This is a genomic window from Hydrogenophaga sp. NH-16, assembly GCF_004006415.1.
Classification (GTDB): Bacteria; Pseudomonadota; Gammaproteobacteria; order Burkholderiales; family Burkholderiaceae_C; genus Hydrogenophaga; species Hydrogenophaga pseudoflava.
This window is the reverse complement of sequence record NZ_CP029344.1, coordinates 3028587-3085517: the sequence shown is the minus strand read 5'-3', so window position 1 is coordinate 3085517 and position 56931 is coordinate 3028587. Positions and strand designations below refer to the sequence as shown.

The 56931-nt window shown below is 66.9% G+C and carries 49 protein-coding genes and 5 tRNA genes (2 of these 54 running past the window's edge); 37 read left to right on the top strand and 17 right to left on the bottom strand.

Annotation, left to right across the window (positions count from 1 at the left end):
* Nucleotides 1-879, top strand: the 3' portion of a protein-coding gene (locus tag DD542_RS14835) for a DMT family transporter (protein ID WP_079365611.1). Its footprint begins 30 nt before the window's first position; only the last 879 of its 909 coding nucleotides appear in the window; the start codon falls outside the window, past its left edge; it ends in the stop codon at nt 877-879.
* Nucleotides 880-888: 9 nt separating this feature from the next.
* On the opposite strand, the gene DD542_RS14830 is transcribed toward DD542_RS14835, so the two are convergent.
* Genes DD542_RS14830 through DD542_RS14815 form a run of 4 tightly spaced genes read right to left on the bottom strand, consistent with a single transcriptional unit; the run spans nt 889 to nt 5565 of the window.
* A complete protein-coding gene (locus DD542_RS14830) occupies nt 889-1344 on the bottom strand; it encodes an RNA-binding S4 domain-containing protein (RefSeq protein ID WP_079365612.1) in 456 nt (151 codons plus the stop codon).
* Entirely contained in the window at nt 1334-2773 is a 1440-nt protein-coding gene (locus DD542_RS14825) for a sensor histidine kinase (RefSeq protein WP_241559563.1), read from the bottom strand. The genes DD542_RS14830 and DD542_RS14825 overlap by 11 nt, the downstream gene beginning before the upstream one ends.
* A gap of 10 nt (nt 2774-2783) precedes the next feature.
* Nucleotides 2784-3473 (bottom strand): response regulator transcription factor, encoded by a 690-nt coding sequence (locus DD542_RS14820; protein ID WP_079365613.1) that lies wholly within the window; start codon nt 3471-3473, stop codon nt 2784-2786.
* Between the two features lie 19 nt (nt 3474-3492).
* The gene (locus tag DD542_RS14815) at nt 3493-5565 is read right to left on the bottom strand and encodes a DUF1631 family protein (RefSeq protein WP_127806169.1); all 2073 of its coding nucleotides are present in this window, start codon (nt 5563-5565) and stop codon (nt 3493-3495) included.
* A 178-nt stretch (nt 5566-5743) separates the two neighbouring features.
* Here DD542_RS14815 and DD542_RS14810 point away from each other — a divergent pair, with 178 nt between their 5' ends.
* The 10 genes from DD542_RS14810 to DD542_RS14765 all read left to right on the top strand — a co-directional run bounded on the left by DD542_RS14810 (nt 5744) and on the right by DD542_RS14765 (nt 16799).
* Nucleotides 5744-6709 carry a tripartite tricarboxylate transporter substrate-binding protein gene (locus DD542_RS14810; RefSeq protein ID WP_066151607.1) on the top strand — a complete coding sequence of 322 codons (966 nt, stop codon included), beginning with the start codon at nt 5744-5746 and terminating at the stop codon, nt 6707-6709.
* A gap of 78 nt (nt 6710-6787) precedes the next feature.
* Entirely contained in the window at nt 6788-7324 is a 537-nt protein-coding gene (locus DD542_RS14805; protein ID WP_066151606.1) for a tripartite tricarboxylate transporter TctB family protein, read from the top strand.
* An 18-nt stretch (nt 7325-7342) separates the two neighbouring features.
* Nucleotides 7343-8833 carry a tripartite tricarboxylate transporter permease gene (locus DD542_RS14800; RefSeq protein ID WP_127807405.1) on the top strand — a complete coding sequence of 497 codons (1491 nt, stop codon included), beginning with the start codon at nt 7343-7345 and terminating at the stop codon, nt 8831-8833.
* A gap of 131 nt (nt 8834-8964) precedes the next feature.
* On the top strand, nt 8965-9648 hold the full coding sequence (locus DD542_RS14795) for a response regulator transcription factor (RefSeq protein ID WP_127806168.1): 684 nt from the start codon (nt 8965-8967) through the stop codon (nt 9646-9648).
* 40 nt (nt 9649-9688) lie between these two features.
* A complete protein-coding gene (locus DD542_RS14790; protein ID WP_164868409.1) occupies nt 9689-10720 on the top strand; it encodes a HAMP domain-containing sensor histidine kinase in 1032 nt (343 codons plus the stop codon).
* Nucleotides 10713-11768 (top strand): ABC transporter ATP-binding protein, encoded by a 1056-nt coding sequence (locus DD542_RS14785; protein ID WP_164868408.1) that lies wholly within the window; start codon nt 10713-10715, stop codon nt 11766-11768. The genes DD542_RS14790 and DD542_RS14785 overlap by 8 nt, the downstream gene beginning before the upstream one ends.
* A 63-nt stretch (nt 11769-11831) precedes the next feature.
* On the top strand, nt 11832-12854 hold the full coding sequence (locus tag DD542_RS14780; protein WP_127806165.1) for an ABC transporter substrate-binding protein: 1023 nt from the start codon (nt 11832-11834) through the stop codon (nt 12852-12854).
* Between the two features lie 24 nt (nt 12855-12878).
* Nucleotides 12879-15071 (top strand): iron ABC transporter permease, encoded by a 2193-nt coding sequence (locus DD542_RS14775; RefSeq protein ID WP_127806164.1) that lies wholly within the window; start codon nt 12879-12881, stop codon nt 15069-15071.
* A gap of 16 nt (nt 15072-15087) precedes the next feature.
* Nucleotides 15088-16134, top strand: coding sequence for an ABC transporter ATP-binding protein (locus DD542_RS14770; RefSeq protein ID WP_127806163.1), 1047 nt, complete (start codon nt 15088-15090; stop codon nt 16132-16134).
* A 32-nt stretch (nt 16135-16166) separates the two neighbouring features.
* Nucleotides 16167-16799: an HAD-IA family hydrolase gene (locus DD542_RS14765; protein WP_164868407.1), complete on the top strand. Its 633-nt coding sequence runs from the start codon at nt 16167-16169 to the stop codon at nt 16797-16799.
* A gap of 34 nt (nt 16800-16833) precedes the next feature.
* On the opposite strand, the gene DD542_RS14760 is transcribed toward DD542_RS14765, so the two are convergent.
* Nucleotides 16834-17793: a LysR family transcriptional regulator gene (locus DD542_RS14760; RefSeq protein ID WP_127806161.1), complete on the bottom strand. Its 960-nt coding sequence runs from the start codon at nt 17791-17793 to the stop codon at nt 16834-16836.
* Between the two features lie 146 nt (nt 17794-17939).
* Between DD542_RS14760 and DD542_RS14755 the strand changes: the two genes are divergently transcribed.
* From DD542_RS14755 to DD542_RS14720, 8 genes are all read left to right on the top strand, one after another.
* Nucleotides 17940-19139: an MFS transporter gene (locus tag DD542_RS14755; RefSeq protein WP_347232053.1), complete on the top strand. Its 1200-nt coding sequence runs from the start codon at nt 17940-17942 to the stop codon at nt 19137-19139.
* The gene (locus DD542_RS14750) at nt 19136-20611 is read left to right on the top strand and encodes a sigma 54-interacting transcriptional regulator (protein ID WP_127806159.1); all 1476 of its coding nucleotides are present in this window, start codon (nt 19136-19138) and stop codon (nt 20609-20611) included. Before DD542_RS14755 ends, DD542_RS14750 begins: the two co-directional genes overlap by 4 nt.
* A gap of 163 nt (nt 20612-20774) precedes the next feature.
* Nucleotides 20775-21962 (top strand): substrate-binding domain-containing protein, encoded by a 1188-nt coding sequence (locus tag DD542_RS14745; RefSeq protein ID WP_127806158.1) that lies wholly within the window; start codon nt 20775-20777, stop codon nt 21960-21962.
* Nucleotides 21963-22014: 52 nt separating this feature from the next.
* A complete protein-coding gene (locus DD542_RS14740; protein ID WP_127806157.1) occupies nt 22015-22776 on the top strand; it encodes an ABC transporter ATP-binding protein in 762 nt (253 codons plus the stop codon).
* 41 nt (nt 22777-22817) lie between these two features.
* Complete coding sequence (locus DD542_RS14735; protein WP_127807404.1) at nt 22818-23588, top strand: ABC transporter ATP-binding protein; 771 nt, start codon at nt 22818-22820, stop codon at nt 23586-23588.
* Entirely contained in the window at nt 23585-24571 is a 987-nt protein-coding gene (locus DD542_RS14730) for a branched-chain amino acid ABC transporter permease (protein WP_127806156.1), read from the top strand. Before DD542_RS14735 ends, DD542_RS14730 begins: the two co-directional genes overlap by 4 nt.
* A gap of 10 nt (nt 24572-24581) precedes the next feature.
* A complete protein-coding gene (locus DD542_RS14725; RefSeq protein ID WP_127806155.1) occupies nt 24582-25682 on the top strand; it encodes a branched-chain amino acid ABC transporter permease in 1101 nt (366 codons plus the stop codon).
* Nucleotides 25679-26548 carry an alpha/beta hydrolase gene (locus DD542_RS14720; protein ID WP_127806154.1) on the top strand — a complete coding sequence of 290 codons (870 nt, stop codon included), beginning with the start codon at nt 25679-25681 and terminating at the stop codon, nt 26546-26548. The genes DD542_RS14725 and DD542_RS14720 overlap by 4 nt, the downstream gene beginning before the upstream one ends.
* A 17-nt stretch (nt 26549-26565) precedes the next feature.
* Here DD542_RS14720 and DD542_RS14715 read toward each other — a convergent pair whose 3' ends face one another.
* The 4 genes from DD542_RS14715 to hemH all read right to left on the bottom strand — a co-directional run bounded on the left by DD542_RS14715 (nt 26566) and on the right by hemH (nt 30529).
* Complete coding sequence (locus DD542_RS14715; protein WP_127806153.1) at nt 26566-26973, bottom strand: hypothetical protein; 408 nt, start codon at nt 26971-26973, stop codon at nt 26566-26568.
* Nucleotides 26974-27035: 62 nt separating this feature from the next.
* Nucleotides 27036-28370, bottom strand: a complete 1335-nt coding sequence (locus DD542_RS14710) for a HEPN domain-containing protein (RefSeq protein ID WP_127806152.1) — start codon at nt 28368-28370, stop codon at nt 27036-27038.
* Nucleotides 28371-28467: 97 nt separating this feature from the next.
* Nucleotides 28468-28770, bottom strand: coding sequence for a hypothetical protein (locus tag DD542_RS14705; protein WP_127806151.1), 303 nt, complete (start codon nt 28768-28770; stop codon nt 28468-28470).
* Nucleotides 28771-29437: 667 nt separating this feature from the next.
* On the bottom strand, nt 29438-30529 hold the full coding sequence (hemH, locus tag DD542_RS14700; protein WP_127806150.1) for a ferrochelatase: 1092 nt from the start codon (nt 30527-30529) through the stop codon (nt 29438-29440).
* 19 nt (nt 30530-30548) lie between these two features.
* On the opposite strand from hemH, the gene DD542_RS14695 reads away from it, so the two are divergent.
* Both DD542_RS14695 and DD542_RS14690 read left to right on the top strand, forming a co-directional pair.
* Complete coding sequence (locus DD542_RS14695; RefSeq protein ID WP_206610827.1) at nt 30549-31289, top strand: HAD-IA family hydrolase; 741 nt, start codon at nt 30549-30551, stop codon at nt 31287-31289.
* Nucleotides 31290-31292: 3 nt separating this feature from the next.
* Nucleotides 31293-31943 carry a glutathione S-transferase family protein gene (locus tag DD542_RS14690; protein WP_127806148.1) on the top strand — a complete coding sequence of 217 codons (651 nt, stop codon included), beginning with the start codon at nt 31293-31295 and terminating at the stop codon, nt 31941-31943.
* Between the two features lie 49 nt (nt 31944-31992).
* Here DD542_RS14690 and DD542_RS14685 read toward each other — a convergent pair whose 3' ends face one another.
* From DD542_RS14685 to hpnD, 3 genes are all read right to left on the bottom strand, one after another.
* Entirely contained in the window at nt 31993-34422 is a 2430-nt protein-coding gene (locus DD542_RS14685) for an ATP-binding protein (protein ID WP_127806147.1), read from the bottom strand.
* A gap of 76 nt (nt 34423-34498) precedes the next feature.
* Nucleotides 34499-35821: a hydroxysqualene dehydroxylase HpnE gene (hpnE, locus tag DD542_RS14680; RefSeq protein WP_127806146.1), complete on the bottom strand. Its 1323-nt coding sequence runs from the start codon at nt 35819-35821 to the stop codon at nt 34499-34501.
* The gene (gene hpnD, locus DD542_RS14675; RefSeq protein WP_127806145.1) at nt 35818-36684 is read right to left on the bottom strand and encodes a presqualene diphosphate synthase HpnD; all 867 of its coding nucleotides are present in this window, start codon (nt 36682-36684) and stop codon (nt 35818-35820) included. The genes hpnE and hpnD overlap by 4 nt, the downstream gene beginning before the upstream one ends.
* Before the next feature lie 115 nt (nt 36685-36799).
* Between hpnD and DD542_RS14670 the strand changes: the two genes are divergently transcribed.
* Complete coding sequence (locus DD542_RS14670; RefSeq protein ID WP_079365636.1) at nt 36800-37114, top strand: high-potential iron-sulfur protein; 315 nt, start codon at nt 36800-36802, stop codon at nt 37112-37114.
* Between the two features lie 10 nt (nt 37115-37124).
* On the opposite strand, the gene DD542_RS14665 is transcribed toward DD542_RS14670, so the two are convergent.
* Nucleotides 37125-37826 (bottom strand): Crp/Fnr family transcriptional regulator, encoded by a 702-nt coding sequence (locus DD542_RS14665; RefSeq protein WP_164868406.1) that lies wholly within the window; start codon nt 37824-37826, stop codon nt 37125-37127.
* Between the two features lie 303 nt (nt 37827-38129).
* On the opposite strand from DD542_RS14665, the gene DD542_RS14660 reads away from it, so the two are divergent.
* Nucleotides 38130-38921 (top strand): HAMP domain-containing sensor histidine kinase, encoded by a 792-nt coding sequence (locus tag DD542_RS14660; RefSeq protein WP_127806143.1) that lies wholly within the window; start codon nt 38130-38132, stop codon nt 38919-38921.
* Here DD542_RS14660 and hpnC read toward each other — a convergent pair.
* Entirely contained in the window at nt 38896-39780 is an 885-nt protein-coding gene (gene hpnC / locus DD542_RS14655) for a squalene synthase HpnC (RefSeq protein ID WP_241559562.1), read from the bottom strand. The genes DD542_RS14660 and hpnC overlap by 26 nt on opposite strands.
* 201 nt (nt 39781-39981) lie before the next feature.
* Here hpnC and DD542_RS14650 point away from each other — a divergent pair, with 201 nt between their 5' ends.
* The 13 genes from DD542_RS14650 to DD542_RS14590 all read left to right on the top strand — a co-directional run bounded on the left by DD542_RS14650 (nt 39982) and on the right by DD542_RS14590 (nt 53140).
* Entirely contained in the window at nt 39982-41094 is a 1113-nt protein-coding gene (locus tag DD542_RS14650) for an efflux RND transporter periplasmic adaptor subunit (protein WP_066151558.1), read from the top strand.
* Between the two features lie 8 nt (nt 41095-41102).
* On the top strand, nt 41103-44258 hold the full coding sequence (locus DD542_RS14645) for an efflux RND transporter permease subunit (protein ID WP_127806141.1): 3156 nt from the start codon (nt 41103-41105) through the stop codon (nt 44256-44258).
* Nucleotides 44259-44344: 86 nt separating this feature from the next.
* Nucleotides 44345-44431: transfer RNA gene (locus DD542_RS14640), tRNA-Leu, on the top strand.
* Nucleotides 44432-44499: 68 nt separating this feature from the next.
* On the top strand, nt 44500-45810 hold the full coding sequence (tig, locus tag DD542_RS14635) for a trigger factor (protein WP_066151554.1): 1311 nt from the start codon (nt 44500-44502) through the stop codon (nt 45808-45810).
* A gap of 196 nt (nt 45811-46006) precedes the next feature.
* Nucleotides 46007-46624, top strand: coding sequence for an ATP-dependent Clp endopeptidase proteolytic subunit ClpP (gene clpP, locus DD542_RS14630; RefSeq protein ID WP_066151552.1), 618 nt, complete (start codon nt 46007-46009; stop codon nt 46622-46624).
* A gap of 149 nt (nt 46625-46773) precedes the next feature.
* The gene (gene clpX / locus DD542_RS14625) at nt 46774-48039 is read left to right on the top strand and encodes an ATP-dependent Clp protease ATP-binding subunit ClpX (RefSeq protein ID WP_066151550.1); all 1266 of its coding nucleotides are present in this window, start codon (nt 46774-46776) and stop codon (nt 48037-48039) included.
* 75 nt (nt 48040-48114) lie between these two features.
* The gene (lon, locus tag DD542_RS14620; protein ID WP_127806140.1) at nt 48115-50547 is read left to right on the top strand and encodes an endopeptidase La; all 2433 of its coding nucleotides are present in this window, start codon (nt 48115-48117) and stop codon (nt 50545-50547) included.
* Between the two features lie 86 nt (nt 50548-50633).
* A tRNA-Gly gene (locus tag DD542_RS14615) sits at nt 50634-50709 on the top strand.
* A gap of 71 nt (nt 50710-50780) precedes the next feature.
* A tRNA-Cys gene (locus DD542_RS14610) sits at nt 50781-50854 on the top strand.
* 16 nt (nt 50855-50870) lie between these two features.
* A tRNA-Gly gene (locus DD542_RS14605) sits at nt 50871-50946 on the top strand.
* A 133-nt stretch (nt 50947-51079) separates the two neighbouring features.
* Nucleotides 51080-51168 (top strand) — tRNA-Leu (locus DD542_RS14600).
* Nucleotides 51169-51220: 52 nt separating this feature from the next.
* Nucleotides 51221-51844, top strand: a complete 624-nt coding sequence (locus tag DD542_RS14595) for a DUF6806 family protein (RefSeq protein WP_066151545.1) — start codon at nt 51221-51223, stop codon at nt 51842-51844.
* 3 nt (nt 51845-51847) lie between these two features.
* Nucleotides 51848-53140: an MFS transporter gene (locus tag DD542_RS14590; protein ID WP_127806139.1), complete on the top strand. Its 1293-nt coding sequence runs from the start codon at nt 51848-51850 to the stop codon at nt 53138-53140.
* Nucleotides 53141-53153: 13 nt separating this feature from the next.
* Here the strand turns inward: DD542_RS14590 and murI are convergent, their stop codons facing one another.
* From murI to DD542_RS14575, 3 genes are read right to left on the bottom strand one after another with little or no spacing between them, the layout of a single operon-like run.
* Complete coding sequence (gene murI, locus DD542_RS14585; protein ID WP_347232078.1) at nt 53154-53924, bottom strand: glutamate racemase; 771 nt, start codon at nt 53922-53924, stop codon at nt 53154-53156.
* A 41-nt stretch (nt 53925-53965) separates the two neighbouring features.
* Nucleotides 53966-55504, bottom strand: coding sequence for a fumarate hydratase (locus DD542_RS14580; protein ID WP_079365643.1), 1539 nt, complete (start codon nt 55502-55504; stop codon nt 53966-53968).
* Between the two features lie 37 nt (nt 55505-55541).
* A complete protein-coding gene (locus DD542_RS14575) occupies nt 55542-56144 on the bottom strand; it encodes a TIGR00645 family protein (protein ID WP_066151536.1) in 603 nt (200 codons plus the stop codon).
* Nucleotides 56145-56328: 184 nt separating this feature from the next.
* Here DD542_RS14575 and acs point away from each other — a divergent pair, with 184 nt between their 5' ends.
* Nucleotides 56329-56931, top strand: the beginning of a protein-coding gene (gene acs, locus DD542_RS14570) for an acetate--CoA ligase (RefSeq protein ID WP_079365644.1). The gene runs 1392 nt beyond the window's last position; only the first 603 of its 1995 coding nucleotides appear in the window; the start codon lies at nt 56329-56331; its stop codon lies off the right edge, out of view.

The window sequence follows — 56931 nt, the reverse complement described above, 5'->3', positions numbered from 1 at the left end:
GGTTCCGCTTTTGCCACCCTGCTGCTCATCGCGTTCATGATGGGCGCCAACCACGTCGCGGCGCGGCTGGCCTTTGATCACGGGGTTTCCGTGTCCACCGCGGTGCTGTTCCGCAGTGGTGCCACGGCCCTGGTGGTCTGGCTGATCGTGCGCATGGCGGGGGTGCCGTTGAACCTGCCCGCAGGGCAGAAGCGGGCGCTGCTGAAGATCGGCGCGCTGATCAGCGTGCAGAGCCTGTGTCTGTATTCGGCGGTGGCGCGCCTGCCGGTGGCGCTGGCGCTGCTGGCCTTCAACACCTACCCGCTGTGGACGGCGCTGTGGGCGCGCACGCTCAAGGCCGAGCGGGTGGAGCCGGCGCTGCTGCGCGCCATGCCGGTGCTGCTGCTGGGGCTGGCGCTGGCCCTGGATGTGGCGGGTGCCGCGTCGGGCCTGGGGGCTTCGGCGCACTGGGGGCGCATCGGGGCCGGTGTGGCGTTCGCGCTGGCGGCCGCGGCCTCGTTCGGCCTGGCGCTGGTGTTCACGCAGCACGAGACGGTGGGGCTGGACGGCCGCGTGCGCACGGCGGCCACCATGGCCATCGTGGCGCTGGCGGCCCTGGTCGGCGTCGCGGGGCAGGGTGGCTGGTCGCTGCCACAGGCCCCGGCGGGCTGGTGGGGACTGCTGGGCCTGACCGTGCTCTACGGCACCGCCTTCACCATCATGTTCACCGTGCTGCCCAGGCTGGGCGTGGTGGGCGGCTCGCCGATCATGAATGTGGAGCCGATCTTTGCGCTGCTGCTGGCCTGGGCGGTGCTCGGGCAGCAGGTGGCGCCGGTGCAGGTGCTGGGTGGTGTGCTGGTGGTGGCCACCGTGATGTGGCTGGGACTGCGGCGCCGCTAGCGCGGAAATTCAGTCCTCGTCGTCACTTTCTAGAGACGCGCTCCAGCGGTCGTTCCATTCGGCTGGTGGCTTCTGCCAGGCGTCGAGTTCGCGGCGGTCGCGTTTGCTCGGTCGCCCTTGGGTGATGCTGTCGGCCGGTTCGGGCGCCAGGCGCCGCCGCTCGGCCGCGGCCAGGCGCTGCGCCACCGACTCGGCGGTCTCTTCGTACAGCAGGGCCGCCGCCGTGGCCGGGCCGCGCACACCGCTGAGCGCCCTGACCACCAGGGTGCGCTGCACGCTGCCGCTGCGCAGCTCGACCACGTCGCCGATGCGCACCTCGCGCGCCGGCTTCACGGGCGCACCGTTGACCCGCACGCGACCCTTGTCGATCTCTTCGGCGCTGAGCGAGCGGGTCTTGTAGAAGCGCGCGGCCCAGAGCCATTTGTCCAGCCGGACCCGGCCGCCTTCGGGTGTGCTATTGGCCATGAGCGGCCTCCGTTTCGTGGTGCGCCAGGGGCAGCCGCACGGTGGCGTCCAGCCCATCGATGCGCCCGCGCACCATGCGGTTGTCCAGTTCGATGCTGCCGCCGAGCGACTGCACGATGCCGTGGCAGATGGCCAGTCCCAGGCCCGATCCGGCGCCCGAGGGCCGCGCGCCGTGGTCGGTGGCGAAGGGCTGGAACAGCCGCTCGCGCAAGTGGTCGGAAATGCCCGGCCCGCTGTCGCTGATGGACAGCGCGGCGGTGCGCTCGTCGCAGACCATGCCCACCGCCAGGCGCGATTCGGGCGGGCAGTGCTTGATGGCGTTGTGCAGCAGGTTGCGCCCGAGCTCGCGCAGCGCCCATTCGTGCGAACGCACCGGGGCACTGACCACGTCCAGCGAAAAGTCGAGGCCGCGGTCGGCGATCAGCGGGGCCAGGTCCAGCGCCACGGCGCGCACCACCTCGCCCCAGTCGACCACGGGGGCGTCCCGGTCCTGGCGCAGCTGCTCGACTTTGGCCAGGGCCAGCATCTGGTTGGCCAGTTCGGTGGCGCGGTCGACGGTGTGCCCGATCTCGTCCAGCGCCTGCAGCGGCGGCACGTCGCCGCGCCGGGCCGACTGCACCTGGGTCTTTAGCACGGCCAGCGGGGTTCGCAGCTGGTGCGAGGTGTCGCGCACGAAGCGCTTCTGGTGGTCCAGCAGCTGCGACAGCCGCTGCATGTGCTGGTTGGTCGCCTCCAGCAGCGGCAGCAGCTCGCGCGGGGCACTGTTGGTGGGCAACGGCGAGAGGTCGTTGTCGCTGCGGTGGGCCAGTGCGTGGCTGATGGAGCGCACCGGGCGCGTGGCGCGCTGCACCACGATCACCACCACCAGCACGATCACCACCACCAGCGCCGCCTGGCGCCACAGGGTGTCGATCAGGATCTGCCGCGCCAGCGTCTGGCGCAGCTCCAGCGTCTCGGCCACCTGGATGGTGGCCATGCCCTGGCCGGCCTCGCCCGCCACCGGCTGCAGCAGCACCGCCATGCGGACCGGCGCGCCCTGGTACTCGTCGTCGTAGAAGTGCACCAGGGCGGCGTAGATCTTCTGGTCGGGCAGGCGGGCTCTGGGCGGCGGCAGGTTTTCAAAGCCCGAGACCATTTCGCCGTGAAACCCGCTGACGCGGTAGAAGAGCCGGCTGCGGTTGTCGGCCTCGAAGGCCTCCAGCGCCGAATAGAGCAGCGACGAGCGCACGCTGGCCTGGTCGCCGTTGCGGACCACCTCCAGCTGTTCGCCCAGCGACTTGGCGGTGGCCAGCAAGGTACGGTCGTAGGCGGTGTCGGCGCCCGCCAGCGCCTGCCGGTAGAGCACCACGGTGTTGATGACCACAAAGCCGAACAGCGGCAGCAGGATGCCCAGCAGCAGCGTGCGGCGCAGCGACAGCGGTGCGCTCAAGGCCATGTCCTCAGGCAGCGGCCTTCAGCAGATAGCCCAGCCCGCGCAGCGTCACCAGCTGCGCGCCGGTGTGGCCGATCTTCTTGCGCAGCCGGTAGGCCACCACCTCGATGGCCTCGGGCTGCACATGGGCCTCGCCGGGGAACACCAGCTCGAACAGGCGTTCCTTGGTGATCGCCTGCCCGGGCTGGGAGAGCACGGCGCGCAGCAGGGCCAGCTCGCGCGGGGCGAGCTCCAGCGGCTCACCGTCGTGGTAGACCGCGCCGCTGTCGCGGTCGATCTGCATGCCGCACCAGCCGGCGCTGCGCGCGGGCAGGTTGCCCGGGCTGTCGGTGGCGTCGGCTGAGCGGCGCACCAGGGCGCGCACGCGGGCCTCCAGCTCGTCGAGGTCGAAGGGTTTGGGCAGGTAGTCGTCGGCGCCGGTGTTCAGGCCGATGATGCGATCGCCCACGGTGCCGCGCGCGGTGAGGATGATCACCGGCGTCTTCAGGCCCTCGGCGCGCGCATCGCCCAGCACCTGCAGGCCGTCGCGCCCGGGCAGGCTCAGGTCCAGCAGCACCACGTCGGGCAGGCTGGAGCGCCACAGCGACAGGGCCTTGTCGCCGTCGCCGCAGGTGATCACCTGCATGCCGCGCCGCTCCAGCGTGCGCTGCAGGGTGGCCTGCATGGTGGGGTTGTCTTCGACCAGAAGCAGTTTCATGCGGTCAGAAGGCCCGGGCTCAGCGGCGACCGGAATTGAGGAAGGCCTGGCGCGTCACCTCGTCGAGGGCATCGTCGACCAGACCGTGGTCGGCCACCACCGTCAGGCGTCCCAGTTCGCGCAGTCGTTCCAGCCCGCGCAGGGTCAGCGAGATGCTGCGCCCGTTGGCGGCGTTGAAGAGGAACATGGTGCCGTGCGGGCTGGCCCAGGTGAGCTGGCAACGCAGGTCTTCTCCTCCGTCTCGAAGGTCCACCCAGGTGCCCACCGTCAGCGGGCGGGGCTTTGCGGTGGTCTCCGTCTGTCGTTGGCGCAGCCACTCGGGGTCCATCGGCTCGGTGTCCTGGAAGCCGGGCTGGCTCTCGATCTGCAGATCGTCCATGAATCCCGAGTCGCGTGCTTCCGCCGGATGCACCCAGGTATCGGACATGTCCAGTCCGCGCATGTCCGCCTCGTCGTCGCGCCTGGCAGCGTAGGCTGGTTCCTGCAGCTCCATGAGCGCCTGGAAGAAGGAGTCGGCCTGGGCACGCGGGTAGTCGATGGACTCCAGCCCTTCGCGCAGCGTGCGCAGCAGGCCAGGAATGACCTTGATCAGCCGGGGCCGGTTGAGGCTGGCCAGTTCGTGCTGGCTTGACCACAGCAGGTCGGGCAGGGCGTCCATGTAGCGCAGCGCCGGTGCATCGCCCGGGCTCAGGCTGTCCGCGGCCTTCGCCTGGATGCGCGCCTGCGCCACCACCTGGGCCCAGGGGCCGGTGAGGAAGCGGCGCACCACACCGGGTGCCCGGGCAAAGTCGTTTCTGGCCTGGATTTCCGTGGCCACCCGTTCGGCCAGCAGGTTGCGCTGCTCCACCTTCATCAAGGTCTGCATGGCCAGGCCCCGTGCGGGTGCCTGTGTCACCGGGTCGGTGCGCACCAGACGTGCGAGCAGTTCGCTGATGCGCTGCGACAGCTGGCTGGCCGGCACCTGCAGGTCCTGGACCACCTTGCGCAGCTGCTGCATGTAGGCCTGGAACCCCGAGTCCCGCTCGCTCTTGAACGCCAGCGCGCGCTCGGTGAGCACATCCAGCAGGCGCCGCGCCGGGTTGCTGCGATCGGTAAAAAAGCGCGGGTCGTTGCGCGCCAGCTCCAGCAGCATGGGCTTGAGCCGCAGCATCATGTCCCGCACCGGCGCCAGCAGGCGGGGGTCGTCGACGATGCGGCGCAGCATCAGTGCGACCACCTCCACCGCCAGGGACCGCACCATGCTGTCGGCCTCCTGCGCCTGTGCCGGATCGGAGGCATCGGCCGCGCCGCGCGCGACATTGCCCACCAGCAGCTGGTGCAGGTGATCAAGGGTGAGCAACTCGTTCCCGTCGCTCAGCGCCTCCACGGGCAGGCTGTCCCCGCGGGGGCGGGAGGCGCCTCGGTCGGCGGGCTTGCCCACCGGGGTCTGCACGACCTTGTAGCCCGCGGGCTGCACGCCCCAGCGGTCCAGAAGGTCGACCAGCTGGCGGTAGAAACGCCGCAGTTCCTGGCCGAGGGGCAGGGTGCCGATGTGCAGCCACTGCACCCGCACCTCCTCGTCGATGTGCAGCTTGGACAGCGCGCGGATCAGCGCACCGATGATGGCCTCGGGGTGCAGCGGGTTGGCCTTGCTGCTCACCACAGTGAGTCCCCGGGCGGTGCTCAGGCGCGCGTCGAGCATCACCAGCTCTTCTTCCACCGCCATCTTCACCACCTGCTGGATGCGCGCCAGCTCGACGGTGTGCTGCACCTGCTGGTGGTCCATCAGCTCCAGGTCGTCCAGGCTGAGTGTGTCCAGGCGGGGGGGCGGGGTCCTGCCGCTGACGGGGGTCAGGTCACCCTCGCCGTCGGCGACGCTGCCTATCGACTGTGACAGCGCCGACAGAAAGTGCTCGGTCACCCGCTGCTGGTAGGCGGCCAGGGTGGCGCGCGCCTGGCCGGCGCTGCGCTGTTCGGAGGCGCCGACGGCGGAGGCCTCCTTCTCCAGCAGTGCGTTGCCGAGCGCCGCCAGCCAGCGGGGCACCCACTCGGCCGACAAGGCCAATGCCTCTTTCAGGCAAGCGTCAAACACGGGATGGGCATGTGCATTCATGAGCGAAGGGCGCCTGGCCAAAGGCCCTGCGTGGTGAAGAGGGCTGGTGCAATTATGGTCCTCCCCGTGATGGGAGATCCCGCACCCTCATAGGGTTTTTCCTGACAGCAACGACAGCCGATTGACAGCGGCCGACAGGAACATAACGACCGTCGATCAACCTCCCACGGAGACAAACATGCGTCGCGATACCTTCCTCAAGTCCCTGGCCGCTCTGGCCGCCGCCGGTGCCCTGCCCAATGCCGCCTGGGCCCAGGGTGCCAACGTCAAGATGATGATCCCCGCCAACCCGGGTGGTGGCTGGGATGGCACCGGCCGTGCCCTGGGCGAGGCCCTGCGCGATGCAGGCGTGGCGTCTTCCGTGACCTACGAGAACAAGGGCGGTGCTGCCGGCGCCATCGGTCTGGCCCAGTTCTACAACTCCGCCAAGGGCGACCCGAACGCCATGATGGTGATGGGCGCCGTGATGCTGGGCGGCATCATCACCGGCAAGCCGCCGGTCTCGATCACCCAGGTCACGCCGATCGCCCGCCTGACCACCGAATACAACGTGTTCGTGCTGCCCGCCAGCTCGCCCCTCAACACCATGAAGGACGTGGTCGAGGCGCTCAAGAAGGACCCCGGCAGTGTCAAGTGGGGCGGCGGTTCGCGCGGCTCCACCGAGCACATCGCGGCGTCGCAGATCGCCCAGGCCGTGGGCGTGCCCGCCGCCAAGATCAACTACGTGCCCTTCCGTGGGGGCGGTGAGGCCGTCGCCGCCATCCTGGGTGGCAACGTGACCGTCGGTGGCTCCGGCTACAGCGAGTTCCAGCAGTACATCGAGAGCGGCAAGATGAAGGCGATCGCCATCACCTCCGGCCAGCGCGTCAAGGGCCTGGAAAAGATCCCCACGCTCAAGGAGCAGGGCATCGATGTCGAGATCGGCAACTGGCGCGGTGTCTACGGCGCCGCCGGCATCACCCCCGAGCAGCGCGCCGCGCTGACCGAGATGATCGTCAAGGCCACCAAGAGCAAGGCCTGGCAGGAAGCCCTGGTCAAGAACAACTGGACCCCGGCCCTGCTGACCGGCAAGGAATTCGACGCCTTCGTCGACAAGGACTTCTCCACCCTGCGCGCCACCATGGTCCGCGCCGGCATGGTGTAAGCACACGGCCCGGTCTGTCCGATCCAGCGGCCACGGCGTTCGCGCCGCGGCCGCATTTTTTTACGAGTGGAGCACGTCATGAATGCCGACACCACCCCCGCGCAGGAGGCGCGTCCCGATCACCGCCCGGGCCAGCTGGCCATGGGCATCGCCGCCGTGGTGGTGGCTGCCGTTCTGGCCTACGGTGCAGCCAACATCCCGTCCGACGCCGGCTATGCGGGCGTGGGCCCCGACTTCCTGCCCTGGCTGGTGGCGGCCGCGCTGGGCCTGTGCGGCGTGATGCTGATTCTGGAGGTGCGCTCCGGCGGCTACCGCAACATGGAGGAGCCTTCGGGCGCCCCGCGCGGCGACTGGCACGCGCTGGCCTGGGTGTCGGCCGGCATCCTGGGCAACGCGGCGCTGATCACCACCATCGGTTTTGTGCTCAGCTGTGCGCTGTGCTACGCCCTCGCGGTGCGGGGCCTGCGCATCAGCGAAGGCAAGTCCGGCGGCAACGCCATGCAGGTGCTGCGCGACGCGGTCACCGGCATCGTGATTGCCGCACCGACCTACTGGCTGTTCACCAAATTCCTCGCCGTCAACCTGCCGGGCCTGACCGGCACCGGCTGGATCTGATCAGGGAGCACAAGCATGATGGACACCTGGAACCAGCTGCTGGGCGGCTTCGCCACCGCAGCCACCCCCCTCAACCTGCTGTGGGCGCTGGCCGGCTGTGCGCTGGGCACCGCCATCGGCGTGCTGCCCGGCCTTGGCCCGGCGGTGACCGTGGCCATGCTGCTGCCGATCACCGGTCAGGTCGAGCCGACAGCCTCGATGATCTTCTTCGCCGGCATCTACTACGGTGCCATGTACGGCGGCTCGACCACTTCGATCCTGCTCAACACCCCGGGCGAGACCGGCACCATGGTGACCGCGCTCGAAGGCTTCAAGATGGCCAAGAACGGCCGCGCGGGCGCCGCGCTCGCCACTTCGGCCATCGGCTCCTTCGTCGCGGGCACCATTGCCACCGTGCTGGTGACGCTGTTCGCGCCCATCCTGGCCGAGTTCGCCGTCAAGCTGGGCCCCCCCGAGTACTTCTGCCTGATGCTGCTGGCCTTCACCACGGTCTCGTCCGTGCTCGGCCAGAGCACGCTGCGCGGCCTGACCTCGCTGTTCGTCGGCCTGGCCATGGGCCTGGTCGGCATGGACCAGATCACCGGCCAGGTGCGCTACACCGCGGGCGTCATCGAGCTGATGGACGGCCTGGAGGTGGTGCTGGTGGCGGTGGGCCTGTTCGCGGTGACGGAAGCGCTCTACAACGCCCTGTACGAGGGCAAGAGCGAGGCCAACATGAACAAGATGAACAAGGCCCACATGACCAGGACCGAGTGGCGCCGTTCCTGGCCCGCCTGGCTGCGCGGCACGGCGATCGGCTTCCCCTTCGGCACCATCCCCGCGGGCGGTTCCGAGATTCCGACCTTCCTGAGCTACGCGACCGAGCGCAAGCTGGCCGACCCGGAGCACAAGAAGGAGTTCGGCACGGTCGGTGCGATCGAAGGCGTGGCCGGCCCCGAGGCCGCCAACAACTCGGCTGTCACGGCCACCCTGGTGCCGCTGCTCACGCTGGGCATCCCGACCTCGGTGACCGCCGCCATCCTGCTGTCTGCGCTGCAGAACTACGGCATCAACGCCGGCCCGCAGCTGTTCCAGACCTCGTCCGACCTGGTCTGGGCGCTGATCGCCTCGCTCTACATCGGCAACGTGATGCTGCTGGTGCTGAACCTGCCGATGGTGGGCCTGTGGGTCAAGCTGCTGAAGATCCCCAAGGCGCCGCTGTACGCCGGCATCCTGATCTTCGCGACGGTGGGCGTGTACGGTATGCGCCAGAGTTCGTTCGACCTGTTCCTGATGTTCGGCCTGGCGCTGGTGGGGGTGGCGATGCGCCGCTTCGACTTCCCGACCGCGCCGGTGATCGTGGGCCTGATCCTCGGGCCGCTGGCCGAGGCGCAGTTCCGCAACGCCATGTCCATCGGCGAGGGCAGCTTCACCGTGTTCTTCGAGCGCCCGATGTCGGCCACGCTGCTGGTGATCGTGCTGCTGGTGCTGGTGACGCCGCGCCTGCTGGCCTGGCACAGACGCAGCTGAAGAAAGGAGCGCCCCGCGCTCCGCCGCCTTGAGCGGCGCCTGAAAGCCGGACGAAGATTTCGTCCGGCTTTCGTGTTTCTCTAAGGTTTCCTCTATTCGGCCGGGTGGGGGCGCCGGGCATCATCGTTGGCATGAAAGTGCTGATGGTGGAAGACGATCTGGCCCTGGGCGACGCGCTGGGGCGCGTGCTGCAGGGCCGGGGCTTCGAGGTCACGCGCTGCGCCGACGGTGCGGAGGCGCTGGCCATGTTCCGGCGCCGCCGGCCCGACGTGGTGCTGCTGGACCTGAGCCTGCCGGGTATGGATGGCATGGAGGTGCTGCGCCTGATGCGCGACGGAGGCTCGCAGGTGCCGGTGCTGGTGGTGACCGCCCGCAGCGCGGTGCAGGACCGCGTGCTCGGCCTCAACGAGGGCGCCGACGACTACCTCACCAAACCCTTCGACATCGAGGAACTCGCGGCCCGCCTCAAGGCGCTGGTGCGCCGCAGCCATGGCGCGCCGGAACTGCGCTGTGCACTGCTGCGCGTCGACGAGCCCACCGGCGCCGTGTTCCGCGGCGCGACGCCGCTGGACGTGTCGACCCGCGAGCTGGCCCTGCTCAAGGCGCTGCTGGCCCGGCCGGGGCAGGCGGTCGGCAAGGAAGACCTGCACCACGCCGTGTTCGGCGACGAGGCGGTGGGCGCCGACGCGATCGAGGTGCTGGTGCACCGCCTGCGCAAGCGCATCCAGGGTTCGGGCGCTCAGCTGGTGACGCTGCGCGGTGTGGGCTACCTGCTGATCGACGAGGCGATGACGGAAGGGCCGGTCGCGGTCTGAACGGCACATGGCGTCGTCTGTTCCATCCACCCCACCGACCATGACAGGCCCCGCGTCGACACCGTCCGCACCCGCCGCGCGGCCCTGGTCGATCACGGTGCGGCTGCTGCTGGGCCTGGCGCTGTGCCTGCTGTTGGTGGAGCTGCTCCTGCAGGCCTTCATTCCCGAGCTGGCGGCCGCGCCGCTGTGGGGTGGCGTGTTGCGCCTGGTGGCGGTGCTGCCGCTGTTCGCCTGGTGCGCCGGGCGCGCGCTGGCGCCGCTGCGCCTCCTGGAGGACGAGCTCAATGCGGGCGAGGCCGGCAGCGCCCCGCGCCCGGTGCCGGCCGAACTGCAGCCGCTGTCCGACGCGGTGCACGGTGTGCTGGCGCACCAGCGCGCCGCCACCGAGCAGCAGCGCCGTTTTCTGGCCGACGCCTCGCACCAGCTGCGCACGCCGTTCGCGGTGCTGCGCACGCAGCTGCAGGGCGCGATGTCGGGCCAGCTGGAGGTGAAGGACACCCTGCCCAAGATGCTCGCGACGGTCGACCGCTCCAGCGAGCTGGTGCGGCAGCTGCTCTCGCTGGCCAAGGTCGAGCAGCTGGTGGCGCAGGCGCACTGGCAGGAGGTGAACCTCGAAGCCGTGGCGCAGTCGGTGTGCCTGGAGTTCGGGCCGCTGCTGGCGCGCAAGCGGCTGGACTTTTCCTTCGAGTCGGTGCCGGTGCGGCTGACCACCGACCCCTGGATGCTGGGCGAGCTGCTGCGCAACCTGCTGTCCAACGCCATCCACCACGCGCCGCGCGGCTCGGCGCTGGGCATGGTGGTGCGGGTGCTGCCGGACCAGGCCGAGCTGCTGATCTGGGACAACGGCGGCGGCATCGATGCCGCGGTGATGGACCGGCTGTTCGAGCCCTTCCAGTCGGCCGCGGGCGGCACGGGCATCGGCCTGGGGCTGTCGATCTGCCGCCAGATCGCCGAGTCGATGCAGGCGCAGGTGCAGCTGTTCAACCGCGTGCAGGACGACCGCGTGGTCGGTGTCGATGCCGTGGTGCGCTGGAACCTGGCACCGGCCGGGGCAGGGGGCTCACATGCCTGACGCGGTGCGCCTGGACGCGGTGGAAAAAACCTTTGCCGACGGCACGCGCGCGCTGCGCGGCGTGCAGCTGCGGTTCGCGCGGCGCCAGCTCACCACGCTGCTCGGGCCCTCGGGCTGCGGCAAGTCGACGCTGCTGCGCCTGGTGGCCGGGCTGGAACAGCCCAGCGCGGGCCGGGTGTTCATCGGCGAGCGCGACGTGACCGGCACCGGCCCGGACCAGCGCCCCATCAGCATGGTGTTCCAGAACTACGCGCTGTTCCCGCACCTGGACGTGCAGGGCAACGTGGGCTACGGCCTGGGGCTGGACAGCGCCGCGGCCGCGCGCGACCCGCGGGTGCACACCGCGCTGGAGCAGGTCGGCCTGGGCTCGCTGGCCGCCCGCAGCACGGCCTCGCTCTCGGGCGGTCAGCAGCAGCGGGTGGCCCTGGCGCGCGCGCTGGCCCTGGCGCCCGAGGTGCTGCTGCTTGACGAGCCGCTGTCCAACCTCGACGCCGGGCTGCGGCGACAGATCCGCGAGGAGATCCGCGGCCTGCAGCAGTCGCTGGGCCTGACGGTGGTCTACGTGACGCACGACCAGAACGAGGCCATGGCGGTCAGCGACCACATCGTGGTGCTGCGCGACGGCCAGGTGCAGCAGGTCGGCAGCCCGCGCGACATCTACGAGCGCCCGCGCTCCGAATTCGTCGCCGGCTTCATGGGCGATGCCGCGGTGTTCGACGCCGAGGCCGACGGCCAGGGCGGTTTGCAGGTCGGTCCTTTGATGGTGAACACCGGCCACGCCCGGCGCCACGGCGCCACCCGCGTGGTGGTGCGGCCCGAGGCCTGGCGCCTGGCGCCGGCCAGCGGGCAGGGCCTGGCCGGGCGCATCGAATCGCACGCCTACGAAGGCCGGCAGTCGCACTACCGCGTGCGCACCGCGCTGGGCCTGCTGCAGGTGCACCGCCAGCACGAGCGCCAGACGCTGCAGGTGGGCGCGCCGGTCAGCGTGTTCCTCGACGGCCCAGGGGTCAGCGTGCTCATGGCCGGCGCCATGCCCGAAGGGCCTTGAACCGCTCCCTCCTCCCACCCGTTTCCCACCACTGAGATTTCCATCCACCCAAGGAGAAAACCCATGAAAAAGAACCTCTGGCTTGCCGCTCCCTTCCTGTTCCTGCCCGCGCTGTCCGCGCAGGCCCAGAGCAGCGAGTTCAACCTGATCTGCTCGGCCCAGGCCGCGTGGTGCAACATGCTCGCCGTCACCTTCGAGAAGAGCCAGGGCGTGAAGGTCAACATGACGCTCAAGGGCTCGGGCGAGGCGATCGCGCAGATCATGGCCGAGCGCGCGAACCCCAAGACCGACCTCTGGTTCGGCGGCACCGGCGACCCGCACCTGCAGGCCGCCGAGCAGGGGCTGTCGATGGAATACAAGTCGCCCACGCTTCCCAAATTGCACGACTGGGCACAGAAGCAGGCGCAGCAGTCGGGCTACAAGACGGTGGGCATCTACTCCGGCCCGCTGGGCTTTGGCTACAACACCGAGCTGCTGGCCAAGAAGAAGCTGGCCGTGCCCAAGACCTGGGCCGATCTGCTCAAGCCCGAGTACAAGGGCGAGATCCAGTCGGCCAACCCGGCCTCCAGCGGCACCGCCTACACCATGATCGCGACGCTGGTGCAGCTCATGGGCGAAGACCAGGCGTTTGAGTATCTGAAGAAGCTGCACGGCAACATCGGCGCCTACACCCGCTCGGGCACCGGCCCGATCAAGGCGGTGGCGCGTGGTGAGGCCACCATCTCCATCAGCTTCGTGCACGACGGCCCGGGCGAGAAGGCGCAGGGCTTCCCGCTGGAGACCATCACGCCGTCGGACGGCACCGGCGCCGAGATCGGCTCGATGTCCATCATCAAGGGCGCGCGCAACCTGGACGCGGCCAAGAAGTTCTACGAATGGGCGCTCACGCCCTCGGCCCAGGCCCTGGGCGCGGCCACGCTGCAGTTCCAGCTGCCGTCGAACAAGGAGACCAAGGTCGACCCGCGCGTGCCCGACTTCCGCAAGATCAAGCTGATCAACTACGACTACGCGAAGTACGGCCAGACGGCCGAGCGCCGCCGCCTGATCCAGCGCTGGGAAAAAGACGTCAACAGCCTGCCGCGCTGACCTTCACCCGCTCCGGATTTCCGCATGAACACCTTGACCTCGCGGTCCGGGCGGGCGTTGGCCGCCTGGACCTTGCTGGGGCTGGCCGCCTACGCGCTGCTGCCCTGGTACTTCCTCCAACAACAGTCGCTCTGGGCGGCGTTGCCCGGCGTCTGGGGCGGCGACGCCACCGCCAGCGGCGTGGTGCAGGCGGCGCTGCATGGGCGGCCCTGGCTCTGGACCGGCGTGGCCGGCCTGCTGATCGCCGGCGCCGGCCTGCTGCTGCCCGTGGGGCGGGCGCAGGGCGGGGTGCTGGTGGCCGGCGCGCTGCTGGGCCTGGCCGGCCTGCTGGCCAGCGGCTTCGCCATCGGCGCGCCGGGCTGGAGCTTCCAGACGCTGGAGGCCTGGTTCGGCCCGCTGGAGCACGGCCAGTTCGGCATGGGCTGGGGCGGCTTTGTCGCCATCGCCTGCCTGGTGATGCTGCTGGGCGCGGGCATCGCGCGTCTGGGCTTCTTCCGCGGCGACGTGTTCGTCGCGGGCTCGGTGGTCGGCTGTGCGAGCCTGCTGGCACTGTTCGTGGTCTACCCGGTGCTGCGCTCGCTGGCCTCGGGGCTGTACGACGACATGGGCCTGTGGGCGCCGGGTGCGCTGGTCGACCGCCTGGCCACCGAGCGCATCTGGGGCCTGGGTTGCGTGAGCGGTGGGACACGCTGTGGCGTGGCCTGGAACACGCTGTTCCTCGCGCTGCTGACGGCGGCCGGCACGACGGTGATGGGCACGCTGATGGCGCTGTGGGCCGAGCGCGGCGGCACGCGGCTGCAGAAGCCGCTGAACGTGCTGGCCATGCTGCCCATCATCACGCCGCCCTTCGTGGTCGGCCTGGGCCTGATCCTGCTGTTCGGTCGCGCCGGCCTCTACAACCAGTTCATGGAATGGGCCTTCGGCGTGCCGCCCTCGCGCTGGTTCTACGGCGTGTTCGGTGTCTGGCTGGCGCAGATGTTCGCCTTCACACCCATCGCCTTCATGATCATGCGCGGCGTGGTGCAGGGCGTGAGCCCCTCGCTGGAAGAGGCGGCGCAGACACTGCGCGCCGACCGCCTGCGCACCTTCGTCACGGTGACGCTGCCGCTGCTCAAGCCGGGCCTGGCCAACGCCTTCCTGGTGGGCTTCATCGAGAGCATGGCCGACTTCGGCAACCCCATCATCCTGGGCGGTTCCTACGCCGTGCTGTCGACCGAGATCTTCTTCGCCATCGTCGGCGCCTCGCTGGACCCGGGCATGGCGGCGGCGCTGGCCCTGGTGCTCACGCTGTTCGCCCTGGTGGTGTTCTTCGTCCAGCGCGGGCTGCTGGGGCGCACCAGCTTCACCACCGTGACCGGCAAGGGCGACGCGGGCCTGCCGATGCCGCTGCCCGATGCGGTGCGGCGCCTCTGCTTCGGCGTGGCCGGGCCCTGGCTGCTGTTCACCGTGGTGGTCTACCTGTTCGCGTTCGCGGGCGGCTTCGTGAAGACCTGGGGCCGCGACTACACGCTCACGCTGGACCACTTCCGAGGCGCCTTCGACCTGCAGTGGGGTGAGCACGGCCTGGTGTGGGCCGGCACGGCCTGGAACTCGCTGTTCACCACCGCCTCGCTGGCGGCGATGGCGGCGCCGGTCTGCGCCTTCCTGGGCCTGCTGATCGCCTGGCTGCTGGCGCGCACCGAGTTCCGCGGCAAGTCGGCCTTCGAGTTCGCGGCGCTGCTGACCTTCGCCATTCCCGGCACCGTGCTGGGCGTGAGCTACATCCTGGCCTTCAACGTGCCGCCGGTGGAGCTGACCGGCACCGGGCTGATCATCGTGCTGTGCTACGTGTTCCGCAATCTTCCCGTGGGCGTGCGCGCGGGCACGGCAGCGTTCAAGCAGCTCGACCGCTCGCTCGACGAGGCCTCGTTCATGCTGCGCGCCGGCACGCTGACCACGCTGCGGCGCGTGGTGCTGCCGCTGCTCAAGCCGGCGCTGACGGCGGCGCTGATCTACAGCTTCGTGCGCTCGATGACCACGGTCTCGGCCGTGATCTTCCTGGTCTCGGCCAAGTACGAGCTGTCGACCACCTACATCATCGGCCGTGTGGGCAACGGCGAGTACGGGCTCGCGCTCGCCTACTGCACGGTGCTCATCGTCTTCATGTCCGTCATCACCGCGCTGGTGCAGCGCCTGGTCGGTGAACGGCAACTCGGCCGCCGCGCGGGCGGCCACTGATTCCAGGGAAACCGACATGACCACACACGGCATCCAGTTCCGCCAGGTGACCAAGCGCTACGGCGGCGCGAACGCGCCCCTGATCGTCAAGGGCATCGACTTCACGGTGCCCAAGGGCACGCTGACCACCATCCTCGGCCCCTCGGGCTGCGGCAAGACCACCACGCTGCGCATGATCGCGGGGCTGGAGTCGCCCTCCGGCGGCCAGATCCTGATCGACGGCCGCGACGTGACGGCGCTCGGCCCCAGCGAGCGCAACGTCAGCATGGTGTTCCAGAGCTATGCGCTGTTTCCGCACATGAGCGTGCTCGACAACGTGGGCTACGGCCTGAGCGTGAGCGGCCTGCCCAAGGCGGAAATCGCCGAGCGGGCGAGGGCGGCGATGGCGACCGTGGGCCTGGTCGGCATGGACGCGCGCCTGCCCAGCGAACTCTCGGGCGGCCAGCAGCAGCGCGTGGCGCTGGCGCGCGCGCTGGTGATCGAGCCGGCGGTGCTGCTGTTCGACGAGCCGCTGTCCAACCTGGACGCGCGGCTGCGCCGCAGCATGCGCGAGGAGATCCGCAGCCTGCAGCAGCGCCTGGGCCTGACGGTGGCCTATGTGACGCACGACCAGAGCGAGGCGCTGGCGGTGAGCGACCAGATCATCGTGATGGATGCGGGCCAGATCGCCCAGGCCGGCGCGCCGCAGGACCTGTACGAGCGCCCGGCCAGTGCCTTCGTGGCTGGCTTCATGGGCGAGGCCATGCTGTTCGACGGCGTGAGCGAGGCCGACGGTTCGGTGCGCTTCGGCCCGATCCGGTTGCAGCCGCGCCACCGCCTGCCGCCCGGCCCGGTGAAGGCCGCGATCCGGCCCGAAGCCTGGTCCATCGGCCCGCGCGAGGCGGGCGGCCTGGGTGGCGAGCTGCTCAAGCAGGCCTACCTGGGCTCGTTCCAGGAACTCACGGTGCAGACCGAGCTGGGCCCGATCTTCGTGGTCAGCCCGCAGGTGGACCGCGAATGGCGGCTGGGCGAAGAACTGGGCCTCACGCTCAAGGACCACGGCGTGACCGTGGTCGCTGCATGAGCTTTCACACAACAGAGAAACGGAAACAAGGCATGACGACTGAGACGGTGGTGTTCGACCTCGGCGGGGTGGTGTTCAACTGGCAGCCGACCGTGCTGCTGCGCCAGGTGCTGCCCGCGCGGGCGCGCGACGAGGCCGAGGCGGCGCACTGGGTGCGCGAGATCTTCCAGACCTTCGACCCCGACGGCGACTGGGCGCAGTTCGACCTCGGCCATGTGGAGCCCGAGGGGCTGGCGCAGCGCATCGCCCTGCGTACCGGGCTGGATGCGCAGGAGGTGATGGCGGTGATCGACGGGCTGGCGCCGCACATGCGCGTGAAGGACGACACCGTCGCGCTGATCCACGAGCTCAAGGCCGCAGGTCACCGGCTGGTCTACCTCTCGAACATGCCGCACGGGCTGGCGCGCTGGATCGAGGACGATCACCCGTTCGCCGACTGGTTCGAGGACGGCATCTTCTCGGCACGCGTGGCGCTGATGAAGCCCGACCCCGCGATCTTCCACACGGTGACCGAGCAGCTGGCGGTGAGCGACCCCTCGCCGGTGTTCATCGACGACGCGCAGCGCAACATCGACGCGGCCCACGCCATCGGCTGGCGCGGCGTGCGCTTCGAGACGGTGGCACAGGTGCGGGCGGATCTCGGGGCGCTCGGGCTGCTGGGCTGAGCGCCCCGGGCCCTCAACCCGCCACAGCCGCCGCTCAGGGGGCCACGCCGCCGGCCACCGGCATGGCCGCGCGCATGGCGTCGATGAAGCGCCGCAGGCGCAGCGGATAGAACCGGGCGTGCGGATAGACCAGGTAGACCGGCAGGGCCGGCGCCTGCCACTTGGGTACCAGATGCACCAGCCGCCCCGCGGCCAGGTCGTCGGCCGCCATCCAGGCCGACACGATGCCCGCACCCAGCCCCAGCACGGCGGCATTGCGCAGCACATAGAGGTTGTCGGTGCTCAGGCGGGGGCGGATAGCAAAGCGCCGGGTCTGTTGCGCCTGCTGGTGGGTGAGGCTCACCTCGTCTCGGTAGTAGGTGCGCAGGGCCAGCCAGGGCAGGTTGGCGAGTGCGTCCACCGTCGCGGGCGGCTCGCCGCTTTCCAGCAGTGCTGGCGCCGCGATCACGATGCGCGGCACGTCCATCAGCCGGATCGCCACCACCGAGGGGTCGCGCACCTCGCCGACCTGAATCGCGCAGTCGATGCCGGCGCCGATGAAGTTGTGCACATCGTCGCGCAGCAGCCACTCGACCTGGATGTCCGGATGCGCCTGCAGGAACCGGGTCAGGGGCCGCACCAGCTGTTCCTGTCCGAACGCATGCGGCACCACCACGCGCAGCTGGCCGCGGGGCGCCTGCTGCTCGCCGTGCGCGTCCGCGGTGAGCGCCTCCCAGTCCTCCATCAGCAGCTTGGCGCGCTCATAGCAGCGCTCGCCGTCCGGCGTCAGGTGCATGGCCCGGGTGGAGCGTTGCAGCAGGCGCACGCCGAGCAGGCGTTCCAGCGCCAGCAGGCGCCGGCTGATGGTGGGCTGGGTGGTCTGCATCTGCGCCGCCGCGCGCGAGAGGCTGCCGGCTTCGACGATGCGCACGAAGGTCTGCATCAGGGCCAGCCGGTCGCCGCTGCCGATGGGTAGCGTGTCGGCCGGTGCTGCGGGTGATGGAGGCTTATTCATTCGCATATCGTATATCTGTGGTGTGTGACAGCCGTCTTCCGCCGAAATTCACCGAGAAGGACACTGCGTCCATCGAGTTTTCTGGAGTTTGTCATGTCATCCATTCACTTGTCGAATGTATTGGGGCGGCGTCATCCCATCAGGGTGTGGCGCTTTCGCCCGCCCTGGTGCGCCTGCTGGCTGTCGGCGCTGGCCTGACCGTGGCCGCGCTGTACTACGCCCAGCCCATGCTGGGAGTGCTGGGCGCACAGCTGGGGGTGGGGCCGCAGACCCTGGGCTTCGTGCCCATGCTCACGCAACTGGGCTACGCGCTGGGCATCCTGTTGACAGCGCCCCTGGGCGACCGTTGCGACCGCCGGACGCTGGTGCTCGTCAAGTGCGGCTGGCTGGTGGCGGCCCTGGCGGGCGCGGCGCTGGCACCGTCCATTGGCTGGCTGCTGCTGGCCAGCTTCGCCATCGGGCTGGCGGCCACGGCCGCGCAGGACATCGTGCCCGCTGCGGCCACGCTGGCGCCTGAAGGCCGCCGCGGGCAGGCCGTGGGTGCGGTGATGACCGGCTTGCTGCTGGGCATCCTGCTGTCGCGCGTGGTCAGCGGTTTCGCCGCCGAACACCTGGGCTGGCGCTCGACCTTCGGCCTGGCGGCCGTGTCGGTGGCCCTGGTGGCCCTGGCGCTGGCACGCGGGCTGCCGCATGTGCCGCCCACGACCACCCTGGGCTACGGCGCGCTGCTGGCGTCGCTCGGATCGCTGTGGCGCCGCCACCCCTCGGTGCGGCAGGCCGCGCTGGCCCAGGGTGCGCTGGCGGTGGGGTTCAGCGCCATCTGGTCCACGCTGGCGATGTGGCTGCACGGCGCACCGTTCCACATGGGCAGCGCGGCGGCCGGTGCATTCGGCATTGCCGGGGCGGCCGGCGCACTCGCCGCACCCTGGTTCGGGCGCCTGGCAGACCGCCATGGCCCGCACCGCAGCGCCCTGGCGGGTGCCTGTCTGGCGCTGGCGGGCTATGCGGTGACGGGGATGGTGGGTGGCTTGCCGCAGGGTGTTCAGGTGGCGGCGCTGGCGCTGGCGGTGATCGTGTTCGACCTCGGGTTCCAGGGCGCGCTGGTGTCGCACCAGTCGCTGGTCTACAGCACCGATCCGTCGGCACGCAGCCGGCTCAATGCCCTGCTGTTTGTGGTGATGTTCGGGGGCATGGCTTCCGGCTCCGTGCTGGCCGGCATGCTGTTCGCCCGCTGGGGCTGGAACGCGGTGGTCGGTCTGGCGGTGGCCTCGGCGCTGGTGGCCGTGGGCCTTCGGCTCGGCAGGGGCGGATCGGCCGGTACCGCGGGTACCATGCAGCGACCATGAGCCCCGACACCCGCCTCCCGCGCGACGCCCAGAGCATCCTGGAGCTGGCCGCGCGCTCGATGTTCGACCTGTTCGCCAACGCCAGCGAGGGCATGCTGCTGGTGGACCGCAAGGGGCGGGTGGTGTGGATCAACGACCAGTACCGCCGCTTCCTGCCGGCGCTGGGCTACGAGCGCGAGGAAGACTTCGTCGGCCACCCGGTGTCAAACGTGGTGCAGAACACGCAGATGCACCAGGTGCTGGAGACCGGCAAGCCGATCCTGATCGACCTGCTGACCAACAAGGCCGGCACCTTCGTGGTCAGCCGCATCCCGCTGCGGGACGAGGCGGGCGAGGTCATCGGCGTGCTGGGCATCGTGCTGTTCGACCACCCCGAGACCACGCTGCAGCCGCTGATCGCCAAGTTCGCGCGGCTGGAGCAGGATCTGAACGAGGCGCGGCGCGAACTCGCCAGCCAGCGCCGCGCCAAGTACACCTTCGCCAGCTTCGTCGGCAGCAGCGCCGCCGCGCAGGAGGTCAAGCGCCAGGCGCGCCGTGCGGCGCAGTCGGCCAGCCCGGTGCTGCTGCTGGGCGAGACCGGCACCGGCAAGGAGCTGCTGGCGCACGCCATCCACGCCGCCTCGCCGCGCGCCGGCCGGCCATTCGTGGGTGTGAACATGGCGGCCGTGCCCGAGGCGCTGATGGAGGCGGAGTTCTTCGGCGTCGCGCCCGGGGCCTACACCGGCGCCGACAAGAAGGGGCGCGACGGCAAGTTCAAGCTGGCCGATGGCGGCACGCTGTTCCTCGACGAGCTGGGCGACATGCCGATGGCCGTGCAGGTCAAGCTGCTGCGCGCGCTGCAGGACGGAGAGATCGAGCCGCTGGGCTCCAACAAGCTGATCCGCTGCGACGTGCGCGTGGTGGCCGCGACCTCGCGCGACCTCGCGCAACTGGTGCGCGAGGGCCTGTTCCGCGAAGACCTGTTCTACCGCCTCAATGTGTTGCCCATCCGCGTGCCGCCGCTGCGCGAGCGGCAGAGTGACATCCCGCTGCTGGTCGAGACGCTGTGCGAGGACATCGCGGCGCGCGGCGCCAATGTGCACCTGGAGCTGCTGCCACCCGCGCTCGATTTGCTGGCCGCGCAGCCCTGGCGCGGCAACACGCGCGAGCTGCGCAACGTGCTGGAACAGCTGGCGCTGCGCAGCGACTCGCCGCAGATCGGCGCCGCGCAGGTGGAGCAGGTGCTGCGCGACTCGGGGCTGGACCGCATCGAGCCCGCGCTGTCGCGGCCTGCCGCCCCTGTGCCGGCGATGGCCGCGGACGACGACCTGCGGCCGCTGCCGGTGCAGATCGCCGAGCTGGAGCGCCGCGCCATTGCCGCCGCTCTGGCGCGCACCGGGGGCAACCGGGTGGCGGCGGCGAAGCTGCTGGGCATCTCGCGCGCCAGCCTGTACGACCGGCTGTCTGTGTCTGAAAACCAGACAACTGTCTGATATTTAGACATTTTGGATTTGGATGGTGTGTCTGAATTTCAGGCATTCATACGGCAAGACAGCAGCAGCTCATTGATTCAAAAGGACTTTTCTTCCTGGCACGGACCGTGCAAAGTGGGTTGGCGTTCACCGGCCCGGTGATCCCACAACCAGGAGACAAGACATGTTCCAGACCACGCGCCGCGTTGCGGTGATGGCCCTTGCCTGCGGCGCCGCCGCTGCCTTCGCCCAGTCGGGCGGCGAAATCCGTATCGCCCACGTCTACAGCAAGACCGGTCCGCTGGAGGCCTACGGCAAGCAGACCCATGTGGGTCTGATGATGGGTCTGAACTACGCCACGGGCGGCACCATGATGGTCGGCGGCAAGAAGATCGTCGTGATCGAGAAGGACGACCAGGGCAAGCCCGACCTGGGCAAGAGCCTGCTGGCCGCGGCCTACGCCGACGACAAGGCCGACCTGGCCATCGGCCCGACCAGCTCGGGCGTGGCGCTGGCCATGCTGCCGGTGGCCGAGGAATACCAGAAGATCCTGCTGGTCGAGCCCGCGGTGGCCGACTCCATCACCGGTGACAAGTGGAACAAGTACATCTTCCGCACCGGCCGCAATTCGTCGCAGGACGCGATCTCCAACGCCGTGGCGCTGGACAAGGCCGGCACCACCATCGCCACCCTGGCGCAGGACTACGCCTTCGGCCGCGACGGCGTGAAGGCCTTCAAGGACGCGGTGAAGACCGCCAAGATCGTCCACGAGGAATACCTGCCCACCAGCACCACCGACTTCACCGCCGGTGCGCAGCGCCTGATCGACAAGCTCAAGGACCAGCCGGGCCGCAAGGTGATCTTCATCATCTGGGCCGGCGCGGGCAACCCGTTCAAGATTGCCGACCTCGACCTCAAGCGCTACGGCATCGAGATCGCCACCGGCGGCAACATCCTGCCGGCCATGGCGGCCTACAAGAACTTCCCGGGCATGGAAGGCGCCACCTACTACTACTTCGGCATCCCCAAGAACCCGGTGAACGAGGCCATGGTGGCCCAGCACTACACCCAGTTCAAGAGCCCGCCGGACTTCTTCACCGCCGGTGGTTTCAGCTCGGCCATGGCCGTGGTGACGGCACTGAAGAAGACCAACGGCGATGCCAAGGCCGCCACGCTGATCAAGACCATGGAAGGCATGAGCTTCGAGACGCCCAAGGGCACCATGACCTTCCGCAAGGAAGACCACCAGGCCATGCAGAGCATGTACCACTTCAAGATCAAGGTGGACCCGGCCTTCGCATGGGGTGTGCCTGAGCTGGTGCGCGAGATCAAGCCTTCGGAAATGAACGTGCCGATCCGCAACAAGCGCTGAAAGCGCTTGTCCGTCTGACCCCTGCGCCGCGCTCGCGGCGCCAGGAGCCCCCATGCTTGAAACCACTGACCTCACGGTCCGCTTCGGCGGGCACGTGGCGGTGAATGCTGTCTCCTGCGCGTTCGCGCCGGGCACGCTCACCGCCATCGTCGGCCCCAACGGCGCCGGCAAGACCACCTACTTCAACCTGATCTCGGGCCAGATCAAGGCCACCGCCGGGAGCGTGAAGCTCAACGGCGTGGACATCTCGGCCCAGGGCGCCCCGGCGCGGGCGCAGGCCGGGCTGGGCCGGGCCTTCCAGCTCACCAACCTGTTCCCCAACCTCACGGTGCGCGAGAACGTGCGGCTGGCGGTGCAGGCAAGGGCAGGGGCCGGGCTCAACCTCTGGAAGATCTGGAGCGACCGCAGGGACCTGGTGGTGCGGGCCGACGAGGTGCTGGAGACCGTGGCGCTGGCCGACAAGGGCGACCAGCTCGCGGCCAGCCTGCCGCACGGCGACCAGCGCAAGCTCGAAGTGGGCATCCTGATGGCGCTGGAACCGCAGGTGTTCATGTTCGACGAACCCACCGCCGGCATGAGCGTGGACGAGGTGCCTGTCATCCTGAACCTGATCCGCCAACTCAAGGCCGACAAGACCAAGACCATCCTGCTGGTCGAACACAAGATGGACGTGGTGCGCGAACTCTCGGACCGCATCATCGTGCTGCACAACGGCGAACTCGTGGCCGACGGCGACCCCGCAACCGTGATCGCCTCGCCCGTGGTGCAGCAGGCCTACCTCGGCATCAACCCCACCGAAGAGGAGTTGGCATGAACGATCAAGGCCAGCGCGGAACCGGCTTTGCCGGGCCGCAGATGGCGCCCCCCTCGGGGGGTGACGCCGCAGGCGGCGCGGGGGGGCTTCTTGTTCTTGAAGGCGTGCACACGCACATCGGCGCGTACCACATCCTCCACGGCGTGGACCTGGTCGTGCCCAAGGGCGAGCTGACCATGCTGCTGGGCCGCAACGGCGCCGGCAAGACCACCACGCTGCGGACCATCATGGGCCTGTGGCACGCCAGCCAGGGCCGGGTCACGCTGGCCGGGCAGGACATCACCGCGCGCCAGACGCCCGAGATCGCCACCAGCGGCGTGGCCTACGTGCCCGAGAGCATGGGCATCTTCTCGGACCTGTCGGTGCGCGAGAACATGCTGCTGGCCGCGCGCGGCGCGCGCACGCTCGACGACATCGACACCACGCGCCTCGAATGGATCTTCGGCCTGTTCCCGGCCATGAAGAAGTTCTGGAACCACCCGGCCGGCAAGCTCAGCGGCGGGCAGAAGCAGATGCTCGCGGTCTCGCGCGCCATCGTCGAGCCGCGCCAGCTGCTGCTGATCGACGAGCCCAGCAAGGGCCTGGCGCCCGCCATCATCCAGAACATGATCGCGGCCTTCCGCGAACTCAAGGCCGCGCAAACCACCATCCTGCTGGTTGAGCAGAACTTCAACTTCGCCAAGCAGCTGGGCGACACCGTGGCCGTCATGGACGACGGGCGTGTGGTGCACAGCGGTTCCATGGCCGAACTCGCGGCGGACGAATCGCTGCAAAGCAAACTGCTCGGTCTGAGCCTGGGAGCGCACCAATGAACTTCCTGAAAGACATGGACTGGAAGCCCATGGCCCTGGTGCCGCTGCTCGCGCTGGCCGCGCTGCCGGCTATCGGCAGCCCCTCGACCTGGCTCACGCTGACCGTGGCCGGCCTGGCCATGGGCATGATCGTCTTCATCATCGCCTCGGGCCTGACGCTGGTGTTCGGCCTGATGGACGTGCTGAACTTCGGCCATGGCGTGTTCATCGCGCTGGGCGCCTTCGTCGCCACCACGGTGCTGGGCAGCATGAACGCCTTCACCACCGCCGACAGCCTCTGGACCAACCTGCTCGCGCTGCTGCCGGCCATGCTGGTGGCGATGGCGGTGGCCGGCGCGCTGGGCCTGGTGTTCGAGCGCTTCATCATCCGCCCCGTCTACGGCATGCACCTCAAGCAGATCCTGATCACCATGGGCGGCATGATCATTGGCGAGGAAATGATCAAGGTCATCTGGGGGCCGGAGCAGATTCCGCTGCCGCTGCCCGAAGGCCTGCGCGGCTCGCTGCTGATCGGCGACGCGGCGGTCGAGAAGTACCGCATCGTCGCCGTGCTGGTCGGTACCGCCGTGTTCGCCGCCATGGTCTGGACACTCAACCGCACCAAAGTCGGTCTGCTGATCCGCGCCGGTGTGCAGGACCGCGAGATGGTCGAGTCGCTGGGCTACCGCATCAAGCGCCTGTTCGTCGGCGTGTTCGTCGCCGGCAGCGCGCTGGCCGGGCTCGGCGGCGTGATGTGGGGCCTGTACCAGCAGAACGTGGTGCCTCAGATGGGCGCGCAGGTCAACGTGCTGATCTTTATCGTCATCATCATCGGCGGCCTTGGTTCCACGCTGGGCGCGCTGATCGGCGCGCTGCTGGTGGGCCTGATGGCCAACTACACCGGCTTCCTGGTGCCCAAGGTGGCGCTGTTCTCCAACATCGCGCTCATGGTCGCCATCCTGCTGTGGCGTCCGCAGGGTGTGTACCCCGTCACGAGCCGTTGAGGAGCCACCCATGCTTGCACGACTCCTCTCCAAAGACCTGCCGCGCAGCCCCTGGCTGGCGGCGCTGCTGGTCATCCTGTTCCTCGGCCTGGCGTTCGCGCCCTTCCTGTTCCCCGGCGTGAAGGCGCTCAACGTGGCGGCCAAGATCCTGATCTTTGTCGCGCTGGTGGCCAGCTTCGACCTGCTGCTGGGCTACACCGGCATCGTCAGCTTCGCGCACACCATGTTCTTCGGCATCGGCGCCTATGGCGTGGCGATTGCGCTCAGCTCGGTGGAAGAGGCGTCCTTCGGGACCATCCTGCTCGGCGTGGTGTGCGCGCTGCTCGTGTCCACGCTGCTGTCGCTCCTGATCGGCCTGTTCTCGCTGAGGGTGCGCGCGATCTTCTTCGCCATGATCACGCTGGCCGTGGCCTCGGCCTTCCTCACGCTGGCCTCGCAGCTGTCGGACTTCACCGGCGGCGAAGACGGCCTCACCTTCAGCGTGCCCGAGCTGCTCTCGCCCGGCTTCTCGCTGAGCGAAGAACCGCTGGCGCTGCCCTGGGGCGAGGTCAACCTCAACGGCAAGCTGCTCACCTACTACCTCATCTTCGCCAGCGTCTGCGCCATCTTCCTCACGTTGCTGCGCATCGTGAACTCGCCGTTCGGCCGCGTGCTGCAGGCCATCCGCGAGAACGACTTCCGCGCCGAGGCGCTGGGCTACCGCACCGTCGTCTACCGCACGCTGTCCAACGTGCTCTCGGCCCTGTTCGCCACGCTGGCCGGCTGCCTGCTCGCGCTCTGGCTGCGCTACAACGGGCCGGACACCTCGCTGTCCTTCGAGATCATGCTGGACATCCTGCTCATCGTCGTCATCGGCGGCATGGGCACGCTGTACGGCGCGCTGATCGGCAGCGTGCTCTTCGTGCTGGCGCAGAGCTACCTGCAGGACCTGCTGCGAGTCGCGGGCGAGGCCACGGCCGGCGTGCCGCTGCTGCCCGCGCTGCTCACGCCCGACCGCTGGCTGCTCTGGCTGGGCCTGCTGTTCGTGCTCTCGGTCTACTACTTCCCCACCGGCATCGTCGGCAAGCTGCGCGAACGCGCCGTGCTCGCGCGGCTGAAAGGCATGAAATGAACGACCACGCTGTTGTGCCCCAGTCGCGCTACCTGACCTGCGAAGGCCGCGAAATCCACTTCATGGACTGGGCGCCCGCGCCCGGCACCACCGACCACGGCACCGTCATCGCCTGGCACGGCCTGGCGCGCACCGGCCGCGACATGGACCCGCTGGCCGCGCACCTGAGCGCGCTGGGCTACCGCGTGATCTGCCCCGACACCATCGGCCGCGGCCTCTCGCAATGGAGCCCCGAGCCCAAGGCCGAGTACTGCCTGGCCTTCTACGCCAAGCTCGCGCGCTCGCTGGTCGACCAGCTCGGCCTGGACCAGTTCCATTGGGTCGGCACCTCCATGGGCGGCGCCATCGGCATGGTGGCCGCCGACGGCCTGCTGCGCGGCCGCATCCTGCGCCTGGTGCTCAACGACAACGGCCCCAAGCTGGCCGACGCCGCCCTCGAGCGCATCCGCAGCTACGCCGGCAACCCGGCCAGCTTTGCCACGGTGAGCGAGCTGGAGCAGTACTTCCGCTCCGTCTACAAACCCTACGGGTGGCTGAGCGACGCGCAGTGGACGCTGCTGACCGAAAGCTCGGTGCGCCGCCTGCCCGACGGCCGCGTCACGCCGCACTACGACCCGGCCATGGTGATGCAGTTCATCGAACACCCGGGCGACTACGACCGCTGGCCCGAATACGACCGCATCGACATCCCGGTGCTGTGCCTGCGCGGCGCCGAGTCCGACCTGCTGCTGGCGGATACCGCAGAACAGATGCGCGACCGCGGGCCGCGGGCGCTGGTGGTGACGATTGCCGGATGTGGGCATGCACCGGCGCTGAATGTGCCGGAGCAGTTGCAGTTGGTCAGCCGGTTTTTGGCGGGGCAGTGAGGAGGCTCTTTGGCGGCCTACCGTTGGCCCTCTATTTGAGCGCTGGAGTCAAGAGCGAGCGACATTGAGCGGCTTTCCCATTTGGGATTGAACGGGTCGGGTCTGTGTACAGCGATTTTGTATGAAACCTCAAGCACATCATTCATAAGCGCAACTTGCTGAACAGGAATGCCAACAAGAAAAGGCCCAGAGCCCAGATGAATAATTTGGCTGTACGCATCAATGAATGGGTCTGCAGCAAAGTTCTTGCGCGACTTTTTGTAGGCGATGCGGGCTTCTATTGAGCAGAACCGATCTACATAAAGCTGCTCCATAAATCGCACGACGTCGCTCGTGCTTTTGCGAGCAGAGAGAAGCGAAAGCAACAACTGCCCGCTCTGCGGATAGTGCTCCTGAAAGATTACCCAAGCAGGACCGTGGTTCATTGATGGCTTCGGTCCAGGTAATGCGGGGCGGACTTGCCGTTGGAAATCGCCTCGACAGCGTGCTAGGTGTTTTCCCGTGGCGGCGCAAGGCGGGCGCTACTGGCTGATGCTGCATCTGCTATCTCGTCCTCCTCCAAATCAACTTCAGACCGGACCTCAACTGGTGCCCCTGTGGTTTCGATTTTTCGTATCGTCGACTGAATTATCGATGTGATTCGACTCATTGATTCCATCTTCCGGCTTAACGTGTCTCCAGGAACAATCACGTCGGTTTGGTGCACAACAACGTTCCTGAGTCTGAAGAAGTCAAGAATTTCCGCCCGGTCAGATCGACTTATTACTTCGTATCGCTTTGTCAATAAATTGAGGATGGCCCGGATATTGTTCTGAAACTGGGCGAGCTTCTTCTGTTCCTGCTCTTTCGTGACGATCAAAGAAGCAAGTAGATAGAGTTGTTGATGCAGTCTATTCCAGAATACCAAGAACTCGCCATAGTTCGCGCTCTTGCTAAATGCAGCGCTTTCAGAGACCAGTTCCCGATCGTCGTCCGCTACGGTGATTTTGTCCAAACTATCTAGTGCCTGTTGTAACTTGGGGCTGAGCTCCGTGCAGAGGGTCGATATTTCTTCGAAGTCCACTCTGAAAACCGGTCGGTTGTGTGCGATGAGATTTCGTTTCTCGTAAAGCTTGTCCCACCGAATCTTGAGATATTCGCCTTCGCACTGAACAAGGGTTGAGAAATAGCGGTCCCAGTTTGATCGCGGGATAGCCAGCTTCAAGTCGTCGATCGCAAGGTCGGTAATCTTTGTGGCCTTCTTGATTCTGTCAGTTAGGACAACCATACTAACGGTCGTGTATTCCTTGAATAGAAAGTTGGAAAGTTGAATGAAGTCAACTTCGTAGAGATAGTTGTGGTCTGGCCTAGCGGTTTTCGATCTAACGGACTCAACAACTTCACGTGGGACTGTTTCATTTGCCCATCCAACACCGACATTCGTCAGCATAAACTTGGTGATGAGTTTCCTCATTGTGTTTTCGAGGTCGTGTATCAGCGGGTAGGCTAACTGAGCGTAGTGCAAGCTTACGCCGTCCCAAAGCGTCTGCGCCGGCTTGCCACTGGCCTTGTGTAGGAGAGACCTGATCGACTTCAGTAGCGACTCGAAGCGCGGAAGATCATCTACATGATGGAGGGTAAGCTTTGCATGAAAGTAACGTTGCTTGTCACTAAGGACTTCTCCAGTCTGGAGTTCGTAGCCCAGAACGAGGGACTCGAATCTTAGATCCGCCTTCGAAACAGAAACTCCATCTATCGTCTTGAGCAAGTTGTTGAAAGCAGTCGTGGTAGTGCAGAAGGCATCCTTCTGATCGACCGTGATAAGGTACTCGACACGAAACAATTGATTCCCCTTGGGTAACTTGAAACTGCCTAGCAATTATGGTTTACGGAGGCCAAAGGCCATTCGTTCTGGGCTGACTTATTTTGCATGACGCGCGTCATGGAACATGCACCAAGTAAAAACTGAATCTGTACCTTCCATCGGCCGCTTCATGGATGTGCAGATGTAGAGTAAGGTCGCTGCGACCTTCTGTCACTGTCCAAAGATCTATCAGTGCATCCCATCGATTGCCCATCCAGATATATACTGAAGATTGCCAGGTGTATTCCGGCAGATCTATTAGTTCTGTTCCATATTCCTCTATGTACCCGCGAATGCCCTCTGCCGTATCGGAAGGAATCGTATCAACATCCACTACTCCTTTCCCGAGCTCGTAGTCATGGCTGACGAACGCGCTCACGATGTCATAAATCGTCGAGCGCCAGACAAGCGGAATCGGAAGTTCCGATTCTTTGTTCTTGACGGGGTGTTCTGCCGAATTTAGTTCTTCTAATGTTTTCGAGGCTGCTCCGGGCTGTATAGCGCTGCTATAGCAGGCGCGCTTTAACGTGTCTAGTGGAGGTTGGTTTTGGGTCGGAGTGATTTGTGATAATCTTGTTGAAAATTAAAGCTTGCCTTTGAGTGGATGCTCGTGTTGCCATCCGGAAGCACCTCTAGAGTTTACATAGAAAATAAGAAGATCCGCTGCGCTCCTCGAGTTTACCCAATGAATTAAAGACGATGCAGGTCCTCTGGACTCCACTTCACACCATAGGCCATCATTGTTGTGTGCGGGTCCGCGCGAATCTACTTTGCAAACAAGCAAATCAGCCGCACCACGATAATTAACTTCGTGAACGAGAACGTTGGCAGCGCCTCGAGAGTTAACTACATGTATTAGTGCCATGGTTGCTCCTTGTGTTTGGCTGGGTTTAAAGGGCTAACGCAACATGCCCGCAACTGCTGTTAGTGATCAAAATCCCTTCGAATCTGGGAATCCTCTTGAGATCAAGCGACAAGGCAATTCTGCCGTAGGTAGGAGCAGGTATAACAGATGCGGAAAATCCGGCAAGCGAGTTCCAGTCTCCTCAATCCCTCGCCCCCCGCGCCAACGCCCGCTCCCGACTCGCCGCCAACTGCATCGGATCGTCCGCCTGCTTCGTCGGCCAGCCCTGCAGATGCCGTTCGCTCAGATCGGCCAGCGCACGAATCCAGTCCGGGCTGTCGTTGAGGCAGTCGATGTATTCGAAGCGCTGGCCGCCCGCATGCTTGAAGGCTTCCTGCGCTTCCATGCGGATTTCTTCCAGCGTTTCCAGGCAGTCGCTGGTGAAGCCGGGGCAGACGACGTCGACGCTCTTAAGGCCCTTCTGCGCCAGCGCGACCAGGGTCGGCTCGGTGTAGGGCTCCAGCCACTTGGCCTTGCCGAAGCGCGACTGGAAGGTGACGGTGTAGTCGTCCTTGGCGAGGCCCAGCTTCTCGGCCAGCATGCGCGCGGTCTTCAGGCATTCGCAGTGGTAGGGGTCGCCCAGGTGCAGGGTGCGTTCGGGCACGCCGTGGAAGCTCATCACGAGGTGGTCGCCCTGGCCGTGGTGCATCCAGTGCGCGCGGATCTTGCGGTGCAGCGCGTCGATGTAGCCGAGGTCGTCGTGGTAGCGGTTGACGAAGCGCAGCTCGGGGATGTGGCGGATCTTCTGGCTCCAGGTGGAGACGGCGTCGATCACGCTGGCGGTGGTGGTGCCGCTGTATTGCGGGTAGGCCGAGAGCACGAGCACGCGGGTCACGCCCTGGGCCTTGAGTTCGTCGAGCACGGCGGGGATGGACGGGTTGCCGTAGCGCATGGCGTAGCGCACGGTGACCTGGTGGCCACGCTCGCCGAGGTAGCCGCGCAGCAGCGTGGTCTGCTTCTCGGTCCAGACCTTGAGCGGCGAGCCCTCGGGCGTCCAGATGCTGGCGTACTTGGCGGCCGACTTCTTGGGCCGCACACGCAGGATGATGCCGTGCAGGATCAGCAGCCACAGCGCGCGCGGAATCTCTACCACGCGGGGGTCGCCCAGGAACTCGGCGAGGTAGCGGCGCAGGGCCGGTGCCGTGGGTTCGTCGGGGGTGCCGAGGTTGCACAGCACGATGGCCGTGCGGGGCGCCTGGCCATGTTTGAAAGCGGGTTCGGTCTGAAAGGGCATGCGCTATTCTCCCGCAGCCATGAAGACCCCTGAGCCCCTGCGCACCCATGTTCCCGACCGAGGCCTGGAGCTGTCCCGCATCCGCGCCATCACGCTGGATCTGGACGACACGCTCTGGCCCATCTGGCCCACCATCGAACGCGCCGAGCGGGTGCTGCAGGACTGGCTGGACACACACGCGCCGGCCACCGCCGCGCTGGGCCGTGACCGCAACACCCTGCGCGAGGCCCGCAACCAGATGGTGACGATGCGGCCCGACCTTGCACTAGACATGAGCGGCCTTCGGCGGGAGTCGATCCGCTGGCTGCTGCAGCGCGCGGGCGAGGACCCGGCGCTGGCCGAGCCGGCCTTCGAGGTCTTTTTTGCCGAGCGGCACCGGGTGGAGCTGTTTGAAGACGCGCTGCCTGCGCTCGAATACCTGGCCAGCCGGTTCCCGGTGGTGGCGCTGTCCAACGGCAACGCCGACGTGCACCGCGTCGGCATTGGCGCGCATTTCCACGCTTCGTTGCACGCGGGCGGTTTCGGCGTCGGCAAGCCCGACGTTCGCATCTTTCACGCCGCAGCCGAGGCCGCGGGCGTGGCGCCGCACGAGGTGCTGCACATCGGCGACGACGCGCACCTGGACGGTGTGGGCGCGCTGAACGCCGGCATGCAGCTGGCCTGGCTGAACCGCGCCGGCCACCCCTGGGAACACGCGCCGCTGGTGCCGCACCTCACGGTGGGCGACCTGCACGCGCTGTGCCGCGCGCTGGAGGGCTGACGAATGACGCTGAGCATCCACGGCATTGCGGCCTCGCGGGCGCTGCGCCCGCTGTGGGCCGCCACCGAGCTGGGCCTCAGTTTCAATCACGTGCCCACGCCCTACCAGGGCGGCGCGACCCGCATGCCCGAATTCCTGGCGCTCAACCCCAACGGCCACATCCCGGTGGTGGTGGACGCGCGGCCGGAGGGCGAGGTGGTGGTGTGGGAGAGCATGGCCTGCGCGCTCTACATCGCGCGCCACCACGGCGTGGGCGACGGGGCGTCGATCACACCGGCCACGCCGCGCGAAGACGCCGAGGCGCTGCGCTGGAGCTTCTGGGCCGTGAACGAAGCCGAGGCCGACGCACTCACGGTGCTCATGCACCGCATGGTGATGCCCGCCGAGCGACGCAAACCCGAGCTGGCGCTGGTGGCCGCGAAGCGGCTGGCCGTGCCGCTGCGTGTGATCGAGCAGCACCTGCAGCAGCAGCACACGCGCGGAGAGCGCCATCTGGCGGCGGACCGTTTCACGGTGGCCGACCTGTGCGCGGCCAGCGTGCTGAACTGGGCCAGACCGGCGCGCGAGCTCATGGCTGCGCACCCGCTCACGCACGACTGGATCCGGCGCTGCATCGAGCGCCCGGCGCACCTGGCCGCGAAGGCGCTGGGCTGAACGAAAAACCCCTGCCGCGCTGCGCGCGACCCAAAGGCGAAGCTTCCCGTCAGGTCCGGAGCCGCCTCGTGCGCCCCGCCGATCCGGCGCGCTGGCAGGCGCGGCGGTAGGCCTGCAGGGTCTGCTGCGCGCGCCCGAGCACGCTCTCGGCCGGGTAGTCCACCTCCACCGCAGGCGCCACCGGCAGGCCCGAGGGCAGGCCGGTCAGCAGCTCCAGCCCTTCGCTGAGGTGGGCGGCGGTGTGGATGTGGAAGCGGCCCTGCTCAACGGCCTCGACCACAGGGCGCTCCAGCATCAGGTGGCGCAGGTTGCGCGCGGGCATCAGCACGCCCTGGCGGCCGTCCAGGCCCGAGGCTTCGCAGACGCGGAACCAGCCCTCGATCTTCTCGTTGATGCCGCCCACGGGCAGCACCTCGCCGTGCTGGTTGAGCGCGCCCGTGACCGCAATACCCTGGTTGAGCGGCACACCCGAGAGCGCCGAGAGCACGGCGAAGAGTTCGGCGCAAGAGGCCGAGTCGCCCTCCACGCCGTGGTACTCCTGCTCGAACACGATGGAGGCGTTGAGCGCCAGCGGCGCGAGGTGCGCGAACAGGGCCGTGAGGTAGCTGTGCAGGATCAGCACGCCCTTGTCGTGGATGGGACCCGACATCTCGACCTCGCGTTCGATGTTGAGCAGGCCCTGCGTGCCCGCGTGGGTGCGCGCGCTCACACGCACCGGCAGGCCAAAGCGCCAGTCGCCCAGGTCGATCTGGGTCAGACCGTTGATCTGGCCCACCTGCTCGCCGTGCAGCGTGATCAGGCGCTCGCCCTCGGCGATGGATTCGCGCAGGCGCTGCTCGGGGTAGTTGTGGCGCTGGCGCCGCGCATCCAGCGCCGCGTCCACGTCTTCCCGTTCGACCCGGCTGGCGCCGCGCGCGCGGCACATGCCGGCGCTCTCGGCCACCAGGGCCTCGGTGCGCGCGAAGATGGCGCTCTGGCGCGTCTGGTCGTCCACCTGGCGGTGGGCGTCCTCGATCAGTCGGGCCACGGCCGGCGCCGACAGGTGGGGCAGGCCCAGTTTGCGGCAGGTGTGGGCCACGAACAGCGCGCTGGCCGCGCGGGTCTCGTCGCTGGCCGGAAAGCTCTCGGCGAAATCCACCTTGACCATGAAGTGGCGCGCGAACTCGGGGTCGGCCTCCTGCACCGCGTAGTACTCGTCCACCGATCCGATCAGCACGATCTTGGTCTCCACGTCCACCGCCTCGGGTTGCAGCGAGACGGCCGCCATGGGCATCAGCGAGCTGCCGGGCTCCTCGATCTGCACCCGGCCCGAGCGCATGAAGCGGCGCAGCTTCTCCCACACGAGTTCGTCGGCCAGCAGGTCGCGCAGGTGCAGCAGCAGGAAGCCGCCGTGGGCGCGGATCAGGCTGCCCGCACGCACGCGGAAGAAGTCGGTCATCATCACGTCCTCTTCGGCCTGGTACTCGATGCGGCCAAAGAGCGTGTGGAACACCGGGTTGTCTTCCGCGATCACCGGCGCGCCCGACAGGTCGGCGTTGTCCACCACCAGGTTGACGCGGTAACCCAGCAGCAGCTGGGCCAGCGCTTCCTGGCGCGCCTCGTCGTCGCTGTCCTGCGCGATGAAGAGCTCGATGTGTTCGAGCACGTCGTGCTGCACCTGGTCGAGGTAGCTCCCGAGCTTGACGGAGTCCTTGATCTGCTTCTTCAGGCTCACGCGGATGGTCTGCAACTCGTGGTCGAGCAGCGGCTTGACGGTCTGGCGGCGCAGTGCGGCCAGGCCTTCGTTCATCACCCGCAGCATGGGGCGGGTCTTTTCCAGGAAGCGTGCGATCTCATCGCGCAGCTCCTGCTCGGCCTTGTCGATCTCGGCGCGCCGGTCTTTGGAGAGCGTGCGGGCCTCGGCCTCGGTCAGCGCGGCACCCTTTTCACCGATGAGGGTGAAGACCAGATGGCCCGATTCGCGAAACAGATTGAAGCTGCGCGCCTCGGCGAAAGCGACGAGCTCGCCATAGGCCTTGGCCTCCTCGGCCTGGTAGGCGTTCTGGATGCGCTCGCTCTCGGCCTTGAAGTCTTCGCTGCTCAGGCGCAGCGGGATCTCGCTCTGGAGGAAACGCGAGAGTTTGCCCATGAGCTGGCGCAGCTCGCGCCCCTGGCCGGCGGGCATGCGCAGGGCGCGCGGGCGCTCGGGGGCGTCGAAGTTGTGCAGGTAACACAGGTCGGGCGGCACCGGGCGTTCGGCGGCCACCGCCCGCGTCAGCTGCCGCAGCAGCGTGGCGCGCCCGCTGCCCACCTCGCCCAGCACGAACAGGTTGTAGTCGGGCTGGTCCATCGCCAGGCCAAAGCGCGCGGCCGTTTCGGCGCGCTCCTGGCCGATCCAGGGCAGGGCGCCGGTGGGCAGCGTGGATGTGTCGTCGAAGCCCAGCGAGGCGGGGTCGATGCGCAGGCTCAGTTGCTCGGGGGCGAGGCGGGTGGTGGTCATGGCCAAGTCTCTCTGGTCGGTGTGACCATGATGCGCAGATTGCGGGGGGGCGCCAAGCCCGGGCGTCAAACCGGCGTCAACCGATCCGCGCCACCGCAGCCAGACCGCTGCGCACCGCACCTTCGATCGTGGCCGGGTAGGGGCCGTCGACGTAGTCGCCCGCCGCCCAGAGCCCCGGCGCGATGGCAGTGGCTGGGCGCTTCAGCGCTGGTGTGCAGGCGAAGGTGGCGCGTTTTTCCACCACCGTCTGGATGGCTTGCAGATTCGGCCATCCCAGCTGTTGGCCAGCCTGTGCCAGCACCCTTTGCTGCAGTTCGTCGCGTTCGCCCTCGCTGGCGCTGACCACAAAGGCCAGCACCCCCTGGGCGGACGGGTCGTCCGGGCGCAGTTGGCCGCGGTCGAACGCGAATTGCGCTGGCGCGTCGGGGCTGTTGCGCAGCGCGAGCATGGGCGCCGGCAGGCGCGCATCAGGCGCCCAGGCATAGACCGTGGTGATGGCGGTGAAGTCCAGCTGGCGGGTTTGAGCCGCCCAGTCGCGCCGCGCGGCGCTGCTGGCGCTCTCGCCGGTGGCGGCGCCGATGGTCGACGCGGCGTGGCTGGCCGCGGTGGCCCAGATCACCCGGTCGAAGTCTTCCGACCAGCCGTCGCCTGCCAGCGTCCAGCCTGATTCAGTGTCCTGCAGGTCCGTGACCCGCGTGCCCAGCCGCACCCGCGCGCCGAGATGGCGGCAGGCGGCGTCGGGCAGCAGCGCGCCGAGGTCGTCGCGCGGCAGCAGCAGGGCCGAGGCGGACCAGCGCCCGAAGCCCTGGCCGAACAGCGCGTCGCGCATGACCGCCAGGAACACCTGCGCGCTGGCCTGGGCCGCGGGCAGGTTCAGCGCCGAGACGCACAGCGGCTCGATCAGCTCGTCCATCGCACGGGCGGGCAGGGCGCGGCACAGCTCGCCCACCGTGAGCGAAGGCGGGCAGACAAAACCCGAGCGCTGCCACGCCAGCGAGGCGCGCACCAGCGCAAGCCGCTCGCCCCATGACCAGCCGCTCGCGGTCAGGATCGCGGCCACGGCGTCCAGCGGCGCCGGCCATCGCGCGGCCCAGGCGGGCGTCTGCAGGCCGCCGCCGTCGGGGTAGGGCAGGGACAACGGAGTGCCGAGCAGGACCTGTTCCGGCTCGATGCCCAGGCGCTGCATCAGGCCCAGCGTATAGCGGTAGGCACCGATCAGGATGTGCTGGCCGTTGTCCAGCCGCAGTGGTACGCCGTCGGGCCGCGTGGCGGGCAAGGCGCGGGCGCGGCCGCCGGGCGTGCGAGTGGCTTCGAACAGGGTGACGTCTGCGCCCAGGTCCATCGCCTCCACGGCGGCGGCCAGGCCTGCCCAGCCGGCACCAACAACCGCCAGCTTCACAACCGTCCCAAGGCTTGCACCTTCCACGCCAGCCAGAACTTGCGCAGTGGCGTCAGGCTCACGCGCTGCGTCAGCACCAGCACGGGGTCGGCGGCGATCTCCTGCAGCAGGGTGCGGTAGATGCTGGCCATCATCAGGCCCGGCTTCTGGGCGCGGCGGTCGGTTTCGGGCAGCAGCGCCAGCGCCTCGTCGTAAGTCGAGAGCGCGCGCTCGCACTGGAAGCGCATCAGTTCCAGGAAACGGCGTTCGAAGTCGGCCTTGTCCATGCCGGGGGCGGCGCCGCGCTTGATCAGTTCGTGCGCCTTCACGTCGAAGCGCTGCAGCTCGTTGACCGGCAGGTAGATGCGGCCGCGCGCCGCGTCCTCGCCCACGTCGCGCACGATGTTGGTCAGCTGGAAGGCCAGACCCAGCCGGTGGGCGTAGTCGGTGGTGCGCGGGTCGGTCTGGCCGAAGATGCGCGCCGCCACCTCGCCCACGATGCCAGCCACCAGGTGGCAGTACTGCTGCAGGTTGGCGAAGTCGAGGTAGCGGCTCTGGTCCAGGTCCATCTGGCAGCCGTCGATCACGGCCAGCAGGTGCCGTGCCTCGATGCCGAAGGTGGCGGTGTGCGGCATCAGCGCCTGCAGCGCCGGGTGGTCCGCCCGGCCCCCGAAGGCCTGGGCGACCTGCTGGCGCCACCAGCCCAGCTTGGCCTGGGCCACACCGAGGTCGCTGACCTCGTCGACGACGTCGTCGACCTCGCGGCAGAAGGCGTAGAAGGCCGTGATGGCGGCGCGGCGCTCGGGCGGCAGGAACAGGAAGGCGTAATAGAAGCTGCTGCCGGAGGCTGCGGCCTTCTGCTGGGCGTAGTCTTGCGGGTTCATGGGCATGGTGGTGGACGCCAAGTGTACGCAGCCGATGCGGCCCTGCTTAAGTGCTTCTTCAGTCCTCGTGTTTAGGCTGCGAACGCGATTTCGCACACAACCCCACGAGGTACCCATGAAGAATTCCAGTCGTCGCGTGTTCATGTTCCAGGTGGCCGCCGGTTCGGCCCTGCTGTCTGCTGTCGCGGCACAGGCACAGACCTTGCCCATGGTCAACGAGAAGGACGCCCAGCCCATGGCCCTGGGCTACGTTGCCGACACCAACAAGGCCGACGGCAAGAAGTTTCCCAAGCACGCCGCCACCCAGAAGTGCGGCAACTGCACGCTCTACACCGGCAAGCCCGATGCGCCCTCGGGCCCCTGCGGCATCTTCCCGGGCAAGGCGGTGGCCGCGGGCGGCTGGTGCAGCGCCTACGCCAAGAAGGCCTGAGCGGCGCCCGCTACCCCTCGGCAAACACGCGCTCGTGACCCGGCGCCAGGGTCACGTGCCAGCGGTCGTTGCGCTGCAGGTGGCCCTGGTCTTCCAGCTGCCGCAGCGTACGCGCCACCGACTCGCGTGTGGTCCGCAGCAGTTCGGACAAGGCCACGTGGCTGGGGATGCGGACCATGCGGGTGCCCTGTTCGTGCGCCAGCAGCATCAGCGAAGCCACCAGCTGGCGGTGCAGGCCCCGCAGCCGCATCGTCTGTCCCCAGTCGGCCAGGCGGGCGACGGTCCGGCAGATCTGCTCGTGCAGGGTGTCCTGAAGCACCGGGTCCTTGACCAAGGCGCCGAGCATGGCCGCGACCGGCACGTCGCAGATCCGTCCGGGCGACAGCGCCTGCGCCCCGACCTGCGTGGTCTGGCCGAGCAGGCCCATCAGCCCCATGAGATGCCCGCGCCCGACCAGCGCCACCGGACGCGGCACATGGTCTGGCCCCGAGCGGGTGAGCATCACCGTGCCCAGCTTGATGGTGCGCACCATTTCAACCTCCGCGCCTTCGGCCTGCAAGACCTCGCCTTTGCGGAACCGCTGTTCCCGGATCAGCGGGCCCAGACGGTCCTGCTGCGGGCGCGGCATCTGGCCGATCAGGCAGCTGATGCGCGCCGCGCAGTCCAGGCAGGGCAGCGGCGGATCGGTGAAAGGTGGTTCTGAGGGCGACATGATCGTGCGGTTCGCCGCGGCCGGCGGGGAGCTTGGTTTTGACGGACCGTTCCTGATCCATCGGCGCGTCCCTCCCGGGCTTGAGGTCTGCTGCACTTCTCGCCCGGGAGAACCCCGGGTTTGCCACAGAGGCCCGGATGGCGGCATCACAAACTGCGCGTGCCGTCACATTCGTAATGAATAAATGCATCCGAGTTGGGTCCTGGCTGCAAGGACGCAAAGGTTTGCACGTCGACAGCGGTTAGTGTCGGGCGCTTGCCACATGCAGGGTTTTCGCCTTCTTCCGGACGCCGCCTTCCTGTCATGACTTCGCCCAGAGATTCCCACCACCCGCTCGCGCTGCGTTCGGACCCGGCGTCGCCGTCGGGAACCGGCACCGTGGGTGATCCGGCCATCGCCGCACGGCTGGCATCGGCCGAGCAGACCCTGCGGGACATTTCCCATGCGCTGGCCCACGACCTGCGGACCTCGCTGCGGCACGTGGCGAGCTACGCCCAACTGCTGGGCGACCCGTCATACGCAGGGCAGCCGGGCCAGGTGACCCGGCTGTCACACAAGGTGATGGATTCCACTCGGCGGCTGCAGCACCTGATGGAGTCGGTCTCCGCGCTGGCGCGGCTGCAGGCGGCGGATCTTCATCCGGTCCGTGTGGACGTGAACCAGATGGTGCAGGTGGTCCTCCGGGACCTTCAGCTGGGCCAGCGCAGCCATCCGGTGTCGTGTGTGCTGTCACCGGGGCTGCCGCCCGCCTTCGCGGATGCGGCACTGCTGCGCCGGGTCTGGGAAGAGCTGCTGGACAACGCGCTGCACCACGCTCTCAGCCATGATCGGCCCCGCATCGAGGTGAGCTGCGAGGCGGTGCCGGGTGGCCATGCCTATTTCGTGCACGACAACGGTCTGGGGTTCGAGCCCGAGAAAGCGACCGAGCTGTTTGGGCTGTTCCAGCGCGCGCGGGGCGCTCCGGCTCCTGGCCTGGGGGTGGGGCTGGCCCTGGTGCGGCGCATCGTCGAATGCCACGGGGGCCGGGTCTGGGCCACTGCCCGTCCCGGCGAAGGCGCCCGATTCGGTTTCAGCCTGCCGGTTGGCGGGGGTTGAGGTTCGCTCCGGACACCGCCCGCCAGAGCATCAGCGGCAGGTCGGCCTTGCCGACAGTCGGTCGCTGCAGCCAGCTTCGGTGGTCGATGGCGGCGATCTTGTCCAGGATGCGCAGGCCGCCCTGGACCACCAGGCGCAGCTCCCAGCCGGCCCGTCCGGGAATGCGGCGCGCCAGCGGCGCCCCTTCGAGCATCAGCGCCCGGGCTTCTTCGCACAAACGGCGCACCACCTGTCGGCAGCGCTCCTGCACCTCGGGCGGCGCGCCGGCCGAGAAGTTTTCCAGCCGCAGACCCTGGCCCTGCAGCGCATCGGCGGGCAGGTAGTGCCGCCCCCGGGCGTGGTCCACCGAGATGTCCTGCCAGAAGTTGATCAGCTGCAGCGCGCTGCACACCGCATCGCTCTGGAGCAATGATTCATCGTCGTGGATGCCATAGAGATGCAGGAGCAGCCGTCCGACTGGATTGGCCGAGAGGCGGCAGTAGGCCAGCAGTTCGGCGGTGTCGGCATACACATGGCCGCTGTCGGTGTGGCGGATGTCCTGTTCGAATGCGCTGAGCAGGTCGTGCAGCAGATCGCCCGGCAGCCGGTGACGCTCGGTCGCCCGGGCCAGCGGACCGAACACCTGGGGCCACTGCGCCGCATCCGGGGGCTGAGCGGGCGACGCCAGGCAGCGCGCCAGCGCTGCGCGGTAGGCCGAGAGCTGGTCCAGCCGCTCGGACGCGGTGGCCGGGCCCTCGTCGGCAATGTCGTCGGCGGTTCGCGCGAAGTGGTAGATCGCCACCACCGCCGGACGGATCGCCGCCGGGCAGAGCCAGGACGCCACCGGAAAATTTTCATAGTGACCGACCTCGGTGGTCATTGGGCTGGCGGACGGTGGCATGGGCGGCGGGCGCTGCAGGGGTTGACGGGGACGGGGCGGAGACAGGGTGTTGTGGCGGGCACAGTCGCCGGATTGTGCGTCTACACCAGAACGCCGATCGCGCTAGAATTGATTACTAACCGGTCAGTCATTAATATGACTGCCGATTCACTGCTTCTCCCAACGCTCTCCGCTTTTGCCATGAAGACACTGTTGCATGTCCCTGTCCTGGTGGTTGCCCTGTTGCTGGGCGCCTGTTCCCGTCCCGAAGTGCCCCAGGAACCGGTGCGGGCGGTGAAGCTGATGACGGTGTCCCGCGCGGCGGTGCAGTCCCAGAGCGGATACGCGGGCGAGATCCGGGCACGCACCGAATCGCGCCTGGGCTTCCGCGTCGGCGGCAAGCTCGTGCAGCGGCCGGTGGAAGTGGGGCAGCGTGTGGTGCCGGGGCAGTTGCTGGCCCAGCTGGACGCGCGGGACCTGGCGCTCGTGGCCCAGGCCGCACAGGCCCAGATCGTCGCGGCGCAGACCCAGCGCGACCTGGCCGCCGCCGACTTCAAACGGTTCTCCGACCTGAAGGCACAGGGTTTCGTGAGCGGTGCCGAAATCGAACGCCGCCAGGCCGCCCTCGACGCGGCGGAGGCGGCGCTGCGCCAGGCCCGCGCCCAGGGCGCGGTGCAGGGCAACCAGGCCGGCTACGCCCGGCTGCTCGCCGATGGCCCAGGTGTGGTGCTGTCGGTGGAGGCCGAGGTGGGACAGGTGGTGGCCGCCGGAGCGCCGGTGGTCCGGCTGGCGCGCGATGGCGCGCGCGACGCCGTGATCGCAGTGCCGGAAGACCGGGTGGCGCGGCTGAAGGTCGGCCAGGCGGCCCAGGTGCGGCCGTGGACCTCGGGCCAGGTGTCGCCAGAGCCGCTGGCCGCCCAGGTGCGCGAGATCGCCGCCAGCGCCGACCCGCTGACGCGGACCTTCCAGGTCAAGCTCGGCCTGACCGCCGATGCGAGCGTGGCGCTGGGCAGCACCGTGTCGGTGGTGTTCGCCGACGACGCCACCGCCGCACCGGCCGTGTCCGCACCGGTGCGCCTGCCCACCAGCGCCCTGATCCAGGCGAACGGAGGGGGCAAGGACACAGCGGTCTGGGTATTCGACCCCGCCAGCAGCCGGGTGAACATGCGCCCTGTGGTGGTGTCGGGCGCCGAGGGCAACGAGATGCTGGTGGTGTCGGGCCTCAAGGAGGGCGAAGAAATCGTCGCGGCCGGTGTGCACGTGCTCTCGCCCGGCCAGCAGGTCACCCGCTTTGCCGCGGCCCAGAAACCCTGAGGTGGACGATGAGCCTGAGCCATCCCAACCCCTCCGACGCGCAGGACTCCTGGATCTCGCGCCTGAACCTGTCCCAGTGGGCGCTGGACCACCAGGCCTTCACCCGCTACCTCATGATCGTGCTGATGCTGCTGGGCATCGCGGCCTACTTCCAGCTCGGGCAGGATGAAGACCCGCCGTTCACCTTCCGTGCCATGGTGGTGCGCGCCTACTGGCCGGGCGCCACCGCGCAGGAAGTGTCCGAACAGGTGGCCGACCGCATCGAGAAGACGCTGCAGGAGGTGCCCTATGCCGACAAGATACGCAGCTACTCCAAGCCGGGTGAGACCCTGATCCTGTTCCAGGTGCGCGACAACTCACCGGCGGCCGAGATTCAGCAGATCTGGTACACGGTGCGCAAGAAGGTCGGCGACATGCGGCCGACCTTGCCGCAGGGCGTGGTCGGGCCCTTCTTCAACGACGAGTTCGGCGACGTGTTCGGCGTCATCTACGCGCTGCAGGGCGAGGGCTTTTCTCCGGCCGAACGCAAGAGCGTGGCCGACGAGGTGCGCCAGAAGCTGCTGCGCGTGAAGGACGTGAACAAGGTCGAGCTGTTCGGCGTGCAGGACGAGAAGCTCTTCATCGAGATCTCGCACCAGCGGCTGGCCACCCTGGGGCTGGACATGCAGCAGGTGCTGGCGGCGCTGGGCCAGCAGAACGCGGTCGAGCCCGCCGGCACCGTGCAGGCGCCGCACGATGTTCTGCAGGTGCGCGTGGCCGGGGCCTTTGGCTCGGTCGACCAGCTGCGGGCCATGCCGATCCGCGCCGCCAACGGCACGCAGCTGCGACTTGGCGACATCGCGCAGATCCGCCTGGGTTATGCCGATCCGCCGCAGGTCATGGTGCGCCACAACGGTCTGGACAGCATCGCCTTGGGCATTTCCATGACCAAGGGCGGCGACATCATCGCGCTGGGGAAGGCGCTGGAGACTGCGCTGGCCGACATCCGCGGGCATCTGCCGGCGGGCATGGAACTGGTGCAGGTGCAAGACCAGCCCAGTGCCGTCAGTCGCTCGGTCAACGAGTTCGTCAAGGTGCTGATCGAAGCGGTGCTGATCGTGCTGGCGGTCAGCTTCGTGAGCCTGGGCCTGCACCGCCGCGAAGGTGGCACCGGCCTGCGCCGCTACGTGCTGGACGTGCGTCCCGGTCTGGTGGTGCTGATCACCATCCCGCTGGTGCTGGCGATCACCTTCCTGGCCATGCGCTACTGGAACATCGGCCTGCACAAGATCTCGCTGGGTTCGCTGATCATCGCGCTGGGGCTGCTGGTGGACGACGCGATCATCGCGGTCGAGATGATGGTGCGCAAGCTGGAGGAGGGTTATTCCATGATGAAGGCGGCCACCTTCACCTGGGACGCGACCGCGATGCCCATGCTCACCGGCACGCTGATCACGGCGGCAGGCTTCCTGCCGATCGGGCTGGCCAACTCGACCGTTGGCGAATACACCTTCGCGATCTTCGCGGTCACCGTGATCGCGCTGGTCATTTCGTGGGTGGTTGCCGTGATGTTCGTGCCGTACCTGGGCGTGCGGCTGCTCAAGGTCAAGGTCCACACCGGGCCGGCGCACGAGGTGTTCGACGGCCCGTTCTACGTGAAATTCCGGGCACTGGTGAACTGGTGCGTCGAGCACCGCTGGATCACCATTGGCCTGACCATCGCCACCTTCGTGCTGGGCATGGCCGGCATGGGCAAGGTGCAGCAGCAGTTCTTCCCCGACTCGGCCCGGCCCGAGGTGCTGGTCGACATCTGGCTGCCCGAGGGTGCCAGCATGACCGCGATGGACGAGGTGGCGCGGCGTGTCGAGACCCGGCTGGCCCGCGAGCCCGGCGTGCTGAGCGTCAGCACCTGGGTGGGTTCTGGCGTACCGCGCTTCTACCTGCCGCTGGACCAGATCTTCCCGCAGACCAACGTCTCCCAGATGATCCTGCTGCCGGAGGACCTCGCGGCCCGTGAGCGCATCCGCAAGGCGCTGCCCGAGCTGCTGGCCACCGAGTTTCCCGAGGTGCGCGGGCGGGTGAAGCTGCTGCCCAACGGCCCGCCGGTACCGTACCCGGTTCAATTCCGCGTGGTGGGTACCGACCCGGTGGTGCTGCGCGGGCTGGCTGACGAGATCAAGGGCCTGATGCGGGCCAGCCCCAGCATGCGTGGCGTCAACGACAACTGGAACGAGTCGGTGAAGGCGCTGCGTCTGGAGGTGGACCAGACCAAGGCGCGCGCGCTGGGCGTGTCCAGTCAGTCGATCGCCAATGCCACACGCACCATCCTGAGCGGCAGCACCGTCGGCCAGTACCGCGACGGCGACAAGCTGATCGACATCGTGCTGCGCCAGCCGCTGTCCGAGCGCGATGCGATCACCAGCCTGGAGAATGCCTACATCCCGACCGCCAGCGGCAGGAGCATCCCGCTGTCACAGATCGCGAAGCCGGTGTTCGGCTGGGAGCCGGGCGTGATGTGGCGCGAGAACCGCGACTACGCGATCACGGTGCAGGGCGACGTGGTCGAGGGTCTGCAGGGCGCCACCGTGACCGCCGAGCTGCTGCCGGCGCTGCGCCAGGCCGAGGCCGGCTGGCTGGCTAAAGGGCTGACAGGCTACCACGTGCAGGTGGCCGGTGCGGTGGAGGAGAGCAGCAAGGGCTCCTCGTCGATCGCCGCCGGCCTGCCCATCATGCTGTTCATCACCTTCACATTGTTGATGCTGCAGCTGCAGAGCTTCAGTCGCTCGCTGCTGGTGTTCCTGACCGGGCCGCTGGGCTTGGCCGGGGTGGCGGGCGCGCTGCTGCTGCTCAACCGCCCGTTCGGCTTCGTCGCGCTGCTGGGCGTGATCGCCCTCATGGGCATGATCCAGCGCAACTCGGTGATCCTGATCGATCAGATCGAACAGGACCGCGCCCGCGGCGTGCCGGCCTGGGACGCCATCGTCGAAGCCGCGGTGCGCCGCATGCGGCCCATCGTGCTGACCGCCGCGGCGGCCGTTCTGGCCATGATCCCGCTCTCGCGCAGCGTGTTCTGGGGGCCGATGGCGGTGGCGATCATGGGCGGACTGATCGTAGCGACCGTGCTCACGCTGCTGGCCCTGCCGGCGATGTACGCCGCCTGGTTCCGGGTGCGGAAGGACACCTGAGCACGGATACAATAGAAGGTTGCCGTCGGCGGCGCCCGTGCATCCAGGTGGTCGCCTGCGACGCCTGTGGGCGCCGCGTGTCAGGCGCGCGGGTGGCGAAATTGGTAGACGCACCAGGTTTAGGTCCTGACGCCAGCAATGGTGTGGGGGTTCGAGTCCCCCCCCGCGCACCACAGCACCGACAGACAGATCCTCACCGGCCGGCCCCGCTGGTCGACCGCCTTCCTGATTGGAGATAACCATGACCGTGACCGTTGAAACCCTGGAGAAGCTGGAGCGCAAGATCACCCTGACGCTGCCGGCCGACGTGATCCAGAACGAAGTGGCCAAGCGCCTCAAGCGCCTGGCCCGCGATGTGAAGATGGACGGTTTCCGTCCGGGCAAGGTGCCCATGAACGTCGTGGCCCAGCGCTACGGCTATTCGGTGCACTACGAGGTCATGAACGACAAGGTCGGGGAGGCCTTTGCCAACGCCGCCGGCGAAGCCAAGCTGCGCGTGGCCGGCCAGCCCCAGATCACCGAGAAGGAAGGCGCCCCCGAAGGCCAGCTGACCTTCGACGCGGTGTTTGAGGTGTATCCCGACGTGAAGATCGGCGACCTGTCGACCGCCGAGATTGAAAAGGTCAGCACGGAAGTGAGCGACGCGGCCATCGACCGCACCCTGGACATCCTGCGCAAGCAGCGCCGCACCTTTGCCCAGCGCGCAGCCGACCAGGCGGCCGCCGACGGCGACCGCGTGACCATCGACTTCGCCGGCAAGATCGATGGCGAACCCTTCGAAGGCGGCAAGGCCGAAGGCTTCCAGTTCATCGTTGGCGACGGCCAGATGCTCAAGGAATTCGAAGACGCCGTGCGCGGCATGAAGTCGGGCGAGTCCAAGACCTTCCCGCTGCCGTTCCCGGCCGACTACCACGGCAAGGACGTGGCCGGCAAGACGGCGGACTTCCTCGTGACAGTCAACAAGATCGAAGCCGCTCACCTGCCCGAGGTGGACGAGGCACTGGCCAAGTCGCTGGGCATCGCCGACGGCACGGTCGAAGCCCTGCGCTCCGACATCAAGAAGAACCTGGAGCGCGAAGTCAAGTTCCGCGTCCAGGCCCGCAACAAGCAGGCTGTGATGGACGCCCTGGTGGCCAAGGCCGAGCTGGACCTGCCCAAGTCGGTGGTGCAGTCGGAAGTCGATCGGCTGGTGGAAGGCGCCCGCGCCGACCTCAAGCAGCGTGGCATCAAGGACGCCGACAAGGCCCCGATCCCCGCCGAGCTGTTCCAGGAGCAGGCCGAGCGCCGCGTGCGCCTGGGTCTGGTGGTGGCCGAGCTGGTGCGTGCGCACGAGCTGCATGCCAAGCCTGAGCAGATCAAGGCCCATATCGAAGAACTGGCTTCTTCCTACGAAAAGCCGGCCGATGTGGTGCGCTGGTACACCAGCGACAACCGCCGCATGGCAGAGGTCGAGGCGGTGGTGATCGAGAACAACGTCACCGAGTTCGTGCTGTCCAAGGCCAAGGTCACCGACAAGACCGTGGGCTTTGACGAGCTGATGGGCCAGGCCTGAGGGTCTGCGCGGCGCTCGTCGCCGTGACAGCGCATCGGAAGGGCGGAGTGATCCGCCCTTCTTGTTTTGGGCCACACCTTGTGTTTTGACGCGGGCACGCCATATGCAAGCCTTGGGCAAAACCGACGCCCGGATCGCGGCTTTGCCGGGTTGGTTACAGTAGTGACATTCACGCACTCACACATTGGAGAAACGCATGAGCGCAATGGACATTCAGGGTCTGGGCATGGTGCCCATGGTGATCGAGCAGTCGGGCCGCGGCGAGCGCGCTTACGACATCTATTCGCGCCTGCTCAAGGAGCGCGTGATCTTCCTGGTGGGGCCGGTCAATGACCAGTCCGCCAACCTGGTGGTGGCGCAGCTGCTGTTCCTGGAGAGCGAGAACCCGGACAAGGACATTTCCTTCTACATCAACTCCCCGGGCGGCTCGGTCAGCGCCGGCATGGCGATCTTCGATACGATGAATTTCATCAAGCCCGATGTGTCGACGTTGTGTACCGGCATGGCCGCCAGCATGGGCGCCTTCCTGCTGGCCGCCGGCGCCAAGGGCAAGCGTTTCGCGTTGCCCAACTCCAAGATCATGATTCACCAGCCGCTGGGCGGTACCCAGGGCCAGGCCACCGAGATCGAGATCCACGCCCGCGAGATCCTCAAGACCCGCGAGCAGCTCAACAAGATCCTGGCCGAGCGCACCGGTCAGCCGCTGGACAAGATCGAGCGCGACACCGAGCGCGACTACTACCTGTCGGCCGCCGAGTCGGCCGAGTACGGACTGATCGACAAGGTGATCGACAAGCGCCCTGTGGCGGGTTGATTGGTTTCGCAGTCAAGACCATCATGGAAAAGAGGCCTTCTGACGGCGGATTTCGCCCTGAATGGGGTCCTTTTCCTTGGTTTCGGGCCCGGCGGGCTTGATCTATCATTGTTTCCAACTTTCCCACTAGGTAGTCCCACCTCCAGACCATGGCCGACAAAAAAGCCGCTTCCGGCGAAAAGGCACTCTATTGCTCGTTCTGCGGCAAAAGCCAGCATGAGGTGAAGAAGCTCATTGCGGGACCGTCGGTGTTCATCTGCGACGAATGTATCGACCTTTGCAACGACATCATTCGTGATGAACTTCCCGGCCTGGAATCGGTCAAGGCCGCGTCCGACGACCTGCCCACGCCGGCAGACCTCAAAAACAATCTCGACAGCTACGTGATCGGTCAGGAAGCTGCCAAGCGTGCCCTGGCGGTGGCGGTCTACAACCACTACAAGCGCCTGCGGCACAAGCAGTCCGCACGCAAGGACGACGTCGAGCTGGCCAAGAGCAACATCCTGCTGATAGGGCCCACTGGCTCTGGGAAGACACTGCTGGCCCAGACCATGGCGCGCATGCTCAATGTGCCGTTCGTGATGGCCGACGCCACCACGTTGACCGAGGCCGGCTATGTCGGCGAGGACGTCGAGAACATCGTTGCCAAACTGCTGCAGAGCTGCAACTACGACGTTGAGCGTGCGCAGCAAGGCATCGTCTACATCGACGAGATCGACAAGATCACGCGCAAATCGGACAACCCGTCGATCACCCGCGACGTGTCGGGTGAGGGGGTTCAGCAGGCACTGCTCAAGCTGGTCGAGGGCACCATGGCCAGCGTGCCGCCACAGGGTGGCCGCAAACACCCCAATCAGGATTTCCTGCAGGTCGACACCACCAACATCCTGTTCATCTGTGGCGGCGCGTTCGCAGGTCTCGAGAAGATCATCGAGAACCGCACCGAGGCGTCTGGCATGGGCTTTGGCGCGGTCGTCAGGAGCAAGCAGCAGCGCAGCCTGACAGAAGCCTTCAAGGATATCGAACCGGAAGACCTGATCAAGTTCGGATTGATTCCGGAGCTGGTGGGCCGGCTGCCGGTGATTGCCAGTCTGGCCGAGCTCAGCGAGGACGCGCTGGTCGAAATCCTCACCGAACCGAAGAACGCGGTGGTCAAGCAGTTTTCCCGGCTGTTAGCCATGGAAGGGGCCGATCTCGAAGTGCGACCCGCGGCGCTCAAGGCCATCGCCCGCAAGGCGCTGGCACGGAAGACGGGTGCCCGAGGCTTGCGTTCCATTCTGGAAAACGCGCTGATCGACACCATGTTCGAGTTGCCGGGGATGAGCAATGTGGAAAAGGTGGTGGTCGACGAGTCCACCATCGAAGAAAACAAGCCCCCCCTGCTGGTGTACCGCGAGGCGGCCAAGCAGGCCTGATTGCGTGCGTCGAGAGGGCGAGAGCAAGCGGAGTGCGACACCCGCTTTCGCCCGTCAAACATCTAGAGGTCTGAAATGTCCGGACAAATCCCCCTGCCCAGCACGCCCGTAGACCTGCCACTGTTGCCTTTGCGCGATGTGGTGGTCTTTCCCCACATGGTGATTCCGCTGTTCGTCGGTCGCCCCAAGAGCATCAAAGCGCTGGAGGCGGCGATGGAGGCCGAGCGCCGAATCATGCTGGTGGCACAGAAAGCCGCCGCCAAGGACGAGCCATCCACGGACGACATGTTCGAGATGGGGTGCGTCGCCACCATTCTGCAGATGCTCAAGCTGCCCGACGGCACCGTCAAGGTGCTGGTGGAGGGGGTCCAGCGCGCCAAGGTGCTGTCGATCGTGGACGGTGAGAGCCACTTCGTAGCCCACGTCACGCCTATCGATCCGGCGCAGGAGCGCTCGGTGACACAGAACAATGAACTCGAAGCGCTGCGCCGCGCCGTGATGCAGCAGTTTGACCAGTACGTCAAACTGAACAAGAAGATTCCATCCGAGATCCTGACCTCGATCTCCAGCATCGACGATCCGGGGCGTCTGGCTGACACCATCGCCGCGCACCTGCCTCTGAAGCTGGAGTCCAAGCAGGTGGTGCTGGATCTCGATCCGATCAACAAGCGGCTTGAAAATCTGTTCGAGCAGCTCGAGCGCGAGGTCGACATCCTGAATGTCGACAAGAAGATCCGTGGTCGCGTCAAGCGCCAGATGGAGAAGAACCAGCGCGACTTCTACCTCAACGAGCAGGTCAAGGCGATCCAGAAGGAGCTTGGCGAAGGCGAAGAGGGCGCGGACATCGAGGAAATCGAGAAGAAGATCAAGGCCGCCAAGATGCCTGCCGAAGCGCGCAAGAAGGCCGAGGCCGAGTTCAAGAAACTCAAGCTGATGTCGCCCATGTCGGCCGAGGCCACGGTGGTGCGCAACTACATCGACGCGCTGGTGGCGCTGCCCTGGAGCAAGAAGACCAAGATCAAGCACGATCTGGCGTTTGCCGAGGGGGTCCTGAACGAAGACCACTATGGTCTGGAGAAGGTCAAGGACCGGATTCTTGAGTACCTCGCGGTGCAGCAGCGCGTGGACAAGGTCAAGGCTCCTATTCTGTGTCTGGTCGGTCCTCCGGGCGTGGGCAAGACATCGCTCGGGCAGTCGGTGGCCAAGGCCACCGGGCGCAAGTACGTGCGCATGGCGCTGGGCGGCATGCGCGACGAGGCCGAGATCCGCGGGCATCGTCGCACCTACATCGGCGCCATGCCTGGCAAGGTGCTGCAGAGCCTGTCCAAGGTGGGTACCCGCAATCCGCTGTTCTTGCTGGACGAAATCGACAAGCTGGGAACCGACTTCCGGGGCGACCCGTCGTCGGCACTGCTGGAGGTGCTCGACCCCGAGCAGAACCACACCTTCGGTGACCATTACGTCGAGGTCGACTTCGATCTGTCGGACGTGATGTTCGTGGCGACGTCTAATTCGATGAACATCCCGCCGGCCCTGCTGGACCGCATGGAAGTGATCCGTCTTTCTGGCTACACGGAAGACGAAAAAACCAACATTGCCATGCGCTATCTGCTGCTCAAGCAGGTGAAGAACAACGGCATTCGCGATGGCGAACTGGAGGTCAAGGAAGAGGCGGTGCGGGACATCGTGCGCTACTACACCCGCGAGGCTGGTGTGCGTTCACTGGAGCGGGAGCTCTCCAAGATCTGCCGCAAGGTGGTCAAGGGTTTGCTGCTCAAGAAATACACCCCCACGGTGGTGGTCGACGCCGACAACCTGAGCGACTTCCTGGGGGTGCGCAAGTACACGTATGGCCGGGTCGAGCAACAGAACCAGGTCGGGCAGGTGGTGGGCCTTGCGTGGACCGAAGTGGGCGGTGACCTGCTGACCATCGAGGTCGCCATCATGCCTGGCAAGGGCGGCACCATCCGCACCGGCTCTCTGGGTGATGTGATGAAGGAGTCTGTAGAGGCTGCGCGCACCGTGGTTCGAAGCCGTGCCCGACAGCTGGGCATCAAGGATGAGCAGTTCGACAAGCGCGACATTCACATCCATGTTCCGGATGGCGCCACGCCGAAGGACGGCCCGAGCGCGGGGGCGGCCATGACCACCGCCCTGGTATCTGCACTCACAGGCATACCGGTCCGGGCAGATGTCGCGATGACGGGTGAGATCACCCTTCGGGGCGAGGTCACGGCCATTGGTGGCCTGAAGGAGAAGATGCTGGCTGCGCTCCGCGGTGGGATCAAGACGGTCATCATTCCTGAAGAGAATGTCAAGGACCTTGCCGAGATACCCGACAACGTCAAGCAAGGGCTTGAGATCGTTCCGGTCAAATGGATCGACAAGGTGCTGTCCATTGCCTTGGAGCGCCAGCCGGTGCCCTTGACCGATGAAGAGGTGGCAGCTCAAGTGGCCGCTGCCGCGGGTAGTGCCCCTGCACCGGCACCTGGAGCCGTCAAGCACTGAGCAAAAAAAGTGTGGGCCTTGAAAAAGGCTCGTTTTTTGCGCTAGAATTTCAGCTTCTGACGAACATCACCAAACGTCAGAAACATGCGGGAATAGCTCAGTTGGTAGAGCGCAACCTTGCCAAGGTTGAGGTCGCGAGTTCGAACCTCGTTTCCCGCTCCAGTTTAAAAAAGGGAAGCCCGGCTTCCCTTTTTTGTCGGTTGCATCAACGCGGTCCTCGCGTCGGTGAATCTGGCGCGATAGCAAAGCGGTTATGCAACGGATTGCAAATCCGTCTAGTCCGGTTCGACTCCGGATCGCGCCTCCAGTCACTCTGGAGATTTGCGGGAATAGCTCAGTTGGTAGAGCGCAACCTTGCCAAGGTTGAGGTCGCGAGTTCGAACCTCGTTTCCCGCTCCATTCATCAAAAACGGGAAGCAACGCTTCCCGTTTTTTCTTTGGTTCGATGCTGTCCGCCAGACGTGCGAAGGCGCTGCCTCTCGGCTCGCTGCAGTGGTCCCCGGGATGAACCTGCGACAATGCCTTGCAGTCCGCCTCGATGGTGAAATTGGTAGACACAGCGGACTTAAAATCCGCCGACCCTAACCGGTCGTACCGGTTCGATTCCGGTTCGAGGCACCACGCCCACCGCCCGACTATGCGTGGGGCGCTTTCGCCGCTACAGTGAGTTTCCATGACCCGATACAACGCGCCTTTTGAAATCCATGTGCATGGGGACGTTCCTCTGCGCGAGGATGTGGCCTACGCCCAGATTCAGGACGCGCTCAAGCCCCTTTGGCAGTATGCCGGTGCCCGTTCCCTGGCTGCTGCTGCCGAAAGTGCCTATGAGGACGAGCCGGGTATCCGATTTGACGCACAAGAGCATGTGCTGCAGATGTGCTGGACAGTCCCCGGTGATGACGACTTCCGGCAGGTGATCGAAGAGGCCTGCATGGGCCTGAATGAAATCGCCTCCGCCGGAGCCCCGATCGAGGTGTCTTTCTACGACACCGAGTTCGACGAAGAAGAGGCGCCCGAAGACGAAGAGGCGCGTGACGACTTCATGATGTGCTTTGTGGGGCCAACCCCGGCAGCGATCATGCAGGTCCAGCGCGATCTGCTGGTGCAGGACGTGGTCCATATCATGGAGCGGCATTTCGATGCATCGGAGCTCAACGATGTGGTGGCCTCGATTGACCGCCTGTTCAACCAGCGTTTTGATGCCTTGGTGAACTCGATGCAGCTGGGGCGTCCTCCCCGTGGCCACGGTGGATCATCGGGGCATGGGGGAGGCCGCAAGCCGCGCCATCTTCACTGACGCATGTCGCAGACGGCCGCCGGAGCCCTGAACCCTGGCGTGCGAAAGCGCGAGGTGTTTGCATGGGCCATGTACGACTTCGCCAACTCCGGATACACAACGGTCGTTCTCACGGCCGTTTTTTCTGCCTATTTCGTGGGTGCCGTGGCCGGCAGTGCTCCTTGGGCTACATTCGCCTGGACGGCGAGCCTGAGCCTCTCCTACGCCATCGTGATGCTCACCATGCCTATGGTGGGGGCTTGGGCCGACCGTCATGGTGCCAAGAAGCGTTTGCTGGCTGTCAGCACCGTGGGGTGCGTCGTGTCGACGATGGGGTTGTCACAAGTGGGGCCGGGGGATGTTGCCTTGGGTGTTGTCCTTATCGTGCTGTCCAATGTGTTCTTCTCGTGGGGAGAGTCGTTGAGCGCGGCCTTCCTCCCCGAACTGGCGCGTCCGGAGGCCTTGGGGCGGGTCAGTGGTTGGGGCTGGAGTTTTGGTTACCTCGGCGGCATGCTGGCGCTGGGATTGAGCCTGGTGGTGGTGATCCAGTCGCAGGCGGCCGGTGAGCCGGCGACGCAGTTCGTTCCCATGACCATGTGGATCACCGCGGGCGTGTTTTCGATTTCATCCTTGTGCACGTTTGCCTGGTTGCGAGAGCGCGCGCCCCGTCGTTCCGGCGGTGGACTGGGGCAGGCCTGGTCGCAGTTGCTGACCACTTACCGAAGATCCCGCCGGTACCGCGACTTCATGTGGCTGCTGGGCTGTGCGGTGGCCTACCAGGGCGGTGTGGCTGTCACGATCGCGCTGGCCGCCATCTATGCGGAGCAGGTCATCGGTTTCGTTCAGCAGGAAACCATGGTGCTGATCTTCGTGCTGAACATTGCCGCCGCGGTGGGGGCGTTTGTCTTTGGTCATTGGCAGGACCGGATCGGCCACAAGCGCGCGCTGAGCGTGACGTTGCTGGGCTGGGTGACAACCTGCGTGATCGCTGCCCTCACGACGACCAAAGGGGGATTCTGGTACGCAGCGGCCATCGCCGGTCTGTGTATGGGGTCCAGCCAGTCGGCAGGGCGGGCGCTGGCGGGGTTGTTTGCGCCCGCGGCTCAGCTGGCGGAGTTCTACGGTCTGTGGACCTTTGCCACACGACTTGCCAGCATCATCGGGCCGTTGACCTATGGCCTCATCGCCTGGGGTACAGGCGGCAATCAGCGGCTGGCGATCGCCTCCACGGCGGTCCTGTTCGTGGCCGGATGGCTGTTGTTGCAGCGGGTGGATGTCGAGCGCGGTCGACGGGCTGCGTTGGCGGCGGAAGCCTGAGCCCAGGCTCGGCTCAGCAGATGAACTGCTGACCTGGGACATTCAGTCCCAGCCACCGGAGGGCCGCGCGGGCCAGAGGTTCTGGGTCGCCGGTGGAGAGCAGCGTGACGCCAGGGTGCGAGCCAGAGGCGTGTGGGCGGTCTGGCAAATCTTTCAGCACCGCCTGTGTGCGTTTGGCCACCGGAACACCGGTCTCGACCAGCGCGACCTCCGGGCCTGTCAGCGCACGAATGACGTCGGCGGCGAAGAGGTAGTGGGTGCAGCCCAGCACCAGGGTGTCGATGGCCGGTAGATCCTCCCGGTCGGTTTTGAGCATCTCCCAGTAGCGCTTACAGAGGCTTTTTATGGCGGCTTTGTCGTCGCGCTCAATGGCATCGGCCAGACCGTCACAGGCCTGGCTGCTGAAGTGGAGCGGTGAGTCCGAGCCGCTTTCCAGGCGCTGCCGCAGCCGGGAGTACCGTTCGCTTTCGACCGTTCCTCGTGTGGCCATCACGCCTACGTGACCGGTTCGTGTGAGGGCTGCGGCCGGTTTGAGCGCCGGCTCCACCCCCACGATGGGCCAGTCTGCATGCTCTGCGCGCAGGCCTTCGATGGCCAGCGCCGTGGCCGTGTTGCAGGCCACCACCAAGGCGTCGATGCCGAAGTGGTGGCGCAGGCCCTCCGTGATCCGGTGGGCGCGTTCGGCGATCTGTTGCGGGCTTCGTTCGCCATAGGGTGCATGGGCGCCGTCCGCGAGGTACACGAAGTGCGCCTGCGGGATCTCCGCCAGCAGCGCGCGCAGCACGCTCAAGCCCCCGACACCACTGTCGAAAACGCCGATCGTCTTCAAGCGGCGGCGACGGTGATGCCTTTGAACTCGCCGGTGGCGATGCGCTTTTCCCACTCGGCGGGGCCTGTGATGTGGGCGCTGGTGCCGCCGGCATCCACGGCCACCGTCACGGGCATGTCGACCACGTCGAACTCATAGATGGCTTCCATGCCCAGGTCGGCGAAGCCCACCACCTTGGCGGCCTTGATGGCCTTGGACACCAGGTAGGCGCTGCCACCCACTGCCATGAGGTAGGCACTCTTGGCATCCTTGATCGCCTCGATGGCGGTCGGGCCGCGCTCGGCCTTGCCGACCATGGCGATGAGACCCGTCTTCTCCAGCATCATGCGGGTGAACTTGTCCATGCGGGTCGCGGTGGTCGGGCCGGCTGGGCCGACCACTTCCTCGCGCACCGGATCGACCGGGCCCACGTAGTAGATGACGCGGTTGGTGAAGTCCACCGGGAGTTGCTCGCCCTTGGCCAGCATGTCCTGGATGCGTTTGTGTGCAGCATCGCGGCCGGTCAGCATCTTGCCGTTGAGCAGCAGGGTTTGTCCCGGCTTCCAGCTGGCCACTTCTTCCTTGGTCAGCGTGTTCAGGTCCACCCGCTTGGACTTGTTGTAGTCGGGCGCCCAGTGCACGTTGGGCCAGAGGTCCAGGCTGGGCGGGTCCATGTAGACCGGGCCGGAGCCGTCCATCACGAAGTGGGCGTGGCGCGTGGCCGCACAGTTCGGAATCATGGCGATGGGCTTGCTGGCCGCGTGCGTCGGGTAGGTCTTGATCTTGACGTCGAGCACCGTGGTCAGGCCGCCCAGGCCCTGGGCGCCGATGCCCAGCGCATTGACTTTCTCGTACAGCTCGATGCGCAGCTCTTCGAGCTTGTTCTGCGGGCCGCGCTGCAGCAGCTCGTACATGTCGATGTCGTCCATCAGAGCTTCCTTGGCCAGCAGCGCCGCCTTCTCGGCGGTGCCGCCAACGCCGATGCCCAGCATGCCCGGCGGGCACCAGCCGGCGCCCATGGTGGGCACGGTCTTGAGCACCCAGTCGACGATGTTGTCGCTGGGGTTGAGCATGTAGACCTTGGACTTGTTCTCGGAGCCACCACCCTTGGCTGCGACGATGACATCGACCTTGTCACCGGGCACGACCTCCATGAACACCACGGCCGGCGTGTTGTCCTTGGTGTTCTTGCGTTCGAAGATCGGGTCCGACAGCACGGAGGCTCGCAGCTTGTTGTCGGGGTTGTTGTAGCCGCGGCGCACGCCTTCGTCGATGGCGTCTTGGATGCTGCCGGTGAAGCCTTCCCATTTCACGTCCATGCCGATCTTGAGGAACACATTGACGATGCCGGTGTCCTGGCAGATCGGGCGTTTGCCTTCGGCACACATGCGGCTGTTGGTCAGGATCTGCGCGATGGCGTCCTTGGCAGCAGCGCTCTGCTCGCGCTCGTAGGCGCGGGCCAGGTGAGCGATGTAGTCGGCCGGGTGGTAGTAGCTGATGTACTGGAGGGCGGCGGCAATCGACTCGATGAGGTCGTTCTGGCGGATGGTGGTCATGGGGCGTTTCCGGGGATGGTTCTTGGGGGCAATCGGATCAGTGATCAGGCGTTTCGGCCACCGGGTGCATGATCCGGTCGGTGGCGGCAATCGCCATGGCGCTGAGCAGGAAGACCACATGGATGATGGTCTGCCACATCAGCACCTTCTGGTCGTAGTTGGCGGCGTTGATGAAGGTTTTGAGCAGGTGGATCGAACTGATGCCGATGATGGCGGTGGCCAGCTTGACCTTGAGGACCGATGCGTTGACGTGGCTCAGCCACTCCGGCTGGTCGGGGTGGTTTTCCAGGTGCATGCGGCTGACGAAGGTCTCGTAGCCGCCGACGATGACCATGATCAGCAGGTTGCTGATCATCACCACGTCGATCAGCGCCAGCACCACCAGCATGATGATGGTCTCGTTCAGGGCGGTGACCTCGAAGCCGTCCTTGTAGCCGATGCTCTTGACCAGGGCGGCGAGCGCGTTCTGATTGCCGAAGGCTGCTTCGATGAGGTGAACCAGCTCCACCCAGAAGTGGAATACATAGATGGCCTGTGCCGCGATCAGGCCGATGTACAGCGGCAGCTGCAGCCAGCGGCTGGCGAAAATCAGGTTGGGCAGGGCGCGCGTGGAACCGGGGGTTTTGACGGGGTCGCTCATGGGCAGGGTAGGGATTAGACTGGCGCTGGCTCAAGGCTTGCGCACTGTGCGGAATTGTAGAAGCCCCCGCCACCTGGGTCCCTGAAAATGGTCTCAGGATGCGCCAGTCCATGTAAGTGGCTCGTAAGAGCCCTTGCGCACATTCGCCGGGTTCTTTGTTCCCCATCCCAGAGGAGACCTGTACATGTCCACGCCTTCGTCGTCGATTGAATCCACCCTGGTCGAAAACCGCGTCTTCGAACCGTCCGAGGCCATCCGCAAGGCCGCCCGGATTTCGGGGATGGACGCCTACAACGCCCTGTGTGCCGAGGCCGAAAAAGACTTCGAAGGCTTCTGGGCCCAGCGCGCCCGCGAGACCCTGACCTGGAGCAAGCCCTTCACCAAAGTGCTGGACGAGTCCAACAAGCCGTTCTACAAGTGGTTTGAGGACGGCGAACTGAACGCCTCGTTCAACTGCCTGGACCGCCACATGGGCACGCCGGTTGAGAACAAGACCGCGATCATTTTTGAAGCCGACGGCGGGGAGGTCACCAAGGTCACCTACAAGGAACTGCTGGCCAAGGTGTCGCAATTTGCGAATGCGCTGAAGGCGCGTGGCGTGAAGAAGGGCGACCGCGTGGTCATCTACATGCCCATGACCATTGAGGGCGTGGTGGCCATGCAGGCCTGTGCCCGCATCGGCGCCACCCACAGCGTGGTGTTCGGCGGCTTCTCCGCCAAGGCGCTGCAGGAGCGCATCCAGGACGCTGGCGCCGTGGCCGTGATCACCGCCAACTACCAGCTGCGG

Coding starts and splice junctions, on each gene's coding strand:
- DD542_RS14575 (WP_066151536.1), bottom strand. CDS start 56,144: ATGAGCGACCCCGTCAAAACCCCCGGTTCCACGCGCGCCCTGCCCAAC.
- DD542_RS14660 (WP_127806143.1), top strand. CDS start 38,130: ATGACTTCGCCCAGAGATTCCCACCACCCGCTCGCGCTGCGTTCGGAC.
- DD542_RS14730 (WP_127806156.1), top strand. CDS start 23,585: ATGAACTTCCTGAAAGACATGGACTGGAAGCCCATGGCCCTGGTGCCG.
- DD542_RS14785 (WP_164868408.1), top strand. CDS start 10,713: ATGCCTGACGCGGTGCGCCTGGACGCGGTGGAAAAAACCTTTGCCGAC.
- DD542_RS14795 (WP_127806168.1), top strand. CDS start 8,965: ATGAAAGTGCTGATGGTGGAAGACGATCTGGCCCTGGGCGACGCGCTG.
- DD542_RS14685 (WP_127806147.1), bottom strand. CDS start 34,422: ATGACCACCACCCGCCTCGCCCCCGAGCAACTGAGCCTGCGCATCGAC.
- hemH (WP_127806150.1), bottom strand. CDS start 30,529: ATGCCCTTTCAGACCGAACCCGCTTTCAAACATGGCCAGGCGCCCCGC.
- DD542_RS14790 (WP_164868409.1), top strand. CDS start 9,689: ATGACAGGCCCCGCGTCGACACCGTCCGCACCCGCCGCGCGGCCCTGG.
- DD542_RS14715 (WP_127806153.1), bottom strand. CDS start 26,973: ATGAACCACGGTCCTGCTTGGGTAATCTTTCAGGAGCACTATCCGCAG.
- DD542_RS14815 (WP_127806169.1), bottom strand. CDS start 5,565: ATGAATGCACATGCCCATCCCGTGTTTGACGCTTGCCTGAAAGAGGCA.
- DD542_RS14650 (WP_066151558.1), top strand. CDS start 39,982: ATGAAGACACTGTTGCATGTCCCTGTCCTGGTGGTTGCCCTGTTGCTG.
- DD542_RS14775 (WP_127806164.1), top strand. CDS start 12,879: ATGAACACCTTGACCTCGCGGTCCGGGCGGGCGTTGGCCGCCTGGACC.
- DD542_RS14695 (WP_206610827.1), top strand. CDS start 30,549: ATGAAGACCCCTGAGCCCCTGCGCACCCATGTTCCCGACCGAGGCCTG.
- DD542_RS14830 (WP_079365612.1), bottom strand. CDS start 1,344: ATGGCCAATAGCACACCCGAAGGCGGCCGGGTCCGGCTGGACAAATGG.
- tig (WP_066151554.1), top strand. CDS start 44,500: ATGACCGTGACCGTTGAAACCCTGGAGAAGCTGGAGCGCAAGATCACC.
- hpnD (WP_127806145.1), bottom strand. CDS start 36,684: ATGAACCCGCAAGACTACGCCCAGCAGAAGGCCGCAGCCTCCGGCAGC.
- DD542_RS14820 (WP_079365613.1), bottom strand. CDS start 3,473: ATGAAACTGCTTCTGGTCGAAGACAACCCCACCATGCAGGCCACCCTG.
- DD542_RS14690 (WP_127806148.1), top strand. CDS start 31,293: ATGACGCTGAGCATCCACGGCATTGCGGCCTCGCGGGCGCTGCGCCCG.
- DD542_RS14760 (WP_127806161.1), bottom strand. CDS start 17,793: ATGAATAAGCCTCCATCACCCGCAGCACCGGCCGACACGCTACCCATC.
- DD542_RS14720 (WP_127806154.1), top strand. CDS start 25,679: ATGAACGACCACGCTGTTGTGCCCCAGTCGCGCTACCTGACCTGCGAA.
- DD542_RS14800 (WP_127807405.1), top strand. CDS start 7,343: ATGGACACCTGGAACCAGCTGCTGGGCGGCTTCGCCACCGCAGCCACC.
- lon (WP_127806140.1), top strand. CDS start 48,115: ATGTCCGGACAAATCCCCCTGCCCAGCACGCCCGTAGACCTGCCACTG.
- DD542_RS14765 (WP_164868407.1), top strand. CDS start 16,167: ATGACGACTGAGACGGTGGTGTTCGACCTCGGCGGGGTGGTGTTCAAC.
- DD542_RS14735 (WP_127807404.1), top strand. CDS start 22,818: ATGGCGCCCCCCTCGGGGGGTGACGCCGCAGGCGGCGCGGGGGGGCTT.
- DD542_RS14725 (WP_127806155.1), top strand. CDS start 24,582: ATGCTTGCACGACTCCTCTCCAAAGACCTGCCGCGCAGCCCCTGGCTG.
- clpP (WP_066151552.1), top strand. CDS start 46,007: ATGAGCGCAATGGACATTCAGGGTCTGGGCATGGTGCCCATGGTGATC.
- DD542_RS14595 (WP_066151545.1), top strand. CDS start 51,221: ATGACCCGATACAACGCGCCTTTTGAAATCCATGTGCATGGGGACGTT.
- DD542_RS14590 (WP_127806139.1), top strand. CDS start 51,848: ATGTCGCAGACGGCCGCCGGAGCCCTGAACCCTGGCGTGCGAAAGCGC.
- DD542_RS14665 (WP_164868406.1), bottom strand. CDS start 37,826: ATGTCGCCCTCAGAACCACCTTTCACCGATCCGCCGCTGCCCTGCCTG.
- DD542_RS14745 (WP_127806158.1), top strand. CDS start 20,775: ATGTTCCAGACCACGCGCCGCGTTGCGGTGATGGCCCTTGCCTGCGGC.
- clpX (WP_066151550.1), top strand. CDS start 46,774: ATGGCCGACAAAAAAGCCGCTTCCGGCGAAAAGGCACTCTATTGCTCG.
- DD542_RS14770 (WP_127806163.1), top strand. CDS start 15,088: ATGACCACACACGGCATCCAGTTCCGCCAGGTGACCAAGCGCTACGGC.
- DD542_RS14750 (WP_127806159.1), top strand. CDS start 19,136: ATGAGCCCCGACACCCGCCTCCCGCGCGACGCCCAGAGCATCCTGGAG.
- DD542_RS14670 (WP_079365636.1), top strand. CDS start 36,800: ATGAAGAATTCCAGTCGTCGCGTGTTCATGTTCCAGGTGGCCGCCGGT.
- hpnC (WP_241559562.1), bottom strand. CDS start 39,780: ATGACCACCGAGGTCGGTCACTATGAAAATTTTCCGGTGGCGTCCTGG.
- DD542_RS14780 (WP_127806165.1), top strand. CDS start 11,832: ATGAAAAAGAACCTCTGGCTTGCCGCTCCCTTCCTGTTCCTGCCCGCG.
- DD542_RS14805 (WP_066151606.1), top strand. CDS start 6,788: ATGAATGCCGACACCACCCCCGCGCAGGAGGCGCGTCCCGATCACCGC.
- DD542_RS14645 (WP_127806141.1), top strand. CDS start 41,103: ATGAGCCTGAGCCATCCCAACCCCTCCGACGCGCAGGACTCCTGGATC.
- DD542_RS14580 (WP_079365643.1), bottom strand. CDS start 55,504: ATGACCACCATCCGCCAGAACGACCTCATCGAGTCGATTGCCGCCGCC.
- DD542_RS14810 (WP_066151607.1), top strand. CDS start 5,744: ATGCGTCGCGATACCTTCCTCAAGTCCCTGGCCGCTCTGGCCGCCGCC.
- DD542_RS14740 (WP_127806157.1), top strand. CDS start 22,015: ATGCTTGAAACCACTGACCTCACGGTCCGCTTCGGCGGGCACGTGGCG.